The sequence below is a fragment of the Mycoplasma sp. 394 genome, assembly GCF_054353895.1.
This window is the reverse complement of the sequence record NZ_JBTHHL010000009.1, coordinates 1-45,383: the sequence shown is the minus strand read 5'-3', so window position 1 is coordinate 45,383 and position 45,383 is coordinate 1. Positions and strand designations below refer to the sequence as shown.

At 27.3% G+C, this 45,383-nt stretch carries 39 protein-coding genes and 1 tRNA gene; 24 read left to right on the top strand and 16 right to left on the bottom strand.

The window, feature by feature from the left end; all coding sequences use genetic code 4:
- Nucleotides 1–33: 33 nt before the first annotated feature.
- The 3 genes from ACXYRQ_RS03665 to ACXYRQ_RS03655 all read right to left on the bottom strand — a co-directional run bounded on the left by ACXYRQ_RS03665 (nt 34) and on the right by ACXYRQ_RS03655 (nt 1,885).
- Entirely contained in the window at nt 34–1,200 is a 1,167-nt protein-coding gene (locus tag ACXYRQ_RS03665) for an Eco57I restriction-modification methylase domain-containing protein (protein WP_458614845.1), read from the bottom strand.
- Between the two features lies 1 nt (nt 1,201).
- Nucleotides 1,202–1,552 (bottom strand): hypothetical protein, encoded by a 351-nt coding sequence (locus ACXYRQ_RS03660; RefSeq protein ID WP_458598035.1) that lies wholly within the window; start codon nt 1,550–1,552, stop codon nt 1,202–1,204.
- 171 nt (nt 1,553–1,723) lie between these two features.
- A complete protein-coding gene (locus ACXYRQ_RS03655) occupies nt 1,724–1,885 on the bottom strand; it encodes a hypothetical protein (RefSeq protein WP_458614844.1) in 162 nt (53 codons plus the stop codon).
- Between the two features lie 172 nt (nt 1,886–2,057).
- Here ACXYRQ_RS03655 and ACXYRQ_RS03650 point away from each other — a divergent pair, with 172 nt between their 5' ends.
- From ACXYRQ_RS03650 to ACXYRQ_RS03600, 11 genes are read left to right on the top strand one after another with little or no spacing between them, the layout of a single operon-like run.
- Nucleotides 2,058–2,762, top strand: coding sequence for a DNA-methyltransferase (locus ACXYRQ_RS03650; RefSeq protein WP_458607402.1), 705 nt, complete (start codon nt 2,058–2,060; stop codon nt 2,760–2,762).
- On the top strand, nt 2,752–3,627 hold the full coding sequence (locus ACXYRQ_RS03645) for a DNA adenine methylase (protein WP_458614843.1): 876 nt from the start codon (nt 2,752–2,754) through the stop codon (nt 3,625–3,627). Before ACXYRQ_RS03650 ends, ACXYRQ_RS03645 begins: the two co-directional genes overlap by 11 nt.
- Nucleotides 3,617–5,473 (top strand): hypothetical protein, encoded by a 1,857-nt coding sequence (locus tag ACXYRQ_RS03640; RefSeq protein WP_458614842.1) that lies wholly within the window; start codon nt 3,617–3,619, stop codon nt 5,471–5,473. Before ACXYRQ_RS03645 ends, ACXYRQ_RS03640 begins: the two co-directional genes overlap by 11 nt.
- Before the next feature lie 8 nt (nt 5,474–5,481).
- A complete protein-coding gene (locus ACXYRQ_RS03635) occupies nt 5,482–6,021 on the top strand; it encodes a tRNA (cytidine(34)-2'-O)-methyltransferase (protein WP_435128789.1) in 540 nt (179 codons plus the stop codon).
- The gene (locus ACXYRQ_RS03630; protein ID WP_458614841.1) at nt 6,008–6,724 is read left to right on the top strand and encodes a TrmH family RNA methyltransferase; all 717 of its coding nucleotides are present in this window, start codon (nt 6,008–6,010) and stop codon (nt 6,722–6,724) included. Before ACXYRQ_RS03635 ends, ACXYRQ_RS03630 begins: the two co-directional genes overlap by 14 nt.
- Nucleotides 6,724–7,011 carry a hypothetical protein gene (locus ACXYRQ_RS03625; protein WP_435128783.1) on the top strand — a complete coding sequence of 96 codons (288 nt, stop codon included), beginning with the start codon at nt 6,724–6,726 and terminating at the stop codon, nt 7,009–7,011. The genes ACXYRQ_RS03630 and ACXYRQ_RS03625 overlap by 1 nt, the downstream gene beginning before the upstream one ends.
- A complete protein-coding gene (ylqF, locus tag ACXYRQ_RS03620; protein WP_435128780.1) occupies nt 6,998–7,849 on the top strand; it encodes a ribosome biogenesis GTPase YlqF in 852 nt (283 codons plus the stop codon). The genes ACXYRQ_RS03625 and ylqF overlap by 14 nt, the downstream gene beginning before the upstream one ends.
- On the top strand, nt 7,842–8,228 hold the full coding sequence (locus ACXYRQ_RS03615; protein WP_458614225.1) for a YigZ family protein: 387 nt from the start codon (nt 7,842–7,844) through the stop codon (nt 8,226–8,228). The genes ylqF and ACXYRQ_RS03615 overlap by 8 nt, the downstream gene beginning before the upstream one ends.
- Complete coding sequence (locus tag ACXYRQ_RS03610; protein ID WP_458614224.1) at nt 8,216–9,580, top strand: M17 family metallopeptidase; 1,365 nt, start codon at nt 8,216–8,218, stop codon at nt 9,578–9,580. The genes ACXYRQ_RS03615 and ACXYRQ_RS03610 overlap by 13 nt, the downstream gene beginning before the upstream one ends.
- A gap of 6 nt (nt 9,581–9,586) precedes the next feature.
- Nucleotides 9,587–9,922: a hypothetical protein gene (locus ACXYRQ_RS03605; protein ID WP_458598052.1), complete on the top strand. Its 336-nt coding sequence runs from the start codon at nt 9,587–9,589 to the stop codon at nt 9,920–9,922.
- The gene (locus ACXYRQ_RS03600; protein WP_458598054.1) at nt 9,895–11,196 is read left to right on the top strand and encodes a hypothetical protein; all 1,302 of its coding nucleotides are present in this window, start codon (nt 9,895–9,897) and stop codon (nt 11,194–11,196) included. Before ACXYRQ_RS03605 ends, ACXYRQ_RS03600 begins: the two co-directional genes overlap by 28 nt.
- Nucleotide 11,197: 1 nt before the next feature.
- Here ACXYRQ_RS03600 and ACXYRQ_RS03595 read toward each other — a convergent pair whose 3' ends face one another.
- The 7 genes from ACXYRQ_RS03595 to ACXYRQ_RS03565 are packed head-to-tail and all read right to left on the bottom strand — an operon-like array spanning nt 11,198 to nt 17,223.
- Nucleotides 11,198–11,623, bottom strand: a complete 426-nt coding sequence (locus tag ACXYRQ_RS03595) for a DNA cytosine methyltransferase (RefSeq protein WP_458614840.1) — start codon at nt 11,621–11,623, stop codon at nt 11,198–11,200.
- Nucleotides 11,592–12,188, bottom strand: coding sequence for a DNA cytosine methyltransferase (locus tag ACXYRQ_RS03590; RefSeq protein ID WP_458614839.1), 597 nt, complete (start codon nt 12,186–12,188; stop codon nt 11,592–11,594). Before ACXYRQ_RS03590 ends, ACXYRQ_RS03595 begins: the two co-directional genes overlap by 32 nt.
- Nucleotides 12,189–12,192: 4 nt before the next feature.
- Nucleotides 12,193–12,591 (bottom strand): DNA cytosine methyltransferase, encoded by a 399-nt coding sequence (locus ACXYRQ_RS03585; protein WP_458614847.1) that lies wholly within the window; start codon nt 12,589–12,591, stop codon nt 12,193–12,195.
- A 44-nt stretch (nt 12,592–12,635) separates the two neighbouring features.
- Nucleotides 12,636–13,280, bottom strand: a complete 645-nt coding sequence (locus tag ACXYRQ_RS03580) for a DNA cytosine methyltransferase (RefSeq protein WP_458614838.1) — start codon at nt 13,278–13,280, stop codon at nt 12,636–12,638.
- A 16-nt stretch (nt 13,281–13,296) separates the two neighbouring features.
- Nucleotides 13,297–15,444: a helix-hairpin-helix domain-containing protein gene (locus tag ACXYRQ_RS03575; protein ID WP_458607394.1), complete on the bottom strand. Its 2,148-nt coding sequence runs from the start codon at nt 15,442–15,444 to the stop codon at nt 13,297–13,299.
- Nucleotides 15,425–16,123, bottom strand: coding sequence for an NERD domain-containing protein (locus ACXYRQ_RS03570; RefSeq protein WP_458607393.1), 699 nt, complete (start codon nt 16,121–16,123; stop codon nt 15,425–15,427). Before ACXYRQ_RS03570 ends, ACXYRQ_RS03575 begins: the two co-directional genes overlap by 20 nt.
- Nucleotides 16,124–16,146: 23 nt before the next feature.
- Nucleotides 16,147–17,223: an aquaporin gene (locus tag ACXYRQ_RS03565; RefSeq protein ID WP_458614837.1), complete on the bottom strand. Its 1,077-nt coding sequence runs from the start codon at nt 17,221–17,223 to the stop codon at nt 16,147–16,149.
- A 242-nt stretch (nt 17,224–17,465) separates the two neighbouring features.
- Between ACXYRQ_RS03565 and ACXYRQ_RS03560 the strand changes: the two genes are divergently transcribed.
- The gene (locus ACXYRQ_RS03560; protein ID WP_458598066.1) at nt 17,466–18,203 is read left to right on the top strand and encodes a DNA-processing protein DprA; all 738 of its coding nucleotides are present in this window, start codon (nt 17,466–17,468) and stop codon (nt 18,201–18,203) included.
- Nucleotides 18,204–18,228: 25 nt separating this feature from the next.
- Here ACXYRQ_RS03560 and rpmA read toward each other — a convergent pair whose 3' ends face one another.
- From rpmA to ACXYRQ_RS03540, 4 genes are all read right to left on the bottom strand, one after another.
- On the bottom strand, nt 18,229–18,492 hold the full coding sequence (gene rpmA / locus ACXYRQ_RS03555; protein ID WP_458607391.1) for a 50S ribosomal protein L27: 264 nt from the start codon (nt 18,490–18,492) through the stop codon (nt 18,229–18,231).
- A 6-nt stretch (nt 18,493–18,498) separates the two neighbouring features.
- Nucleotides 18,499–18,798, bottom strand: a complete 300-nt coding sequence (gene rplU / locus ACXYRQ_RS03550; RefSeq protein ID WP_435129922.1) for a 50S ribosomal protein L21 — start codon at nt 18,796–18,798, stop codon at nt 18,499–18,501.
- A 112-nt stretch (nt 18,799–18,910) separates the two neighbouring features.
- Complete coding sequence (locus tag ACXYRQ_RS03545; protein ID WP_435129919.1) at nt 18,911–19,156, bottom strand: hypothetical protein; 246 nt, start codon at nt 19,154–19,156, stop codon at nt 18,911–18,913.
- A 58-nt stretch (nt 19,157–19,214) separates the two neighbouring features.
- Nucleotides 19,215–20,522 (bottom strand): YitT family protein, encoded by a 1,308-nt coding sequence (locus ACXYRQ_RS03540; protein WP_458607390.1) that lies wholly within the window; start codon nt 20,520–20,522, stop codon nt 19,215–19,217.
- A gap of 674 nt (nt 20,523–21,196) precedes the next feature.
- On the opposite strand from ACXYRQ_RS03540, the gene ACXYRQ_RS03535 reads away from it, so the two are divergent.
- A complete protein-coding gene (locus tag ACXYRQ_RS03535) occupies nt 21,197–25,072 on the top strand; it encodes a hypothetical protein (protein WP_458614836.1) in 3,876 nt (1,291 codons plus the stop codon).
- 63 nt (nt 25,073–25,135) lie between these two features.
- Here ACXYRQ_RS03535 and ACXYRQ_RS03530 read toward each other — a convergent pair whose 3' ends face one another.
- A complete protein-coding gene (locus ACXYRQ_RS03530; protein WP_458614835.1) occupies nt 25,136–27,832 on the bottom strand; it encodes an HsdM family class I SAM-dependent methyltransferase in 2,697 nt (898 codons plus the stop codon).
- Between the two features lie 612 nt (nt 27,833–28,444).
- On the opposite strand from ACXYRQ_RS03530, the gene ACXYRQ_RS03525 reads away from it, so the two are divergent.
- From ACXYRQ_RS03525 to ACXYRQ_RS03485, 9 genes are all read left to right on the top strand, one after another.
- A complete protein-coding gene (locus ACXYRQ_RS03525) occupies nt 28,445–32,254 on the top strand; it encodes an Ig-like domain-containing protein (protein ID WP_458614834.1) in 3,810 nt (1,269 codons plus the stop codon).
- A 286-nt stretch (nt 32,255–32,540) separates the two neighbouring features.
- A complete protein-coding gene (locus tag ACXYRQ_RS03520; protein WP_458614833.1) occupies nt 32,541–36,407 on the top strand; it encodes an Ig-like domain-containing protein in 3,867 nt (1,288 codons plus the stop codon).
- A gap of 386 nt (nt 36,408–36,793) precedes the next feature.
- Nucleotides 36,794–37,204, top strand: coding sequence for a hypothetical protein (locus tag ACXYRQ_RS03515; protein WP_458614832.1), 411 nt, complete (start codon nt 36,794–36,796; stop codon nt 37,202–37,204).
- A 178-nt stretch (nt 37,205–37,382) separates the two neighbouring features.
- The gene (locus ACXYRQ_RS03510) at nt 37,383–37,520 is read left to right on the top strand and encodes a hypothetical protein (RefSeq protein ID WP_435129896.1); all 138 of its coding nucleotides are present in this window, start codon (nt 37,383–37,385) and stop codon (nt 37,518–37,520) included.
- Between the two features lie 44 nt (nt 37,521–37,564).
- Nucleotides 37,565–39,436, top strand: a complete 1,872-nt coding sequence (locus ACXYRQ_RS03505; RefSeq protein ID WP_458614831.1) for a class III lanthionine synthetase LanKC N-terminal domain-containing protein — start codon at nt 37,565–37,567, stop codon at nt 39,434–39,436.
- Nucleotides 39,420–40,982, top strand: a complete 1,563-nt coding sequence (locus tag ACXYRQ_RS03500) for an ATP-binding cassette domain-containing protein (RefSeq protein ID WP_458614216.1) — start codon at nt 39,420–39,422, stop codon at nt 40,980–40,982. Before ACXYRQ_RS03505 ends, ACXYRQ_RS03500 begins: the two co-directional genes overlap by 17 nt.
- Nucleotides 40,982–42,580: an ATP-binding cassette domain-containing protein gene (locus tag ACXYRQ_RS03495; RefSeq protein WP_458614830.1), complete on the top strand. Its 1,599-nt coding sequence runs from the start codon at nt 40,982–40,984 to the stop codon at nt 42,578–42,580. The genes ACXYRQ_RS03500 and ACXYRQ_RS03495 overlap by 1 nt, the downstream gene beginning before the upstream one ends.
- Before the next feature lie 140 nt (nt 42,581–42,720).
- The gene (locus ACXYRQ_RS03490; protein WP_458614829.1) at nt 42,721–42,843 is read left to right on the top strand and encodes an NINE protein; all 123 of its coding nucleotides are present in this window, start codon (nt 42,721–42,723) and stop codon (nt 42,841–42,843) included.
- A gap of 680 nt (nt 42,844–43,523) precedes the next feature.
- Complete coding sequence (locus tag ACXYRQ_RS03485) at nt 43,524–43,835, top strand: thioredoxin family protein (RefSeq protein WP_458607379.1); 312 nt, start codon at nt 43,524–43,526, stop codon at nt 43,833–43,835.
- Nucleotides 43,836–43,847: 12 nt separating this feature from the next.
- Here ACXYRQ_RS03485 and ACXYRQ_RS03480 read toward each other — a convergent pair.
- Nucleotides 43,848–43,923 (bottom strand) — tRNA-Thr (locus ACXYRQ_RS03480).
- A 283-nt stretch (nt 43,924–44,206) separates the two neighbouring features.
- Here ACXYRQ_RS03480 and ACXYRQ_RS03475 point away from each other — a divergent pair.
- Nucleotides 44,207–44,545 (top strand): deoxynucleoside kinase, encoded by a 339-nt coding sequence (locus tag ACXYRQ_RS03475; protein ID WP_458614846.1) that lies wholly within the window; start codon nt 44,207–44,209, stop codon nt 44,543–44,545.
- A gap of 156 nt (nt 44,546–44,701) precedes the next feature.
- A partial coding sequence (locus ACXYRQ_RS03470; protein ID WP_458614828.1) for a restriction endonuclease subunit S occupies nt 44,702–45,383 on the top strand: 682 nt, incomplete at its 3' end.

The window sequence follows — 45,383 nt, the reverse complement described above, 5'->3', positions numbered from 1 at the left end:
TTAATAAAACAAAAAGATTAACAGAATTAATTGTTAATCTTTTTGTCCTACTTTAAGAACTTTTATATTATTGAAATTACCAAATCTGCTAATATGTACCAAAACTTTATATATATCTTGCTTTAGAATTTTTAAAAAATATTCTGCTTCTTTTTTATCATCAAATTGATAAAAACCCACAGATTGTGTAACATTAAAATTTGTAGTTATAAAAGGAAGGAAATAAGTAGAAAGCGGAACTATAATAAGATATTTATCAAAGATATCTTGTTTAATTTTTGCATATCTTATTTGTTTAATAGTATGAATTGTCGGATATTTAAATTCTTGATCTTGGTTATCACTAAGCAATATACTTTTAGTAAAGTTGTGTAAATCACAGCGATATTTAAATCCTGTAGGGTCATTATTGATTAATAATTGAACTAAATCTAATGTTTCTTGTGATATGTATAAAGGTATAAATGGTAAACTTGGATAAATTACTACATTTTCTTGAATGTCTTTTTTAAGAAAACTATTATATATGGTGGTTTTATGATCAAAAATACCTTTTTGTCATACAAAAACACAAAAAGAAGAACCGACTTTATTAAAATATCTTTTTACATCATTGTCAATCACAATAAAACTCCCATTTTTAAGAAGTTTTTTCAATGTAGTATTATGGTTGTTGAAAGACATTCAATTGTTCGGAGTTATAAAACATAAATATCCATTATCCTTTAATAAATCAATAGAATATTCAATAAATTTATTTGATAAACTTCTATTTTTGTTTTCGCCACCTGAATATGGTAGATTTGCTAATATTAAATCATATTTTATATTAAATTCATCATTTAAATCAAAAGCATCACCACATCTTAGATGTGGTGGATTCAATAATTCCTTGCAATTATCAACTCTTAACTCGCTTATTTCATTAAAATAAATATTATTAAGTTGTGTTTTTGTAGCACAATATGCACCAAAATTACCATTTCCAGAGCACGGATCAAGAATTTTTAAGTCTTTCCTGCTTCATAACTCATTTGGGATATAATTTATCATTTTTTCAACACATTCCATTGGAGTACATATATCATCCCGAGATTTCATATGATTTTGATCTTCATTTAGTTTATTTAAGAACTCTTTTATTTTCTGGTATTCAAATTGATTGTTTACCTCTGTATTATTAATATTATTTTTTTTCATACTATTTCTTTCTAGTCATTTTGGATTGAATATTTGCTATTGGTTTTTGATGAAATTGATTTAAATATATGTTTAATAACCTATCTTCTACGAAAATGCTTGCAGGAGAAGCAACAAAAGCGAATTCACCATAATATTCTACTTGCAGTGGTTTTTGAGGTTGATATAGATATAATTTGAATTCTAACCTTGTGCTTACAAAGGATTGTAAAATCTTTATATTAGTTGTAGATGCAGTTCTTCAGTTAACAACAGTACCACAATTATAAGATTGCAATCTATATATAAATGGTGTTCTAGTTTGACCAAACTTAATAATATATTCATTATTATCTATATATGCTGTTATCATATAAACAACACCCACTTCGTTTTCGAAAATTTCTTTGCTTTTTCATTATGAAAATCAAAAGCTACTATTTTTTCATTATATCGTTTGTCATCCTTAATTATTAACGGTTTTGCTTTTAATTTACAAATAAATTGAAAATCTTTAATTCCTTCAAACTTGAAATCTGACAATTTAGGTTGAGTTATGACATCTTGATATAAAAGGGGGAGTCATTTTTGTTTTCAAAGAAAACAAATTTTTCAATGCATTTATATAATCAACACCTATTTTTGATTCATATGTTGATTCATCTATTTTATTACAAAGTTGTTTTAGTTGCTCAATATCTCTCATTCATTATCCTTATATATAATATTCTATTATAAATTTTTAAAATAACTGATAAAAATTTTGGTTGTGAATTACCTTGTGACTAAAAATAAATTACAATATTAAACGAGACAAACATAAAGAATTCAGGAAGTTTTACATCCAATATGATAAAATTTTAATAAAAGGAAATAAAATGCAAATTAATAAAATTTACCACCTAGACTGTATCAATTTGTTCAAGCAAATGAAACAAAATCATATTAGTGTTGACTGCATTATTGCAGATCCACCTTATAATATAAGTCGTAAAAATAATTTTCATACTATTAATCGACAAGGAATTGACTTTGGTAATTGAGATAAAGATTTTGATCAAACACACTGAATTAAAGAAGTTAAAGTGCTTTTAAAACCTGGTGGTAGTATTTTGATATTTAATGATTGAAAAAACCTTGGAGCAATTGCTGAAGCACTAAATCAAAGCGGTTTAATTGTTAAGGATTTAATTCGTTGAATTAAACCCAATCCGATGCCCCGAAATATTAATAGAAGGTATATAACAGACTTTGAATTTATTATTTGAGCCGTTAAACCTGGTAAAAAATGAATTTTTAATTTTGACAATAACAAAGATTATCCATATAAAAAACCTGAATATAATTTTGCAGTTGAAAATTCTAAAACCGTAAGGATTCATCCGACTCAAAAACCAGAAAAACTAATTATGGAATTAATTAAAACACATACGAATAAAGGTGATTTGATTCTTGATCCTTTTATGGGTAGTGGAAGCACAGCAATAGCAGCAATAAAATTAGGAAGAAATTTTATTGGTAGTGAAATAAGCGATGACTATTTTAAAAAATCACAGAAAAGAATATTAAAAAATGCAAAATAAACATATACGTTCTCCGCTTAATCATTTAGGTAATAAATATCGTATTTTAGACATTATTTTTACTAATTTACCTAGTATGCAGGCAAGTACGAAATTTGTTGATGTTTTTGGTGGTAGTTTTAATGTTGGTATAAATAGCCCATTTAAAAATGTTATTTATAATGAATATGATAAAGCACTTTTTGAAATATTAACATCTTTTTTATATACAGAATTTGACATAATAGACAAAAAAATCAACGAAAAACTAGAAGAATATCAACTAAGTTATAAAAAAAATTATAAAGAAAATAAAGAGAAGTATTTAGTTATAAGAAATGACTATAATGAAACTAAGGATATAATATTATTAATAATATTAGTATTTTTTAGTTTTAATTCAGAATTGCGCTTCAATAAAAAAGGTTTTTTTAATGTTCCAATAGGAAAAAGTGGTTATACCAAATATAGAAGAAGTAATTTAATAAAATTTATAGAATTATCCAAAACTAAATTAATTCAAACATATAATTTAGATTTTGGAGATTTAGTGCTTGATTTAATTTCAAAGTATAAAACAGATCAAATTATATTTTATTTTGATCCCCCATACCTTATTTCAAATGCTACATATAATAATAATTGAAGCATTGATGATGAAAAAAGGTTGATAAAAATCTTGCAAAAATTAAATGATAAAAAATATAAATTTATTTTATCTAACTTTATAAAAAATGGAGATGTTGAAAATAATATATTAAAAGAATTTTTAGAAAAAAATAAAAATTTTGTTATAAAAGAAGTTCCCACAAATTATAAAAGTAGCAATTATCAAAGAACCTCAAAAAATACAACGGAGATATTAGTAAAAAATTATGAAGTATAATGTCAAATTATGAAAGATAGGTGATACATCCTGGAGAAAAAATAATCAAATTGCTTTGTATAATTTTGTCATAGATTATATATATAAACAAAATATAATTTCTGATTTATTAGGCGAATATCAAAACTTTTGAAATGTTTGTGTAAAAGAAGGATTTAAACAAAAAAATACAAGTTATTTAGAAAAAGATATAAATTTACTGTTTAAGACTTTAAGAAACTTTAGCTTAATAAAAAAGAATGAAAAAAAAGAAAAAAATATAACACTTTTGAAAAATCGGGATGGTAGTTTTTTTTACAATATTCTTAGGGGAGCTAATGAAGATAGCGAAATTTTTAGATTATTAGATTTATTTGGACAATATTTTGGTATTTCATCAGACACCTTTATTTGAATCTGCTTATTTTTAAAATTTAATACAAAGGATATAAATGATAAATTTCAAAGTAAATACCCATTTCAAGAACTCTTTACTTCATTATGCAAAGAAAAATTTATGTCTAAATATGACTTAATAAATTTACATTTTGCTATTGAAGAACATCAAAGTGAAAAATGAAAGGAATTTAATTTTAGAAAGAAGATAAAAAATTGAAAATTTTATAATATTTTAAGTGAAAAAATTAAAGATAAAAATTATGATAAAGAATGAGAAATTAATTTTGAGAGAATTTTTTCATTAAAAAACTCAGAAAAAATTATAAAAATTTTAACTTTAATAGTAAAAAAAAGATTGCATCTTGAATGAAAAGTTCAAAATCAAAAACAAATTATTGATTTTTTTAAGAATATACCTTTTAATGAATTTAATGAACAAGTTAGTTATTATTCTGATATATTAACAGCAAAGGAGGAATATTTAAACCTAACTTTATATTGATTAGAAAACCTTGAAATTTTTACAATAGATTATAATAATAACGAAAAATATTTAACTTTTAGAAATGATGAGATAAGAAATTTTTTTAAATTTCTTATTCTTGAAGATAAACAAATACTTTTAAATAATTTGACTACAACATCGCTAGAAAACTTTGTTGAACAAATTTTAAAAATATTTAAAAACTATATTAATCAAACAAATATTCAAAAATATCAAAAAGCACTTATACCACCTTTTGATTTAGAAGAAGTAGTTAGCTTTATTAAAAATGGTATAAATATAAATACTTATCTACATAAGATAAAATTAGACCAATCTAAAGAAAAATGAGAACATTTAAATGGTATTTCTCGAGCAATTTTAACTGAATATTTTATTAATTTATATGTTTGATATATAACAAAAGAAAAATATTGATATGTTAATTTTCCAGAATTTCAAGACTTTGCTAACACATTACTAGATTATAATCTATATCCTAAAATGACAGCACCTGGTGGACAACCAGATGCATCTTTTGTTTCAAAAGAACTAAATATTATTGTAGAAACTACAATTTTAAATAACAAAAGTCAATTAATAAAAAATGAAATTGAACCTAATAAACGACATGCATTTGAAATATGGAAAAATAATAAAGTTAAAACAATAGTATTATTATTTAGCGAAACAATTTTCAAGAGTTTTTTGCAATATTTATATTTTGCTTTCGATGAAAGCAAAGATTTAATAAAAGAAAATAATACAAATTTATGGGTAAATACATCCAAAATGATTACTATAAAACCAATATTAATTCAAGAATATTTTCAAAACGTTAATAATTTCACTGACCATATAATAGAACTTTTAGAAAATATAGAAAAAACTAATAATCTTATTAAAGAACAAATTGTTAATAATGATAATTTTAATGATGATAATGTAACAGAATTAATGTTTATAGAAGCAATTACAAAATAAGGAGAAAAATGTTAAATATTGTTTTATACCAACCGGAAATATGTCCTAATACAGGAAATATTATTAGAACTTGTTATGCTATCGGGGCTAAATTGCATATTATTAAGCCGATATCCTTTGATTTGCACCCAAAATGACTTAGACGTTATGGTGCTGGTAGAATGCTTTCTGATATACCTCATGAAGTTCATTTTAGCTATAAAGATTTTGCTAAAAAATACACAGATAAAAAAATTTTTTATGTAACTAGATATGGTTTAAAAAGTTATACAGACATTGATTATAAAAGAGTTTATGATGAAGAAAATGAAGTTTGATTAATGTTTGGAAGAGAATCGACAGGCATTGATAAACATATTTTAGCATCCCATTTAGATGACTGCATACGTATTCCGATGGTTTCAGCAATGCGTTCGATAAATTTAGCAAATAGTGTTTGTATTTTAGGTTTTGAAGTAATGCGACAACTTAATTTTCAAAATTTATCAAGATACGAAGTAGAAAAGGGAAAGGATTTTTTATTACAATTTCAAGATGTTAACAAGTAGGGCAAACGAGAAAATCAAGTTCTTAAAGAAATTACAGTTAAAAAAGTATCGTGAGAAAGAACAGAAATTTCTTATATATGGACAACATTTAATAGAAGAAGCATTAAAAAAAGATATAGTAATTGAAATATTTGAAACACCATCACAACAACTTTATCCCAAATCTACATTAATATCCGAAACCTTAATAGAATATTTATCAGAAACAAAATCCCCATCAAAATGCCTTGCATTATGTGATAAAAGTAAACTTAAAAATCAAAGATCAAATAAAATAGTGGCATTAAATAACTTACAAGACCCTGGAAATGTAGGAACAATAATAAGACTCGCTAAGTCATTTGATTTTGATACAGTTATTGTTGAAAATCTAGATGTATATTCGGATAAAGTAATTCGTTCAAGTCAGGGTGCAATATTTGATGTTAATGTTATCACTACAAATAATTTGTATCAATATTTAATAAGCATAAAAAACAACTTTTTTATCTATACTACAGCGTTAAATAACAAAGCAGTGTCACTAAATAATGTTAATTTTAGAGAGAAAAACATCATAATAGTTTTTGGTAACGAAGGGCAAGGTATTTCAAATGAAATTCTGAAATTATCAAATCACAATATTTATATACCGATTTCTTTTGAAAGTTTAAATGTTGCAACTGCAGCAGCAATAATAATGAATAAAGTAAGGAACGGATAATGAAAATAAATGATATATTAAAAAAAATTTATGAAAAAATTGATGGTTCAACCGTAAATATCACCTTAGAAGGATATAGTCCTGAACAAGTAAATAAAATTTTTTCAGAAATTATTGACGAACTATTAATTGCAAGCAGTAAAATAGAGCAAAAAGATCAAGAAATAAATACATTAAATGATGAAATAAAAAAACTACAAAAGCAATTAAGCGAAAGTGATTATGAAAAGAATAGACTAACAAATAAGCTGAGTTTATATAAAAAGGACGAAAATGATCGAAAATAAAAATGAATTTGAACAACTAATCCAATGATATCCTGGACATATGGCAAAGGGTTTTAGACAAATAAAAGAAAATTCAAAATTGGCAGATATATTTATTGTTGTTTTAGATGCAAGATGTCCAATAAGTTCATATAATGAAGATTTTGATCAAATTTCACCACAAAAACCAAGACTTTTTATTATCACAAAAAGCGACTTAATGGATGTAAGCAAAAAACAACAAATACAAAAAAGATTTGCTAATGAACAACTTTTATGACTTGATTTGAGGAATAAGAGATCAAAAAATATAATTTTAAATAAACTAAAACAGATGAACAAGGAACGGATGGCAAAAGATAAAACCAAAGGAATTATTCAAACAAAAATTAAGTCTTTTGTTGTGGGAATACCTAATTGTGGAAAGAGTACATTGATTAATTTAGTTTCATCAAAAGCGACGTTAAAAGTTGCTAATTTCCCTGGAGTTACCAGAGAACAAAAATGAGTAGTAAATAATGAATTTTTGTTTTTAGATACACCAGGGATATTATTACCAAGGTTTAATGATCAAGAAACAGCTGTTAAATTACTCACTATAGGTTCAATAAAATTAGAAAATTTCCCCATAGCGAGCGTTGCTAACAAAATATGAGCACTATTATCTAAATATTATCCACAAAAATTAATCGAAATAGGTATGCAACCACAAGAAGATGTTAGCAAAATTTATAATCTGTTTTATGATTATGCTCAAAAATTTAATATCTATAAAGAAAAAGGTAAAATTGATTTACCAAAAGCACAAAATCATTTTGTACAATGGGTAAAAAAATTAAAAGGTGTTACATTTGATTAATTTTGTCAAAGAATCATATTTTATAAAAAAATCTGAATTTATAGGATATGTATTTTCGATAAAATCTAAAAGACAAATACCAGAATATTTAGATTTTGTTAAAAACCAACACAAAAAAGCTCGTCATACAGTATATGCTTATATAACTTCGCAAAACGGTGTTCAATCAGCAGGTTATAACGATGATGGAGAACCAAAAAATACTGCTGGAAAACCTATTTATCAACTGTTACAGCTTATGAAGCTTGAAAATATTTTAGTTGTTGTTGTAAGATATTTTGGTGGTATAAAATTAGGTGTGGGTGGTTTAATTAGAGCCTATAGACAAGCAAGCTTATTAGCAATAGATAAATTTAAGGAGAAAAAATGATTAAATTAACCAAACAAAGAGATGATTCTTTATTGTTAAAACCAGCATTCGAAGGAATGGATTTTCCTGATTATGTAGGTGAGAAAGAGTTTTGTGTAACTAACAATCACGCTACAAAAGAAGCATATGTATATATTAAGAAAGAAGATCAAAATATTTTTTCTTTAAAAGAGTGAATTAAAAACTTTGCAAGCAATTTAAATTTTGATTATCAAATTGATTTAGAGGCATTTGCATCACTTTTTAACAAAGAACAGTTACTTCGTTTATTTGTTTTTGGGATATATTTTGCAAAAGCAAAATTATTCCAAAAACACTATGAGCAAGAAGAAAAAGTTGAAAAAAACATCGTGATTTTAGATGTAGATTTAGATGAGAAAACATTTGAAATATTTAATAACTTCAAAATAGTTGCTAAAGCAGTTTCAGATGTCCGAAATCTACAAATTACACCAGAAAACTTCCTAAATTCTGAGCAATTAGCCGCACATATTGCAAGTGACTTTAGCGGAATAGAAAATTTAGAAGTTAAAATTTTAACTAAAAAAGAAATACAAGAACTAAATATGGGACTTATTTTATCCGTAAATCAAGGAAGCACCCACGAACCAAGAGTTGTTATTGTTAAATATTTAGCAAATCCAGAAAGCCGGGAAATCACATCTGTTGTAGGTAAAGGAATCACATTTGATACAGGTGGAGTTAATACAAAAGGATATCATATGAACGGAATGAAATATGATATGTCAGGTTCAGTTATAGTTGCATATGCTGTGAAAGCACTTGCTCAATTGAAAGCTAAGGTTAATGCATATGCTGTTATGTGTATTACAGACAACAGACTTGATGGCGATGCATCACTACCAGAAAATGTTTATCAATCGATGGCTGGTAAATGAGTTGAAGTTGTTGATACTGATGCAGAGGGTCGTTTAGTGCTTGCTGATGGGATTTTTTATGCAGCTGAAAAATTAAATTCTACTACGATTATCGATGTAGCAACATTAACTGGAACAATTTTGACAGCATTATCAAATGTTTATACCGGGATATGATCTACATGTGATAAAAAATGAGATGTATTTAGTGAATCAGCCAAAAAAGCACAAGAAAAAGTATGAAGAATGCCGTTTCACAAAGACTTTGATACAGGAAATAAAGGTTCAAAAGTTGCTGATCTAGCAAATTGATCAAGCAAGGTTCGTTCTGATTCAAATCAAGCTGCATTATTTCTAAAAGAGTTTACAAAAGGAGTGGATTTTATTCATTGTGATGTTGCTGGAACAGCAGATAAAAATGGTATACCACAAGGAGAATTGGTAGCAACATTGGTTGAAGCTATATTAAGGTTGCAGAAGTAGGGAATTTTGGTTGATAATTCACATGGGTATAAAAATGAATCGTTAATTGTTGAATTAATAAATGGTAAGAGAATAAAAGATCTTAGTATTGTATTTAAACATTTTATAGAGGATATTTGTCTGGATAACAATTTAAAATGCGATTCAAATACAAAAGTTTTTGCTAGGCTCGCTGAAAAAGAAAAAGATAATCAATCTGGTAAAAAAGTAAATACAAAAATTGATATATTTATATATATTGATAGCAGAAAATTTTCTATAAGCACAAAAATAGGTTCAGCAATAGTATACATCAAGAATCAGTTGGTAGTTTTGTGAAATGAATCCAAACATCTTCTTTAAAAATTATTCCAGGTTTTTCTGTTAATGACATTAAATTGTTAATATGAGGTGATGGAACATTGGATGGTTCATCAAAGATTGAATATGATTCACACGGAAATGTTAAGGGAAGATTCACAACAAAGGAATTTAAGAAATTATTCCCTGAGAAACATCTGCTTATATGTAAGTTTTTTGATAATAATAAATCAATGCTCATAAATAGAGCATTATTTACAGGAAAAACAAGCACACAGGTAGATTATGTGTATCATGGTAATTTTATGTCAGGTTATTGAGCGAGTAGAGATGATATTTTAAAATACAATCTTAATAATCCCTTATATACTAGTACATTTAATATAGGTCGTTTGTCTTTTCAAACCTATAATGCATATAAGAAAGGAACAATAGCTGGGTCAAAAAAGAGAGGGCAAATACAGTTTAAGTATTCAACGATGCTTTCTGATATACAGGATATAATGTTGCAGCGAAAAAACAGTATTGGAAAACTTGGTGGTGATATAGAAGAATTTAATTTTGTAAAATATATGAATCATCACAAAGAAAATTCCTATTGAAAAATTCTTAGATTTCATCTGAATCTTCGTGATGATAAGGAATATTATATTATTAATATCGTAGAGAATAAGTACTCAAATTTAGCCAACAAAAAAGTAAAATGTAAGAGTGATTGCTATATTATAGAAACCCAAAAAACATTAGATAGAGACTTTTTGTTATTAAATCAATATATCTTGACCGAAAAGAATCTCAAATATGTAAGTGATTATAAAATAGTCCAAAATTCTGGTATATCAATTAAGATGAAAACATCTAAAAATTTTACATATTCAAAATTAAGTATCAAGACTTTTATAAAAACATTTTCCGATTATATTGAAAATGTTACTTTTTATGCAACTATACTTCTGCTTTACACAACCGAAAAAGAAAAACAAAGAAACAGTAAAATTTTAAACGATCTAATAGTTGATAGAACAGAATTTGATTTGTTTATATTGAAAAGATATAATATTAAAAGTATAAACGATGTGAATCAGTTAGTTAAGTTAAAAAATGAAGCAAAGAAAGAAATTAATAACATTATCTTGAATAATAAAAAAATATATGATGGAATTTTTTATGGTAAGGGATGATTCGAGGAACCTTTTTGTAGTAGTTTCACATTTATAGATAGTAAGTTGCTACCTATAGATATTTATCCATACAGAATAGATAATGGTTCAGGAAGAAGTAGAGGGATTTACACAATAATATTTAAACCCCATTAACTTATTTATTTGTCTTATCTATAAATAAGTTTTTTTGAATATTTCTTTGCAAAGTTAAGATTAAATTTCTAGCTATTAATTCAACTACAGGAATTACAATAGAATTCCCAATTTGCATATAACTTCTATTATAGTTTTCTCGTATTATATAACCATCAGGAAAACCCATTAATTTTAAACACTCTCTAATAGAAAATTTTCTCATATATTTATATATAACAGGAACATTATTACCCCCCGTCCCCATTTTTGCAGTTAAACAAGGAGAGATACCATTTCTACTTAAAGAAACTTTTGATGGACGAATGTTATTTGCTATTATTGGTTCATCATTCAATGTGGAGTTTTTAAATTTAAATTCTTCTATATGTTTATTTATGTTGTTTATTGCAATTTTACTTATGTTTTTTTGTATTTTTAGTTTCAATTATATCTTTGAGTGTGTTTTTTAATTTCTGTTTATTCGGAAATATAGAATCAAATGTGTCTATATTTATACTTTTATGAATTCCGACACAATATCATCTGTTTCGGTTTTGCGGAATATTATAATCTTTTGCATTCAATAACTTTCAACTTACATTATACCCCAATTCATTAAGAGTTTCTAGTATTACTTTTAGTGTATTACCGTTGTCATGATTTACTAAACCAGGAACATTTTCTAATATAAAAGAAATGGGTTGTTTATCCCTTAAAATCCTTGCAATTTGAAAAAACAGTATACCTCTGTCATCATCAAAGCCCAATCTCTTACCTGCTGTAGAAAAAGGTTGACAAGGAAAACCGGCACATAATATTTGGTGTTCCGGTATATCATTAGAATTTATTTTAAATATATCACCAGCAGGAAATTCGCCAAAATTATTTTGATAAGTATCAGAAGCATATTTATCAATTTCTGATGAAAACACACATTTTGCACCTACATTTTCTAGTGCTATTCGAAAACCACCTATACCAGCAAATAAATCAATAAATTTAAACTCCATAAAATTATTTTATCATATCTTTTATAAGGTTAAATATTGATGTTATAACAGGTGGGGAAACTGCATTTCCAGATTGTTTATAAAGTTGTGTATCACTAATGTTAATAGATTTTATGTTATCAACAAAAGGTTTGTTAAATCCTTGTACATAGAAGTTTTCAGAAGGTGTAAGTTTTCTAATATAATATTTATTTTTTTTCTTTATTAATATTTTTGTTGTATCTGATCTTGCTAATAATGTAGGTGAAATACCATTTGGATGATGTATTCTTCTTTGTCTTTCATGATCATTATAAATATCCTTTGGCAGTTGAAAAAGTCTTATGATTTTTTGTTCTTTGGAAACATCACAATAATCGATTCTTAGGCTATTTAAAAATTTATCTAATTTTTCTGATTTAATAAAATATTTTTCATCTACATCTTTCTCTAGAACATCTGATAAAACTATAAACTTATCAGATGTCTTGATATTTTTAAAGAAATTAAAACTTCTAAACTTATTATTCTTGTTAGTTCTTGCTTGATAAAATCAACTTTTTTATTTTTATCATTTATATATTTTTGGCTTTTATAATCTAATATTCCAATAATGTAAGTTCTATTGCGATTCTGTGGGACTTGAAAATTTGCTGAATTTAAAATGCTAAAATCAATCGTATATCCAATTTCGTTAAGAATTTTTAGAATTGATAATATAGTTTGTCCGTGATTGTGCGAAACTATATTCTCGACATTTTCTAACAAAATAACTTTAGGTAGTTTTTTCTTGATTATTCTTACTACTTCAAAAAATAGAGTTCCCCTTTTAGTATTAAATCCTTGTCTTTTTCCAGCAATACTAAAAGATTGACAAGGAAAACCAGCAATTAAAATATCGTGATTAGGGACATCTTCTTCATTTATTTTTGTAATATCTCCTACAATATTAGCATCTATAAAATTTGATAGGTAAGACTTTGTTGCAAATTTATCTATTTCTGAAGCAAAAACAAACTCTGCATTTATTTCAGAGTTCAAAATACCAACTTCAAAACCACCTATGCCAGAGAACAAACTAGCAATTTTATAAGTCTTATCTTTATGCTTCATATTATCCTTGATATAGTTATTTATCTATAATCTTTCCACTAATACGATGTCTTTTTTCATCTATTTCGACTATTTCTGTGTCTACTATCATTCCTACATAAAATTGCTCATAGATTGAGCTACCTAGTAAATTAGCATCTTTTTTTGGAACAAAAAGATGTTTTTTAAGTCCAATATAAATAAATAAACCAAAATCAGTTACATTTTCAACTGTACCTTTTAATTTATTACCTGGGTTCAATTCTCATTCATCTAGATAAAAATCTTTTACCAAAAAACCAGTTTTATCTTTATCAAAATTCTTTATCGGATTAGATAAAGCATCCAGAATCAGTTTAATATCATATTCGTTTGAATTAAATTCATCAATAAGTTGTTCAATATTTAAATGTGAAACATCTATTCCTTTTTCGTTTGGTATTAGATTGTATTTGTTAATAATTTTATTTGCTAAATCATATGATTCAGGGTGGATGAAGGTTTTGTCTAAAAAGTTATCTGAATTAAAGATTCTCAAAAAACCTATACACTGTTGATAAGTTTTTTCACCCAATCCTTTGATAGATAGCAGTTGCTTGCGATTTGTAAATACACCATTATTTCTACGATGTTCAAGTATTTTTTCAACATTTGCTTTGTTTAAGCCTGAAACATAAGACAAAATTGATTTTGTTGCTGAGTTTAAGTCCACTCCAGTTTCATTTACTACCTTATTTACCTTGTGATTTAGTGATTCTTCGAGTTCTTTTTGGTTTACATCATGTTGATATTGCCCCACACCAATTGATTTAGGATCGATTTTTACTAGTTCATTTAGTGGGTCTAAGAATTTACGTCCGATATTGATCGCACTACGCTCTTCAACGGATAAGTTAGGAAATTCTTCTTGGGCTACTTTTGATGCAGAATAAACACTAGCTCCAACCTCTGAAACCACAGTTCATTTAACTTTAATTTTTCTTTTTTTGATAAATTCAGCGATAAATCTCTCTGTTTCTTGTGAAGCTGTTCCGTTTCCTATAACGACTATATCTATTTGTGGAAACTGAGCAAATAATTCTTTTAATTTACCAGTAGCACTCGGTTGATTATTGTTTTCTTTACTATAAAACCTTGTAAAAGAAGGAAAAATTTTATCTACTTTTAAAACATCTCCGTTTGGATTTAAAACAGCAATTTTGCAACCATTTTTATAACCAGGATCGATTGATAAAACTGTATGTCCGTATGTTGCAGGAGCAGTTAGAAGTTTTTCAACTGAGTTAGCAAAAATCTGAATTGCTTTATGTTGTGCTATTTCAAAAAGTTCATTAAATATTTCTGTTTCAATCGAAGTTAAAATAAGTCGTTTTAAAGCATCCTGTAATGGTAAAAGTAGTTTTTTTTCGTTAATTTTATGTTTATCAACTATCCTTAAAATACCATTTATAATAGGTTCTTTTTTATATTCAAAGTTTTTAGTTATGATTTTTAGCTTGCTTGCTCGATTAATTGCAAGTATGTTATAGTTTTTAACATCTCTAATGTGTCGATCAAATTTATAATAACTTAAAAACTTATTTTCAGGGTCTTCTACACTTTTGTTTCGTTTAGTTTTTAAATGAGCATTCTTAATGATATATTTTTTAACAAAATCTCTAACTTTAACATCTTGAGATATATTTTGAGCAATAATGAAATTAGCCTGTTCAATAGCAAAATCTATTGATGTAATCTTATCATTTAAATATTTTGAGGCCTCATTGTGGATGTTAAATTTAGGATTTTTATTATTTAAAATACTATCTGCAAGTGGTTTTAAACCCAATGAAATAGCTTGACTGGCTTTTGTAATTTTACCAACTTTAAAGGGTTCATAGATTGCTTCTAACTCGCTTTTTGTTTGTGCTTTAAAAATCGCATTTTTGATTTCATTTGTTAGCAAATCTTTTTCTTTAAGTATTTCAATGATACTTTCTTTGCGTATTTCAAGTTCAACATTATACTTATATTCTTTTTCTATTTCAAAAATTTGTTCTTCATTTAAACCCTTTGTTTCATCTTGACGGTATCTAGAAATAAAAGGGATTGTATTTCCTTCTTGCAGCATCGATAAAACTTTGTTTACTTGAAATGTTGTGATTCTTAGTTTTTCTGATAATAAATTAATTACTTTTTGATTCATATGCTTCCTTTTGAATAAGTTTCTTAAAGTCCTTTTTTTCTTTATTTGTTTTTGCTTTCATCGCATTTAATTGTGTTTTAACATCATCTTTATTTATAATTGGTATTTGTTTTTTAGCAAAATCATCAAGCATTGAAATTGTTTCATTAATTTTATCATCCGTTATAAATATAATATGAGATTCTAAATCATTTATCTGTATATCCGAAATATACGGAACAATAATTAAATATGCATATGGAACATTTTTACCAATAATCTTGAAGGTATGATTAAGATTTCTTTGTGCTTGTAAGATAGGGTTATTTACAAAATTTGGTTTTTTGTGATTTTTGTTATATATTTTAAGTTTATCATCAGTTCATAAACCTACTATTTCTCCTTGATATAACTTAATTTCGCATATGACTAAAAAAGAATCAGAAATTAAATATCCATCTGTTTCGAATGCTTTTTGTTGATAATAAAAAATTCCACCATTTACATATTCAAAACTCTTTTTAACTAATGCTTTTTTGATTGCTTGCGAAATTTTTTGTTCATATATATGTCCTTTTTTATTGCTTTTGTAATCGTATTTGTATTTTCATATCAAATATCAAATCACAAGGGTTATAAAAAGTAAAGTAAAAAAACTAATAAAAAAGATGGTTAAAATTAAGTGTGTTTTTCAATCCATATTACTCCGATTAAAAAATTGAACTATTTATGTTCAATTTTACCATTTTGGTTTGATTCTTCACATTTTTCCATACATTCTGCTTTTTTATTTTTAAAACCAATAATTTTTAGCACACAAGGATTAAATCATCGAGCAGTCAATCCTTGCATAAACATATAGAATGCAGGAGCAAATAAACCACCTAACATCATTGAAATTGTTGCAGAAATTACTGAATTTCGATAAACAGATACTACTGCAGCAGAAACAGAATTTGTTGCATCTTTGATAACATCATAGCCTTGCAAGGTGTTTTTAATTTGTAAGTATCCATCTGAAGCGATGTTGTTTTCAAAAGCAAGAACAGGTAATTGTTGTGCTAAACCACGAAATGGATTAATGGCTACCGACCCACCTAAAAGCCCCATTCATACAGTAAGAGAAAAAATAAACATTATTAAGATATCACGGTATTTATCATTTATATTAGGCGAAAAAATAGGAAAAAGCAAGATTGCAGTCATAATTAGTTCAATAAAAAATATTCATATCGAACCACTTAGCATTGCATAATTAGGTGTTCAGTCTCCACGGAAAAAGTAATATGCTTTTTTGGTAGCAGTTATTGTATTTCAAGGTTGATTAGATAAATAACCAATATGATGTGCTGCGGTTGCTTTACCAACAGCAAAAATAATAGCACCAGCAACTATTGCTGCAAGCATTTGCATAAATATTTTATATGATACATATCAACCTGTTTGACTACCACACAGATATCGATACATTGACACAGCAGGATTTAGGTCACTACTTCATCTGTTGAAAATAAATAAAACTAAACCAACGGCTATAAACCCCACATAAAAACCGACTACAATTGGATGTAATAAAAAGTTTTCTATTGTTAAAGGAGAACCTTGTCCTTTTACAACAGTTATATTAGTAGATAAACCCGCAAGCAGTAATGTTAATAATAATGTTCCAAAAAACTCTGAAAAACCATGAATAATTCAAGATTTTATATCTTTGGGACGCTCTGCAGATGTTCTGTTTTTTCTTCTTAGTTTAAAAAAACTAAAAACACTTGGTTTGGGTGAATTACAAGTTTTATCCATTATGTTTCCGTTCTTAATTTTGATTTAGTTTTTATTTCAAACATTATTTTATTTCTATTAATTATATAAATAATATAAATGGTGATTAAACATAAATAATAATGTTATTTATTTAATGATTATTATATACCTTTTTATACAAAAATAATATAAAATAATGTGTAGTCATATAAATTCATTTCCTTTTTTGGTTCATTTACAGTTTATTTTGTAAAAAAATAAATAATAAAAACGGAGAAATGATGAAAGATGTAATTTTATATTTTAGTACAAAATTTAAAGGCGACCAATATCAAATTTATAAACACATTCAAAATGGTAGTCAGATTCCTAATAAAGAAATAGAAAATATTAAAAACAACCTAAGAAATTTAGGTATCGAATATAAAACAATTATCGAAAACAACTATCCTAAGGAGTTATATGAAATAAATGAATGTGTTTTTGCTATTTATTATCGTGGTAATTATGATTTAGTTGCTGCAAAAGAAAAATTTTATATTATTAATGAACTTTGAGACACTTATAATTGGAGCATAATAAACAAAAACCTTGATGTACTAGTAAAAGAAGTTGTATTGATAACCAATGATTACAAAAAGACCGAAAGTGAATTTGTAAATTTATTTCGATCTAAAGGAGGTAAAATCATACATTTAGCCAAGGAAGGTCTTGATAGTTATGATTATCGTGGAATGAATTTAGATAATGAACTTGTTATAAGTCAATATCCACCTGATACACATCCACAGATTAAATACTTTAAACAAAGTAATTTTATTGCAGCAACACTAGCAAAATGTTTGTTATCCTTGTCACTAAAAAAAGAATCTAAGTCAAATAATTTAATATCAGCATTTTTAAACTTAGGCAAAGAAATATTTTGCTTTCCAGGTTCTGATATTGATGATGGTAATAACCAACTTATTGCATCGGGTGCTAATCTGATTTGATCAATATCAAAGGTACTGAATATTTAAAAGAAGAGCGAATGCCCTTCTTTTGTTAATTTAATTTTCTTTCAGGGTATACTGAAACAAATTTTCTGTTTCTTCTGCTTTCGTATTTTATATAACCATCAATTAAAGTAAATAAAGTATCATCGCCACCACGCCCCACATTATTACCTGCATGGATTTTGGTTCCACGTTGTCTATAAATAATTGATCCAGCAGTAGCGAATTGTCCGTCACCTAATTTAGCACCTAAACGTTTTGAGTGTGAATCACGACCATTACGTGTAGATCCACCTGCTTTTGTCTTTGCCATTTCTTATTATCCTTGAATAGACACTATCTTAACACGTGTATATGGTTGACGGTGTCCAAGCTTTCTTTTGTGTGTTGATTTTGCATTGTGACGATATACTATAATTTTCTTTGCTTTACCTTGTTTTTCAATTGTTCCGGTTACAAAAGCATCTTTTAAATAAGGAGTACCAATCTTGGTATCTACAAGTAAAACCTTATCAAATTTTACTTCACTACCCTCTTCTCCATCGATTTTTTCGATAAAAATGGTTTGTCCTTCTTTAACTAAAATTTGTTTTCCACCTGTTTCAATAATTGCTAACATGCAATCCTCCAAAAAGTGGCTCGTCTTTGAGGTGAGCTATGCTACTTAAACCTTTTCAGAACGGTTACTCATGGTAACTAATTTATTATACCAAAAAGAGTTTATATCCAAATTAAAAGATAATATAGTTTGTTTTAGAATTTGTTGTTGAACTTTTCTCATTATGACTTCATTTGTAAGTTGTTGTTTTATCTTTTATTTCACCATTTGCTGAAAATGCTGTTCTAAACAAACCAACTATTGAAGCAAGTGATGAAGCTAACAAAGGAATACCAGTGAGTAAACTTAAAAAAGCAAAACCTGGTTTAATCTTGTTAAGTTGTCTTCCTTTAATTTCTTGTAGTTGATTAAGTCTCATTTATACCTCCACTTTTATTATTAATAAAAATAAAATTAGCACTAAAATAGCACTAATTTTAATGTTCGACAAATTCGGTATTAAAGTTTCCGACAACTTGTTTTACCCTTGAAATTGATATTCAAATGTTTGGATCAATTAATTTTAAATCAGAAATTATGTTAGGTGTTTCTAAAATAAGCATAACTGTTGAAATTTTTGTTGCTTGTTTACCTGTATATCCTGATTTATAAGATTCAATTCGATATGAATGTCAGTAGTTTATTAGACGAAAGTAAGCTAATACTTTTTCAGGATTACAACTGATAATAGTGACATCAACTTTTTTATATTTTGGATAAAGAATATCAATAAAAACATTAACAATTAAAATATATAAAAATGTTGTTAATTCACGGATACCAAAATAAATTCGATGTGGACCACTCCCATTAACACTATTTTTATTGTTAAAAATTTCTTTGAGTTTATTTATATCTCAACTACCATTTATAAATGCATTATCCTTGTATACAGGCATATTTGCAATATTTGTAATAACCCTCCCTTCGTTATCTAATGGATTGGGATATAAATAGTTAGGTTTTAAAAAAGCAAAGATGATTAAAAATGTAATAGCAGTAGCAACTCCGATAATTGATAACACATGGCCTACATTTTTCTTTGATTTAACCGAAAAATAATAAGCAATAATATCAGTTCCACCGGTCGATCCACCCGATCTTCAAGAAATCGAGATACCTAAAGCAATAAATAATGCACCAATAAAAGAATAAACGATATTACTTCAGTTGCTTGTAGGTTCATTTCTTTCAGTAAATGTAATAAATTCCTGTAAGCCGACAGATATTACAGGGGTAGTAAAGAAAAGGTTAGTTAATATCTGAAATAACATAAACGTTAGGGTTAAAAAGATAAAACTTTTTTTAATCTTTCATCCAAAAATTAAAAATAAAGGGATATTGAATGCTAAATATAACAAAGCAAAATAAGGTTCCACAGCAGGTACTGCATATTGAATTAATGTAGGTATTCCAGTTACACCAGATGGGATAGTTTCTGCTCGTTTTAAGAAGATTTGAATTCCTGCATTAAACAATAAAGAAGCAATAAATATAAAGATTATCTTATTTCAGTATCTTTTGAACAATCTTTTAAAATTTAATCCATGATCTTTAGAATTTAAAAGATATACACCCATCTTGTATTTAAGATGATGTGTGTTATTTTCGATGTTTTCTAAATCGATATTATTGTTTAATTTTTTGTCTACTATATTAGCAACTTTATGCTCATCTAATGCTTTATTTATGTGAAACTCACAGCAATTATTATCATTTGAATTAGTATTATCTAATGAAGTCATATTGATATAATTTTATTCTTTTTTAATAAAAAAGAAATTTATTGTATTTTCAAAAATAACTATGTAACGGGAAAATAAAGTTATATTTCCACAAAAACTTTATCATTTATGAATCAAAATATAAAAAAAGGGAGAGTGTTGTCCGACACTCCCGAGCTGCAGATAATCACTTTTATTCTGGCACAGCATGAACTTAGCTAAGGTTCATTTTAAATACTGGGTTTTCACCAAGCACCTTGACTTTGGTCAATATACTCTTTTCGGATTCTGGGTGCTACTAACACACGGAGTTTTTATACTGCTATTCACATAGCGATCAACCGAAAACCTATGTTTGGTAACGTTTGATTGCAACCACCACAGTTGTCAACAAACACACAGGCAAACTTGTGTTATCCGTTAAAGTAATTAAAAACAGTTTCAACCACCTACTTTTGTTAATACGATAACTCAGACGGTGTTCCAACCGTAAGTAGGTGTGCATTAAATCCAAGCAAGATTCACTCTGCCACCTTTTTTAATATTTTATCACTTTGTGTACGAGAAGTAAGAAAATAATTTCATTTTTATTTAAAAAAATAACACAGGAAATTCTCAAAATTTGATACAATTATTCTACATTTAAAAAATTAATATTAATACAATCATATATATATATATATATGGAGGACCTTATGAAAGACAAGAAAAAGAAAAATAAATTAGCAATGTTTTTAGTTTCTTCAGCAGTTTTTGCATCTGCAGTTACTGCTGCAGTTATTGCTGCTGTGTATGCACCTAGATCATCTGAACTAACTTCAGAAGAGAAAGCAAAGGAAACTGAAATAAATCCCAAACCACCTAAACAAGAAAAACCAATTGATGTTGTTCCTGTTGCGCCGGTAGAAAGAAAAGAACAATATTTAAAAGATATCAATGCTATTAAAAATACTGTAAATACCAAGAGATTTTCAAAAACATCTTATTTTGACTATAAAAGCAATGAATTGTTAGACGACTTACGTAGTTTAAATACGGTTAATAAGAAAGCAAACCCAAGCGAAATGGATGCTAACAAGATGTCAATTCTTTTTGAAAAAGCATGATCATTAATCAAAGTTTCTGATGCGATTGAATCGTTATTTAACAAGGTTGCAAAATCTAACTTCATTGATGAAATTAAAAAAACTTTTTATTTAGATGAATATCAAAATTTATTATGAAAAGTTCAAAAACAACAAACAGATGAAGCGAAAATAAATGATGATCGCTTTAAGCAAAATGAAGCATATGCTGCATCTATTGATGATTCAGATAAACCGAATAGTTTAGTTAAACAACTTCAATCATTAAAGGTTAGATCGGATTATCAAAAGAATTTTGAAACTATAGATTATTTACAAAGATTAATATCACTTATAAAAGATAAAAAAGAAGCAAATGCAGATTCTCAGCCACAATTACAAAAAGAGTTAAATGCTATTAAAATCTCATTAGAAACTGCACTATTAGATAACCCTGATGCAAATGTAAATGATAAACTTGAAAGTCTAAAAACAAAAGTATTAGGTAAATTAAAAACTGAGAATACAGATGAAAATCAAAGAGGTCAGTTACTTTTAGATGCTCAAAAGGATTCATTAATTCAATTAACTAAACAGTCAGAAGATTTAGATAAGTTTGATAATCAAATTAAAAATGCAAAAACACAAGCAGAGTTAGATAAAGTAAAAAATGATCTTGATAAAGCACTTGATTTATTGTGAGTTAATACACATACACTTGCTATTTCACAAAGATTAGATAATTTTAAAGTTAAATTTGACCAAGCAGGTGAAAAAATCATTACTATAGAAAATAAACGTTTATTTAACGGAAACTATTTAGATCAAAGGGTTACTCAGATTCAATATGATTCAATAATGAATGAAAATCCAGAACTTCAAAAAGAATCATTTATCAAATCTGTTAAAATGTTCCGTAATAAAGTTGCTGAATTAAAAGCGTTGATTGCTAAAATAGATTCAAGCAATACGGTGCAAAAAACATATTCTGATAATTTAAGTCAAATAATAAGCGATGAAAATAAAACACTTTATGATATTAATCTGCTTGAAGAACAAGTTAATGCAACACTAAAAAAACAAGACTTTGTTAAGCAAGAAGTTGATTTATTAAATAAAAATACAGAAGTTCCATCAAATGTTAAAAGTGCATTCATTGATTTATTGAATGCTTCTGTAAATGATTCATTATTAAAATTAGATCAAATTAAATGACTTTTTGAATTATATATATCTACTTTAAATATTAAAAAGGCCGCATTAGATGAAATAAATAAAATCGCTGATGATGCTAAAAAGCAAGAACTTTTAAAAGCATTTAATGAAATAATTTCACCTATTTTAGATAAAACCGATGCAACTTCTGCAGATATTAGTAAGTCTGTTACTGATATACTTGAGAAAATTGCGACAAAAGCAAAAGAATATAGTGAAACAATAGAAAAAGTACAAAAAGACAAAAATGAAGATGAACTCAAGAATTTTAAATTTGACCAAATCGATAATCGTGCTAAATTTTTACAATTATTAACTAAGGCACAAACTGCAAATAATGCTGTTGCAAAAAGAAAAGCAATTAACGAGGTTGAATTAGGTTATGTAAAGAGCATTCAAGATATAATTAATGAAGCACAAAAGCAAAAACAAACTAATTTCAATAATGTAACCAAAGATGGTGATAAAGAAATAGCTGATATTAATACTATCTATGCAAACCTTAAAACAGTTGAATCAAGCATTGTTGAAGATACCACAACTGAAAAAATAATTAAAGTTTTAGAAGATGCTAATGCAGCAGATATCGCTACCTTAAAAGCAACCGTTGGAGCTTTAACAAGTGATCAATCAACTAAATTTGATAATGAACTTGAAGAAGCCAAAAAAGCCACATCAAATACAGATAAACTTAAAAAATTACAAGAGTTGAAAACAAAATTATTTGAAGCGAAAAATAAAGCAGTGGATGCAGATCAAAGTCTGATTCCAGATTTAATTGAAAAATTAACCGTTCAAAAAACCAGGGACACATTTAAAGAATATTATCAAAAAAATAAAGCAACAATGACTAGTGCTCAATTGGTTAATTATTTTCTATATGGTAATCCAACAAACGAATCTGATAATACTAAACAAGGTATATTAACACAATTAAATTCAGAGTTAAATTCCGAATTAGTTATTCAGTATAAAAATAAATTTGATTTAGATAAAATGTTAGTTGATTCAAATCCACAGAAAAAAGAATCATTTGATACAGTTTCAACCGAATTTTCTAAGGCATTAACAAATAATGTTATTGATTTATCAAGGGCAGTAGATACTGTTAAAGCAGCAAAAACTTTTGTTGGTAAATTAATAGCTGATGCATATGATTTATGAACAAAAACATTGTTTATTAGTCAAGAAGATGGGGTTAATGGAATTGGAACTACTAAATTTAGACAAATTATTCGCGATGCTGAGGGTTCAGAGGAAAAACTTAAAAAAGCAATTGGTATCGGTAATCAATTGCTAGAAAAATTTAGATTTGCAGTTGTAATGGATTTAAGAAAACTTTCTGATGTAGATCAGAGAAAAGCACATTTAATTGAATTTCTTCAAGGAAAAGGTTCGGATCATGTTCCAAATTCTGTAAGAACTTATAAAGAACTATCAATATTTATTAATGCAATTGTAGATACACAGAAATTAATAGATCAAATTAAAGACCAAAATAATAAATCTCAATTGCAAGAAGAATTACGTATTGCAACAGTAGTCTCAAAAGTAAATGATGTAAAAGTTAAAGTTCAAAAAGCATTAGATGAACAAAATAAACAAGATGCTGAAATTGATAAAAGAGATTTTGATGCTAAAAAACCTAAAATTGCTTCATTAGCAGCAACAATAACAAATACTGATGCAAAAACTAAGCTAACCAAACAAGTTAATGATTCTACTAATCTGCAAGAGTTGAATATCGCGCAAAAAGCAGTTAATGATCAACTTGCTAATGAAAAGACAGCGAAAGATTTAGCTGATTTAAAAGCAGAAGTTCAAACATTAATTAATAAGCTTTCAGAAGCAGACAAACCAACATATCAAGCAAAATTAGATAAACCAGAAAATAATAATACCAAAGCACTTACTGCTTTAAAAAACGAAGTAGAAGTAAAACTTGATCAAAAAAATAAACCGACTCAATCAAAACCAACAGATTCACAAATAACTTCTGAGCAAAAACAAACTCCACAACCACAAGAAGAAACAAAAAATCCAAATAACCAACAAGCAAACACAGAGCAAAACCCTCAAACAAAAGCAAACGATCAATCAAAACAAGATAAACCAAAAACAAATGAAAGCACAACAACTAATACAGAAACTAAAACACCTACAAATTCTAGGAATAGCAAATCAAAAACAACAGCCGCAATAATAGCAGCAGTAGTTTCTTCTGTAATCGCACTTATAACTCTACTTTCATTTGGTTGATATTTAAAGAAAAAGAAAAATAATAAAGCATAAAATATAGCACCAATGGTGCTATATTTTATTCTATATACTAATTATAGTGTTGACAAACCGATCCTACTTCTTAAAAATCAAATCCTTTTGCATAAATACATTATTTTTGAAATTATACTCACTGATTTTTGCATATGTAATTTTGAAACCATCTAATAAAACATTCATATCATAGATAATATTGTTAGTATTATTATAAATATAGTTATAAAAATTATCTCTGATTTTCTTATCTGTAATTCTTATTACATATATAGCAGCGGACACAAAATAATTATCATCTGCGATAGCTATTTTTTTAGCATTCGGTAGACTTGAAAAGACAATATCACCTTTTAAAGCAACTTTTGATGATTTTTTATTTTTATTATTTTCATGTTTAATTTTACCATTTTGGATATCTGATATTTCTAAGTATTTATAATTTACATTTTTATCATAAACAGGATTAATTGCATCAGCGATATCGTTGATACTGATATAACCAGTTTTCGGTTTGTTAAATCTTGGATAAATAATACGTTTTTGATCTTTATCTAACAACAACATCTGATTAATATTTTTAATAAAAGTAAACTTATTTAACTTACTTGTAGTATTTCTGGTAAGAAATTCTTTAACAATTGGAGCATAATTTTGCTTTAAATTATCATTTAGTAGGGTTATTCCTAGTTTATTTCGATTAGTGCTAAATTCATAACCTAAAAATTCTTTTTCGGCATTATTGCTACCAAACAAAGTTTTAGGCGAGTTAATAACTAATATATTATAATTTAACTCTACCTTTTCTTGTTTTTGCATAAACAAGATAATTGGAGATGTTGTAGTACCACTAAAAGTTATATCAGCTGATTCAAAAATTGCTCTAATCTTAAAGTGTGTTAAAACAAATTCGCGTGCTGTTGCATATTGTGCGGCTGTTAAAAAAGATCTAGGTAGAATTATAGCTGCATAAGCATCATCTTTAAGCAACTGATAAGTTCTTTCAATGAATAATACTTCTATTTCACTACTTTTAGCATCCAAGGTTTTCAGTAAACTAAAATCTTCACTAGATACATTGTTTTTTAAAACATTTTTTAAAAAACCGGCAACAGAAAAAGGAGGATTTGCGATAACAAAATCAAAAATAGGATTGAAAGTTTTCTCGGTGTATAAAGGACTATTAATAAATTCAATAGAATTAAATTTATTAATTCCATCCGCATTAATAATTTGTGCTTCACCATCCCCATTTAAAAATGTAGATATTTTAGATGTCTTTGCCAATCGATAATCTTTTTCTATCCCAATAACATGCTCATTTGCTCAACTAAACGGGTTAACTTGATAACTTTGAATCAGTTTATTTATAGCAGATGTATAATTTGGTTGAAGTTTTTGGATAACATTTTCGATATAATCCATATACGAAACCAAAAAGTGTCCACTTCCACTAGCGTAATCAATCATTTTAGGAATAAAATCTATATTTCTTTGTTCTAACTTAGATTTAATAATTGTTTCAATAGGTAGGGAGTTAACCATAAATTCTACTATCGGCATTGGAGTAAAGAATTGTCCAGATTCTTGTTTTCAAGATGTGTTAAGAAGTTCTTCGAAAAAGTCCCCTAAAAATTGGTGTTTGTTGTTGTATTTAAATTTATATGATTGCAGTAATAAAACCATTTCTTTTAAAACACCGTTGTTTTCGATAAATGTTTTATCATCAAAAACTTCAATGAAGGAAAAAGCATTATTTTTCTTTAATCGCAAATCATCTATAACTTGACGGAGTTTTTGTTTATTATCATTATTTTCAATGATTGATTCAATTTCCGAATCAGAGTAGTCAATAATTTGTTTTTTCATACAATAATTCATACCATTTTTGTATAAATCATTTAATCTTTTAAGAAAACTTAAATCATTATCAATATTATTGATGAATTGAAATTGCATCCCATTAATTTTTTGTCCATCTATTTCAAAATTACTATCTTCTAAAATTTCATCATATACTTTTGTAATAAAAATATTAATCATCTTATCAAATGCATTAGATTTATCAGAAACACTATTTTGTCTAAGAATGCTTAAAAACTGGTTAAAAATAAGTTTCATCGCATCAGAATCTATTTTTTTTAATTGATGATATTTAATTACTTGAAATTCTGCTTCAAAGAGATTGTTATTGAAAACAAAATTACTTATATCTCATTGTTTGTTTCATATTTCATACATTGATTCAGTTGATTCTGCTTTTGTTAAAATATCGTTTATAAAAATATTAAAAAATTGGTGACTTTGATTTATAAAGTTATAGGTGTAGTAACTGCCAACCTTGATGTTTTTATCTTGAAAAAGATAACTAAATATTTGCATAGTATGCTTAGCAGATTTATGATTGATATATTTATGGATTGAGTTTATATCTTTAACTTCAAAAATATAATAAGGTTTTGCATCTTTTAATACAACTACATCTGCAAAACCTGATGTGTTATGACCGAGTTTTCAACTTTTTTCTAAATATATTTGTGATTTCTTATATCCTTTTTCTAACAGAGAAGCAACTAACATCAAAACGGATCAATTTTCATTTTTGCTTAAATCAAAAATCCTTTGGTGTCCAAAGTTTTTAAAGTTTTCTATACTTCATTTTTGATTATTTAAATCTATTTTAATAATAGCATTCTTGATTCTGATTGTTACAACACCATCTTCTTTTGAAAACAAAGGAAAAGCATTTAATAAAGTGTTTAAGTATATTGCATCCATAAGTATCTTTCTAATTATATATGATTTTGATATAACGGTTTAAAAAGGTAAAAAAAGAGACTTATGTCTCTGAATTATTATGTGAAAGGAGGGTTATCTCAAGCAGTAAGACCTATAAGTCTTTCATTCTTGTCTTAAACAAGGTTCTTAATAATAATATCATAGTTTTGTAAAAAACCAAGAAAAATATAATCTTTCTCTTAAATACCAAATATAAGGTATTAGGAAAAAGAATTTGATCGTTTCTTTTAGTGAGTTGGTGCGGCCGAAAAAATGTAGCCTTAATCACAAATAAAATAGTTTACTAAACCACTAACATTTAAATATTTTCGTTTCTTTATATTGAAATTATCTCTATTGTTGTTGAGTATAATATAAATAAATATAAATTTTATGTATATTTAAACAACCTAATAATGAAAAGAAAATAAAAATTTCCAGTTTTATCTTTTAAAATTACCTAAAAACAAAAAAAAAAAAAAACAATTCAAAAATTTAAATAAAATTAAAAGTGTTTTATTTGATTATTTTAAATATAAAACATATTTTCTAGTAAATAGTATATTTAGATGATTTGATAAATCATCTAACTTTATAATAAGAAAGGAAAAAATGAGAAAAAGAAATAAATTACTTAAATCTCTTTTATTTATATCTGCTTCTACAACAGCGATAGCAGCTAGTTGTGGAAGTCAAACACCTGCTGCTAAACCGGAAACACCAGGAAAAGAAACACCACCAAGTGAGCAAACTAAACCAGGTAATCAAACCCCACCTGATGAAGGAAGCAAACCTAGCGATGGAACACCAAAACCAGGTGGTGAAACAACCAATCCTGGAGAAGAAACTAAACCATGACAAGGAGATGGTTCACAAACACAAAATCCAGGTGGTTCTGGTGAAAGCGGGAATAAACCTAGTGATGGTTCAGGGACAGGTACTACAACACCAGAAGACGGAACAAAGCCTGGCTCAGGAAACCCAGATGGTTCAGGAACAAATCAAACACAGGAACCAGTTGTTCCTAAAAAAGAAGCTGCTAGTGTTGTAGCAATCGATGCAAACAATTTATACAGTCAAGTGAACAAAGAACTTTCATTACCATATACAGTGCAAGCATACTATAGTGATGGAACAACTAAAGAAGTTCCTGTTTCATGAGAAACATCAAAAATTAAAAAGGAAACTCCTGCTGTTTATCAAATTACTGGAACAGTTGCAGGTAAGCAATTTGTAAAAGAATATGAAGTATATAATGAAAGTGCTTTTCAGATAGAAAATCCTTATATTACAGTATATGAGAATGATAAAGTAACCTTACCTGAAACAGTTAAAGTCATCTCTAAATTTGTTACATTTAATGAACCTGTTGTATGAAATGAGCATTCATCAGTTTCAACAGCAAAAGGTACACAGCAAGATATCACAATCCAAGGACATCTAAAAGACTATACTAATAGACCCGTAACAGCATACTTAAAAGTTGTAGATAATAACTATACAACTAATACATCTACTAACATTGTAAATACTAATGCATCTGATGTCAATCATGCAACAGCGACTGTTAAACCTGCTAAAACTGGTTCTGGCGATGCTATTACCAATATAGTTGATGGAACTTGAAATAGTAGTGAAAATAGATTTACCAACTATGCAGGAGATCTTCAAGCAGATGCTAAGACAGGACAAATAACAATTGATTTAAAAACCAAACAAGATATTGCAGGTGTTAAGTTATTTATGTTTGCTGATTTTAATACAGGTAATAACGGACCAAAATACTTATATATTTCCACATCAGAAGATGGACAAACATTTCATCGGGTATTTAATCAAAGTAAAAGTGATAACTTCGCATTAAATACATCTGCTAATATACAAGATGCTAATAATAGCAACAACTATGTAATAACTTTTGAAAAAGTTAATGCACAATATATTCGTTTTGATTATGAAAACTATCCACGTGATGATACTCATAATTATGTTTTTGGTTTAAGAGAAGTGTTTGTATATGGTGCTACCAAAGCACAAGGACACAGAGAAAAGGATAGTAGTAACTCGCTTGATTCTATTGTTGTTAAAGGACATGGTATAACAACAGATACATCGACATTATTTTCTCCCGACAAACTTGATTATAACGGAACCAGTAGTCCTAGTGATAATTTCCCAGCCGAAGTAGATTTTAACTTACCACAACCAAGTCGTGCAAGGGTGCAAACCTTTAGCATCCAAATTGATGCAAATACCAAAAAATGATATGCATTAGTTTGATCAGAAACAGGACAAGTTAAAACATATACTTATACTCATAGATTACTTACCAATACCAAAAAACTTACCACTGTTGCTTTCTCAGTTCCAGACATTACCATTGGACAAGCACAACCTGTTATATTTAATTTAATCGCAAATGATAACACTAAGATAGAGCCAAAAGACCTAGATAAAAATGGAATTGAATTTCACTTAGTAAATAATCAAAATCCAAATATATACTTTAGTTATCAAAGTGGTAATTTTATCGGTCGTCACTTTACTAATGCTCAACAAGTCGTGATGAAAGTAACATATCAAGGAATTTCATATACATCTGCACCTGTAAGTATCAATGTCTTAGAATCACCTACTTCTCCTTTCTCATTTAGAATGGATGAATTAGCAGTTGCTAAAACTCAAACCTTAGATGTTTTAAAAGGTGATAGCATTAATTTACCTAAATACATCGAAGCAATTTATCCAGGAGATAAATATGCTAGATATGTTGATGTAACATGAAATAATGTTCCAACAACAGCAAATAATGTTGGATTCTTTACTTATAGTGGAACCGCAACATATCGAAACTTAACTAGAACTGTATCAGCAGTTGTAGCTGTGCATGATATTAAAAGTGTTTCAGATATTCATATTTCAACTTTAAGTGGATATGCACCTGATTTACCTAATACTGTTACTGTATTTGATGATTTAGGTAGAGCATATACAAGGGCTGTTATATTCCCTACATTATCCGATGATGAACTTAATTCAACTGATGTTGTGATGAAAGAAGCAAGTGTTGCTGGAACAAACTTAAAAGCAAAATTATATGTTGCCAAGGTAACTAGAGGCGAAAGCACTACAGCTTCCGTTGTCTCTCAAAAACCTGCAACTACTCAAGGACAAACTACTGCATTATTCCCTGCTGCATTCGCTTCTTCTACTATGAGTGCAAGTACATCACAAGATAGTGGTGCTGTCACATATTCTGTAGATTCATTAAACGATGGGAATGCTGCAACAAATACAACAACTCCTGTTTGAAGCAATAAATATACTGAAGCAGAAAGTACACCAAAAACACAAGTTGCTAGTTCAGGGGGTTCAGAATCTGGTTCTGATAAGTCCAATACAGAACATACAGCATCACAAACAGGAACTGGCGCTACAGATAATCAAGAAGGAAAAGGACAAGATGGACATTCAAGCGGTTCAGCAGTAGCATCTGTTGCAAAAACAGAAGAATCTAAAACAGTAAAGCAAAGCGAAACACATACAGATACAACAAATACTGCTAATGATAACTATGTTGGAGTTGCTTTTGGGGATTCTACATCTAAGTCTGTTAAAATAGATCGAGTTAAAGTATGATTTGCAGCAGCTGATGATGCTAAGAAAGTAGGTATTCCTACAACTGTTAGTGTGGAATATTTATCATCAGCAGTCACAGGATTAACCGATTCTACAAAAATTCAATTATCTAATCTGAATGATAATTCATTAACTGCAACAAACTTAAAAACTGGTACCTGAACCCACATCACCTTACAAAACCAAAACCCAACTATTAAACCAAATGATTATACTGAGTTAATCTTTGCTAAACCAGTTGATGCATATGCAGTAAGAATTAAATTTAGCATCCCAACCAATAAAAATTCAGTGCAAATTAAAGAGTTTCAAGTTCTTGCTCCAAATACAAATGTTTCAAAACAAAGTAGTTTTGAAACAACTGTAAAATATGATCAAAATAACTATCCAGGATTTAATGAAAAAGCAGATATTACAACTTATACTTTAGGACCAGATCAAAGTTTGGATAAATTACATATTTCTGCTACAAATAATGCTAATATCTTTACAACCTTACAAGATGAAACTTTAATAGTTACTGTTTCATCAGAAGATGCAAGTAATTTTAAAACATTTGTATTTAAAACTACATCTGCTGATGCACTAGCAGAACGAAGATCAAAAGTAGTTGATAAAGTTTGATACTTACTAAACAACTTTATTAGCAAAAACTACACCCTTACCAAAGGAAGTGCAGTATATGCACAAGCGTATAAGGTTTGAGGCATGACTAAAACAGCATCAGTTACTGATTTAGAAAAAGCTTGAAATCAATTAGAAACATTAATGAAACAAGATTAATTATTAATATTTACATCGCATTGTAAACAATGCGATGTTTTTGTATATTTTTGTTGATATATTATATCTATATTTACTGATGAAAAGCCAGGATAATGAAAATATAAGAAAATTTTGCAGTTTTATCTTTTAAAATTAGATAAAAACAAAAAAAAAAAAAAAAACAATTCAAAAATTTAAATATAATAAAAAGTGTTTTATTTTCAAAAACATTGTTTTTGTAATAAAACAAATTTACTAGAAAATAAAGTTTTATAAATATTCAAATAATATAAAAGGAATAATTATGAGGAAAAAGAATAAATTACTTACATCACTTTTATTTATATCTGCTTCTACCACAGCGATAGCAGCTAGTTGTGGAAGTCAAAGTTCAACTACTAAACCTAAAACACCTGAAGAAGGAAAAACACCAGGTGAACAACCCAAACCAGGAGATCAAACCCCGCCTGACGAAGGAAGCAAACCAGGTTCTGAGACACCAAAACCAGGCAATGGTGAAACAACCAATCCAGGTGAAGCAACTAACCCAGGACAAGGAAGTGGTTCACAAACACAAAATCCAGGTGGTTCTAACGAAAGCGGTGATAAACCAGGTGATGGTTCAGGGACAGGTTCACAAACTACACCACCAGAAAATGGTGGACAAAATTCAGGTAGTGGCCAAGGAAATGTTGAAACAAAACCTGGTAATGGTAGTGAAAACCAAACCACACCCCCTGGTAATGCTAATGAACAAAATCCTAGTGATACAGATGATTTAGATGAAGAACAAACTTCTAAACAACCTGCAAGTATTTTAGATATAGATGCAAATAATTTACATAGTGAAATAAACAAAGAACTTGTTTTACCTTCTAAAGTCAATGCTCTTTATAGCGATGGGAGCAAAAAGGAAGTTGATGTTACATGAGATAGTGCTAAGGTTGATAAAACCAGAGCCGCAGTCTACCAAATAACTGCGACAGTTGATGGTAAATCATTTGTAAAAGAATATGAAGTATATACCTTTGAAAATGCATATCAAGTCGAAAGTCCTTATATAACGGTATATGAAAATGATTCAATTAGTTTGCCTGCAACAGTAAATGTGTTTTCTAAATATGATAGTAAACCAGAAGCTGTAACTTGAAATTCTACAACTAATGTTTCAACTGCAAACGGAACATCAAGTGATATTCAAATCAAAGGACATTTAAATGCTTATGCTGATAAAGAAGTTACTGCTTATTTAAAGGTTGTTGATAGTAATTACACTACAGGAACACAAAATATTGTAGATACAACCTCATCTGATCCTAATCATGCAACTGCAACGGCTGTCCCAGCACAAACTGGTATAGAAAAAATAGTTGATGGAACTTGAAATAACAGAGATAATAATTCTAATAACTGAGTAGGTGATCGTCAAGCGAATGCTCAGACAGGACAAATTACTATCGATTTAAAGACTGCGCAAGATATAGGTGGTGTTAAGTTATTTATGTTTGCTGATTATAATACTGGAACAAATGGGCCGAAAAGTCTATATATTTCAACATCAGAAGACGGAGTTAATTTCCATCGGGTATTTAATCAATCAAAATCTTCCGATTTTATATTAGTAAATTCTTCTACTGTCGGAGTTACTAATGAAAACAATCCTAATAATTATAAAATTACTTTTGAAAAAGTACATGCTAGATATGTTCGTTTTGATTATGTTAATTATCCAAGAACCGATGTACCGACAAAATCATATGTATTTGGATTACTTGAAGTATTTGTTTATGGAGCCACAAAAACTACCGGACATCGAGCAAAGGATGCCAGCGATTCATTAGAATCGATAGTTGTAAAAGGGAATGGAGTTACATCTGATACATCAACATCATTTGCTGCTGATAAATTAGATTATCAAGGAAGTAGTAGTTTTACAGATGGATTCCCAACAGAAGTAGATTTTAACCTACCAAATCCATCAAGAGCTAGAATGCAAACTTTTAGCATTCAAATCGATAAGTTTACTAAAAAATATTATGCTTTTGTATGATCGGAAACTGGAGTTACAAAAACATATATATATACTCATAAATTAATTAATAAATTAAAAACAGTAGCATTTTCAGTTCCAGATATTACCATTGGACAAGCACAAGCAGTTGATGTTTCATTAGTTTTAGAAGACGGAAGTAAAATAACACCTGAGTGATTAGATAAGGATGGATTTAAATTTGAATTAGTTAATTCAAATTTACCTAATATTTTCTTTGATTATCAGGATGGGCACTTTATCGGTAGACACTTTACCATTAGTCAACCTGTGGTATTAAAAGTAAAATACCAAGGAGTTGATTATACATCTGCACCAGTAAATATTAATGTTAATGAAACACCTGGTTCAAATGCTTTTTATATGGATAATTTATCCGTTGCTAAGACACAGACTATTGATGTTTTAAAAGGTGATAATATAACATTACCTAAATACATCGAAGCAATTTATCCAGGTGATAAATATCCTAGATGAATTGATGTAACATGAGATAATGTTCCAGAAAAAGCAGATAAAGTAGGTTTTTATACATATAAAGGAACTGCGTCATATCGTGGATTTACTCGTGATGTAACTGCTGCTGTTTCCGTACATGATTTGGTCAAAGTTGCAGATACACATATTGCAACATTATCTGGATATGCTCCTACCTTACCTACATCAGTTACTGTTTATGATGATTTAGGTAATTCATATACTAAAACTGTTACATTTGAAAATTTAACAGATGATGAATTAAATTCTGATCAGATTGTTGAAAAAACAGCAACAGTTACAGGAACAACTTTAACAGCAAAATTATATGTACGTAAAGTTCCGAGAACTGCTACCACAAAAACAACTGTTGTTTCACAAAAAACATCAGGAAGTTCCGACTTATTCCCTGCTGCATTCGCTTCTTCTACTATGAGTGCAAGTACATCACAAGATAGTGGTGCTGTCACATATTCTGTAGATTCATTAAACGATGGGAATGCTGCAACAAATACAACAACTCCTGTTTGAAGCAATAAATATACTGAAGCAGAAAGTACACCAAAAACACAAGTTGCTAGTTCAGGGGGTTCAGAATCTGGTTCTGATAAGTCCAATACAGAACATACAGCATCACAAACAGGAACTGGCGCTACAGATAATCAAGAAGGAAAAGGACAAGATGGACATTCAAGCGGTTCAGCAGTAGCATCTGTTGCAAAAACAGAAGAATCTAAAACAGTAAAGCAAAGCGAAACACATACAGATACAACAAATACTGCTAATGATAACTATGTTGGAGTTGCTTTTGGGGATTCTACATCTAAGTCTGTTAAAATAGATCGAGTTAAAGTATGATTTGCAGCAGCTGATGATGCTAAGAAAGTAGGTATTCCTACAACTGTTAGTGTGGAATATTTATCATCAGCAGTCACAGGATTAACCGATTCTACAAAAATTCAATTATCTAATCTGAATGATAATTCATTAACTGCAACAAACTTAAAAACTGGTACCTGAACCCACATCACCTTACAAAACCAAAACCCAACTATTAAACCAAATGATTATACTGAGTTAATCTTTGCTAAACCAGTTGATGCATATGCAGTAAGAATAAAATTTACTTTACCGAATGGATCAGATGCAGTAGTTATTAAAGAACTGCAAGCGTTATCACCTGATACAAATGTAACAAAAGAAAGCACCTTTACATTAAATGTAAAATATGCAAACAATAATTATCCAGGATTTAATGAACATCCAGAAATTACTGATTATACATTAGCAGTTGATCAAAGTCTTAACTTATTAACATTTTCTGCAACAAATAATGCTAATATTTTTACATCTTATCAAGATGAAACCCTAACAGTTGTTGTAACATCTGAAGATGGAAGTATGTCAAAAACTTATAAGTTTAAGACTAACACAGCAGATGCTTTGATCAAAGAACGCAGTGATATTAGTAAAAAAGTCAGAAGATTGCTAAGAAAATTTGCTGATCGTGAATATACTTTAACTAAAGGAACTGAAATTTATGCAAAGGCATATAAAGTATATGGAATGAGCAAAACAGCAAAACTTACTGAATTACAAAAAGCCTGAGATGATTTACAAAAATTAATGAATTCAAATAAGTAGCAAATGCTACTTTTTTGAATCAAATTTATATGGTTTGTGTAAATTTAATAAAATTGTTTTATGGAAATTTTATTATTGGTAATTACAGAACCTTTTAAATATTTATGAGGGTTTCTGTAAAATCTTTTTGATATACAAAGTTGAAAAGGCTCAACAGAAAAAATTGAATCAATAGAAATTTTTGTTTATTTACCAATAATAAATATTATTTTCTTAGTTATTAGCATACTTAATGCGTTAAGAATCATCCCGAATCCTACAATATGGTTATTTTCATATAAGGTGAGTTTACTGACTTTAATTGCTATCTATATTGCAGCTGAAACGGCATTTATAGTTATTTATATTATATATTTAGGAAATAATATCAAAGAAAATGGTTGGATATGAATTTTATTTTCCTGCATACTGATGGTATTTTCTTAATTGTCAGTATTTGATCGTTATATGATTTTTATTGGTTTGTAATTGATGTAATAAAAAACTTTTCTGTATGATTTCCGTTTATTACAGGCTTTGTCCAATTTTTAATCGAATTATTGTATACTTTAATGATTGCATCAGCGTTCTTTATGTTTGCATCTCATATTTTAATGGCTGCATCAATGTTTGAAAATCATAAGTTCTATGGACCTTGAAAACCGATACAAAGTTTATCAATGTTTTCTATAATGATTATTCCGATAATAGCAATTGTTTCATTTATTTTGCTTGTTGTGCTTATTGTGCTTTCAATCATTTTATTTTTTACATTATTATACTGAGGTTTAAAACTACTAGCAAACATTGCTAAATAAATTTCAAAATATATTTAACTATAAAGATCGTATGTGGTATAATACAACTAAGTTATATGAAAATTTGAATTAAAACTATAAGTTTTATTGCAATACTTTTGTATTAAATTTCATTACAATATTTAAAACCTTAATATTGTAATTTTATATAACTTATAAAATGAAAGGGGATTAAAAAATGGAACTTTTTAACTTTGATTTAGTACAACCACATACTATGGAAAAGATTTTACTTGCTGAATCTTCATCTGAAGTTGCTACATTAGAATCAAAAAGAATTATCACAATCATCTGTCCAATATTTCCGAGATGATAAATTTATCATATTGATTTATAAAATAAGGAGTCAAAATTAGAAGTTTGATTAAAATAAAAAGATTTTATGATAAATTTGATAACAGATGTGATATTTGTAATGATGAAACTTTTGCATATTATAAATATCGTAAAGCAAAACTGCCTGATAAAGGTTGAAAAATACATATTTCAACTGATATAAAATCTTATAATGATATTCTGCAACGAGTAGTTACATTTTGTAAGATTCATAACATAAGTTTTAAATATATCCAAAATTACAAGGTTTTATATCAGAGTTTATTTGAAAAACAATTAAACAATTTGACTGGTAAATTTATTACTATTTATCCTACAAGTGCAAAAGAAGCAAAAGAAATAATTATTAATTTATATCCAATTTTAAAGGAATTTAAAGCACCTTTAACATATTCAGATAAGCAATATAAAAAGAGTATTATTCATTATCGATATGGCAGTATTAGTAAAAAAGATGAAAATGAATATAAAAAAATTGTAAAAATGTATAAACCTGCTGATATCAAAGATTTATTTTACAGTAAACCAATTTCTAAAATAATTAATGGTTATAACTTAATGGGTTTAATAACATTTGATTCCTTTTCTAATATATGATTAGCAACAAAGGATAACCAAAAATATGTGATAAAAGAAAGTAAAAAATACTTTTTAAACGGTGAAAATCTGAAAGCGAGAGAGCATGAGTCAATAATTGCATCTATATCTGAAATACCAAATTTTCCAGTATATATTGAGAAATTCTGAAATTCGCAAAGTATTTTTTATGTATATAAATATTGCGAAGGAAAACAACTAGATCTATATAAATATGATTATAATTTACTTTATGATGTTAGTGAAGCAAAACAAAATAAAGTTATTGATTTAATTGATTCATTTAGATATTTCTTTAATACATTAAAAAACAGTCCAGTTGTTTTAAACGATGTGAAAATGGATAATTTTCTTTATAATGAAGATAAAAAGATGCTCTATTTTGTTGATTTAGAACACTCACAATATCATAAAAGTTCATCACCAATGAATGTTAAAAATCCTTATTGTAATACTAATAATTTAACACACTCTACAGATAAAATGAAGATTTTCTATATGTTATTAGATTTTCTATTTGATTATAAAAAAGATTCTTCCTTAGATCCATCAGATTATTTATCACTCATTTTTTATTTGAACAACTCGTATGAACTCTTAAACATTGCAATTTTTTTATTTAAAGTATTTAATAGAAAACTAACTATTAAACATTTTGATTCGTTGTATAACCTTGAAATAATAAATGAAATCTTTGGCAATAAAAATGATTTATTACCAGCGATTTCAAGTATAACTGATATATTTAATTACCTAAATTTAAGATTAATTTATAGCAATTTTGCTTTCCAAAGTATTTTACAAGTTCTTATTGATATAAAAACAAGTTATGAAGCAAAATTAGTCCTTGAAAAATGATATAAATCTATAAAAGAAAAGTTAGATTATAATCTGTTTTATAATACAGGAAATTATCATTCACCATATTTAATAAACGGAAGGGCAGGTATTTTATATATTTTGCTTTTTGCTAAATATAAGTTTAATATCCATGACTTTGATGAAGAAATTATATTAATTTCTAATAAGTTATTTAAATCTTTTACAAGAAAAATAGGTTTAGCAAACGGTTATGCAGGTATTTTATTAGTGCATTATCTTTATGTTGAATTATATAACATTAATAATGATAAAATCAATAAGCATATAGCATTTATAAACATTTGTTTAAGGGATCAAAAGATCATTGATTATGACAAAAGAGAAATAGATGCAAGTTTTTGAAATGGGTATCAAGGATTACATCTGCTTTATAAAGTCTTTAAATATAGAAAGGAGAAAGTTGAAAAAACTATTTAATAATAAACCATTGTTGCTTTATATATTTATTTTTAGTATTATCTCAGTTGCTGCATCATCGATAGTTGTTTATTTTGTTGCTTCATTGATTGATAGCATCAAAAGTGGTGATAAAGCATTATTTCAAACAAATTTAATAGTTGTTATATCTTTAACTGTTATATTCTTAGTTGCCACATTGATGCAACTACTTCTGAAGAATAAATTAAAACAATATGTTAGCACATTGTTAACTAAAGGAGCAGTATCGAAAATTTCTACTTTGTCATCGCATGAAGTCACTGAAAACAAAGAAGGTAGATACCTAGTTTGAATTAACAAACGTGTGCCAGAACTACAAGAATTTTTATTTACAAGTCTCTTTGATACAGTAATAGGTGTCTTTGTGCAAGTTGCAACCTTAATTGTTATGTTTGTGATAAGTTGAAAATTTGCTTTAATCGGACTTGCAATATTGTTAATTTCATTTATTTTTCCCTTCTTTTTATCAACAATTGCTGGGAGAATGCATAAGAAATTTATGTTTTCAATGGAATCTCATGTTGCAACATTACAAAACATCTTTAATGGATTTAAGTTCTTATGATATTTAAATAAACCTGAAAAATTATTTGATTTTATCGATGTGGCATTAAAAAAATGATTAAAAGATTTGGATAAAACACAAAGTACCGTTATCAAATTAGAAGTAATCAACAGTGGTTTTCAATATATCTCATATATATTGATGATGTTTATTATCGGTTACTTCATTTTCTATCAACATGAACCACTTGGTGCAATATTTGCTGTTCCTGGCTACTTTTACACCCTTTCAATTCAACTGCGTTATACAATTTATGTAAATCAAAATTACATTGCTTATAAAAGTTATTTAAAGGATTTTAGTAGTGAATTTGTTGCTTCAAACAAAGATAATGCAGAAATAAATGTAGAAAAAATTCGAATAACTAATTTGAATTTTGCATATGAAGAAAATGTAATTTTTAAAGACTTTAATTTTACCTTTTATAAAGGTAAAAAGTATGCAATAGTAGGTAAATCTGGATCTGGTAAGTCTACATTATTGAATTTAATTTTAAAGCAACTTCATGGATACAATGGAAGCATTAAAGTAAACGATCAAGAAATCAAAGATATAGATGTAAGTGTATGAAATAATTCATTTACATATTTAAATAGCAACGAGAATGTATTTTATGATAGCATATATAATAATGTCACTTTATGAAAAGAAAATATGCAAGATCAAGTTAAATTAGCTCTAAAACAAGCTAATTTAACCGAATTTAACCTGGATTATGTTATAGAAAGTGACACAGCCTTATCTACAGGACAAAAACAAAGATTAAATTTTGCTCGTCATTTTTACCGAAACAAAAATCTTTTAATTTTAGATGAAGCAGCATCGAATCTTGATAAAGAAAATACAGAGGATTTATTTCATAAATTAATGCAAAATCCAGATTTATTATTAATTAACTGTACACATCATCTTGATGATGCTAGTTTATATGATGCAGTAATTAATTTAGAGGTAGCATAATGAAAAATGTTATATCAAAAATAAAAACACCATTTTTGTTTTTTGTTTTGGTTGCTATCATAGTTAATAGTTTTCAATTTGTTTTATCTATCTTAGAAGGTTATGCAGTTAATGCTGTTATCGGGCAATACACATTTGTTAAAAATGATGCATTTTTAAGTTTTGGTATTTTATTAATTGTAATTGTGGCTGCATATATTATGTCATCGATAAGCACTTATTTTTATTATATGCTTTCAAATAAATTTGGTATATATACAGCAAAATCAGTTTCTAGAATCTTTTACAACCAATTATTTCAAGCAGACTCAAAAACAAAATTAAATTATTCATCGCAACAAGCCTTTGAACAAGTTTTTAATAATGCAAATGCAATCGCATATAATTCACTGCTTCCACTTGTAAACTTTTTATCTACTGCGATAAATTTAGCTGTAATATTGATTTTCTTTGGATTATCCAACATCATCGCATTTGCTTTTGTAATAGGAATTTTACTTTTATCAGCATTACCTAACTTTATCTTTTATAAAAAAATTAGTTGATATGTTGAGCAAAATCAACTTGTATTAAATGAATTAACATCAAAATTAACTTACTACTTAGAAAGATATTCATTATTATATTTTTCGAATAATCAAGAACTCTTATATAAGTTTATTGAAAATGAAGTAAAAGAATATTATCAAAAAGTTTATCATTTTGATAATATTAATGTTTGAAATAACAATTTATCAAATGCTATTACTGAAATAGGTGTGATTGTAGGTTTAATTGTGTTAGGATTTTTATATATAAAAAATCCATTATCAATTTCGATTGGTTTAATATATACCTTTAAAAAAGGAATGGATGATAGTAAAGACAACTTTTCAAAAATGGTTGATGGATTAAAATATGTATTGGCATCACGGGTTTTATATAAAATGCTACAACTTAACTTTGATAAAGATCGAGGGAATGTAAAAATGCAACCTGTTGAAAGCATACAAGTTAAGAATTTAACTTTTGGGTATGAAAATAAGCTCTTATTTGATAACTTCAATTATACCTTTAAAAAAGGCAAAAAATATGCTATTATTGGGCCATCTGGTTGTGGAAAATCTACTTTATTAAATTTACTTATTAATAATATCAATGATTATCAAGGACAAATATTAGTTAATAATGCTGATGTAAAAACTTATACTGATGCATCGATTAAAGATAATTTAAGTTATTTGAATGCAGAAAACTTTGTTTTTGATGTTAATCCATTTAATAATGTTTCGTTACTTGAAAATAACGAAGAAAAGGTTCTAAAAGCACTTAAACAAGCATATATGGATGAAGAAGTAATACAGAAGTTTAAGGATAAAGATTTTGATTCATATAATAATTTATCATTAGGACAAAAACAAAGATTAACTCTTGCAAGAAGTTTTTATCAAGAAAAGGATGTGATGCTATTAGATGAAACATTATCTAATTTAAATAAAGATTTAGCAGATAAGATTTTAAATACTTTATTAGAATCATCTAAAACAATTTTACTAGTTTCGCATCATTTAAATACAGATAAATTAGAAAAATTTGATGAAGTTATAAAGTTAGGTTAATAAATTAATTTCGGTTCATGTGAACCGAATTTTATTTACTTTTCATATATTTTCCATATTTAGTATCTTAAATATAGCGGATTTCGACCAACCAGTTTTTTTGTTTATAATTAAGAAAAACACAAAAAAGAATGGAAAAAATGACAATACAGTCTCCAAAAAGCAATTTAGTTGCATTAATCCTATGTATTTTTCTTGGTGTCATAGGAGTACATCGTTTCTATGTAGGTAAAGCAGGAACAGGAGTTTTATTTATCTTATAACTCTTGGTGTAAGTTTTGTATGATGAATAATAGATATCATCATGATAATTACAGAAAGTTTTACTGATAAATCTGGTGCTTTCTTAAAATGAAGCAAATAAATAAAACCAGTCCATTAATATGGACTGATTTTTTATAAAACAAAATAACAATAATAAATTTTACGAATAATTGAAAACGAGAAATAAAAAATTGAATAATATAAAAATCTTTACAAAGGAGGTAAAAAAATGATATTTTGGATCCAAGCAAGTCGAAAGACGAAAGATATGCGATTATAAAAAGGGTAAAAAATCAATAAGGATATCGCAAATATTAAGAAAGGAGCGATAATATTATGAATATAAACTTCAAGGATATCTATACATTAAACAAACAATGGTTGAAAACGAGTGAACTAAATTATTAATTTTTGCTTGCATCCATAATAATTATTTCACATTTTGTTATAATAATTAGAATTTGATATTTTTAAGCAAGTTTTTATTTATATTTTGTGAAAAAATATCATAATTTTTATTTTGGATAATATGATATGTATAGATAAAGATTGTGTAAAGTTCTTAAAAATAAATTTAATTTTATAAAAAGTTAATTTTTAGCTAAAAAAATACGAAAAAATTAACTTTTTATAAAATTAGTATATAATAAATATATAAATTAGAAAGGAAACAAAAAATATGTTAAGAGAATCAAACAAAGAAGAAGTTTTATCAGAACTTCAAAAACCAGGAGACAGATTAGTAGTTTTCTATGCCGACTGATGTGGGCCATGTAGAATGTATAAGGGTTCTTTACAAGAGTTAGCAGATAAAGACAATTTTGAAGTTTTAAGAGTTAATATTGATACTCATAGAGCTTTTGCTAAGGAATCAGGAACTGAATCTATACCTTATTCAAAATTATACAGAAACGGAAAACTTGTAAAAGAATTTACTGGTTTTAAACCATATGATGTATTAAAAAATGATATTCAAGAATATTTAAAATAAAGGTATAAAAAATGGTGCCGACAACTGGACTTGAACCAGCGACCCCGTCCTTACCATGGACGTGCTCTGCCTGCTGAGCTATGACGGCAACTTCTGATATTATACCATTTTTAGATATAAAATAAAAGATTAATTTTGGACTTTTATGTCTGTATATTATCTTTTTTACAACTTTTAAAACAGTTAAGAAATGAAATAAATTCTTAACTGTTTTTTGTTAAAGATTTGGTTAATATGACTCAGAAGTAAAATAAATTTCTTGCATCTTTGATTTTGAAACGAATTTTCATTTCTCATAAAGTTTTTTGAGCATTGCATCTATGAATATATCTTTATTTATATCAACTTACTGGTAAAGAAACGATGAGAGTTTAAAAAATCATAATCATAAACGACACCACATCTTCTTAGATCGCTTTAATGTTGAACATCATATTTTTGCAACCGTTACACTTGAGCAAAAACCAACAAAGTATCTAAATGCATTTAATGCTTTGTTCGATTATATTATAGATTTAAAAGATAACCCTGATTTAGCAATTTTTTTAGATGCTGATTTTGATGTAATTAAAAATCGCATCCTAAAAAGAGGTAGAGATGTTGAAATTGAAAACTTCGATTTAAATATATATTATTTTAAAAGATTACATCAGTTATATCGTCCTTTGTTTGAGAATTGGTGCAAAAATATAATATTCCTTATAAAATAATTAACACAAATGATTTAGATGACCATCAAGTGTTAAAAGAAGCAACAAAAATTATAGATCGATTTGTTTACGAAAAATAGATATCAGATGATATCTAATTTTTGTCTATTTAAAAATTGATATTTTTAAATATAATTATAAAAAGAAAGGATAGAAATGGACAAAAAAGTACCTAGTTTGAGGTTTAATGGATTTGAAGATGAGTGAGAACAACAACTTTTTAAAGATATTTATGTTTTAGGTAAATCTGGTGGGACTCCTTTAACAACAAATAAAAAATATTATTCAGGAAATATACCTTTTTTAACTATTAAAGATATAACAAATTCAGAAAAACTTATAAAAAATACAGAAAAAAGAATTTCTGAAGAAGGTTTAAATAACTCTAACGCTTGATTGGTTCCAAGAAATTCATTAAATATGTCTATTTATGCTTCTATAGGAAAAATAGCGATTAATAAAGAAAATTTAGCAACAAGTCAAGCTATTTTTAGTTTTATTTTAAAAAATAATAAATTGCTTGATTTTTATTTCTATAATTTATTTTTTAAAAATTTTAAAAGACACTGAAATAAAGTATTATCAACAGGAACTCAACCTAATTTAAGTAGCGAGATGGTTAATAAAGCAAAAATTTGAAAATCATCAAATGAAAGAGAAAATATTTTAATAGGAAGCATATTTTCTTCTTTAGATTCTCTCCTTTTGCTTCATCAGCAAAAATATGACTTTTTAATGAACATTAAGTCAACTTTGCTATCTAAAATGTTTCCTAATCAAAACTCAAAATTTCCTAATATTCGTTTCTCTGAATTTACTCACGCTTGAGAACAGGAGG